Below are 57,671 nucleotides of genomic sequence, written 5' to 3'. Positions count from 1 at the left end.
TGACAAATATATTAAAAGAAGCGAGCCGCAATAAAGGGATTCACATGGCAGGTGTGATCGATAGCCATGCACCGGCTGTACAGCAGGAAATAAAAGATTTGATCGACGCTGGCCATGCGTATGAACAGGAGGATGGGGGCATCCGGTTTGAATCAGTGACATTATTGCTTGGCTCTGAAATAGAAGTGTACGATGCGGATTGTCAAGGACCGATTCATGTTTTGTGCTTTCTCCCGACTCTAGCAAGCATGGAGGCCTTTTCTGAATGGCTTGCGGCCAGAATGAAAAATATTACACTGAGCTCCCAGCGCTATTATGGTTCAGGAAAAGAACTGCAATATAAAGTCAAGGAGCTCTCCGGTATTTTTATTCCTGCGCACGTCTTCACACCGTTTAAAAGCACGTACGGAAAAGGCGTTCGCCGGTCACTGACGGAAGTGTTCGACCCGGATTTGATTGATGGCATTGAGCTGGGTCTAAGCTCAGATACGGCAATGGCAGACCAGATAAGCGAACTGCATCGCTTTACCTTCGTGTCAAATTCTGATGCTCATTCGCTTCCAAAAATAGCAAGAGAATATCAGGAGCTGACCATGGCCGAAGCTTCTTTTAAGGAGTTTTACTGGGCATTGCACCATGTGGGTGACCGGCGGATTAAACGCAATTTCGGCATGAATCCCTATCTCGGAAAGTACTACACAACTGTCTGCAGCCAATGTCTGGAGCCCCTTGATACAGATGCCGCTAAATGTCCTGCCTGTGGTTCGGGAAAAATTGTAAAGGGTGTGTTTGACCGTATCCAGGAGCTGAAGGATTCCAGTGCTGACATACCGGACCGCCCACCTTACTTATACCAGGTTCCACTGGAGTATTTGCCATCATTAGGTCCAAAAACGTTCGCAAAGCTGCTGGAGCATTTTCAGACAGAAATGAATGTGATCCATCATGTCCCGTATCATGAACTGGTGAAGGTAATACCAGAAAAACTAGCATCGGCCATTACCGATATGAGAGAGGGGAAATTGGCGATTAAAGCCGGCGGTGGCGGTAAGTACGGCAGTGTTTCGACTTCCTGATATAATTGAAAAAATCATTTGGTATGTTTTCGTTGGATTCTTCATAGTTTCTACTAGAGGGCGTTCTAAAAGGACACCGGAACAAAACAGGGTAATGGAGGATTCCAATGTACAATAAGCGCACACTGCTGATAGACCATGTAAGAGAACACGCAACCATTTACATTTTCATGACGATACTGTTTCTGACTGGGATTATCTTCGGTGCAGTCATTGTCAACAGTATGAATTTCATCCAAAAGCAGGACCTGTTTTTTTACTTAGAACGGTTTTTTGGTGAACTGTCTGCCGGTGAGCAGGCAGACAACAATACGGTGCTGAAAAACAGCTTTTTCTATCATGCAAAATATTTACTAATGCTCTTTGTTTTGGGGCTATCTGTTATAGGACTGCCGGCCGTATGGATTTTATTGTTCCTTAAGGGGATGGTTGTCGGCTTTTCTGTTGGTTTCATTGTAAATCAGCTGGAAATGAAGGGACTGTTTTTGGCAGCCTTGTCCATTGCACCGCAAAATCTTCTTGTCATTCCGATTTACATTGTTGCCGGCAGCTTGTCAATGATATTCTCCCTGACCCTATTGGGCAAGCTATTTTCCCGGAAAATTTCACAGCCGCCAGTTTTACAGCCGCTCGGTAAGTATGTAATGGCATTTGTCTCCCTGATTGCAATTTCATTGGCAGCAGCAGTGCTGGAAGCTTATGTCGCCAATGAAGCAATGGAAATGATGGTAAAATCTTTTTACAAACAGTAATAATTATTATATAATAATTATTATAGACAACAATTTATAATTATTATACTTCTATACTTTGACACGTTTTGAGTGTGTGCCTATAATAAAGGTGGGGATATTAGGGAGGAGACTTGCCATGGAACATCGGATTGAGCGGATAAAAAAACAGCTCCATGCTCAAAGCTACAAACTTACTCCACAGCGTGAAGCAACGGTCAGGGTGCTGCTGGAACGTGAAGAAGATCACCTCAGCGCTGAGGATGTATACTTGCTGGTGAAAGAAAAGGCTCCTGAAATAGGGCTGGCTACTGTTTATCGGACCTTGGAACTGTTGTCAGAATTGAAAATAGTTGACAAAATTAACTTCGGGGACAGTGTATCCCGCTATGATTTGCGAAAAGAAGGGGCGGAACACTTTCATCATCATCTTGTTTGCATTGAATGCGGATCTGTGGAAGAAATCGAAGAGGATCTTCTGGAAGATGTCGAACGGATTGTCGAAAAGGACTGGCGTTTTCAAGTGAAGGATCACCGCCTGACGTTTCATGGAGTTTGCAAGCAATGCCAGGAAGCAGTTGTTGAGACAACAAAATAATGGGGAACGAACGTGCGATGCCTTTTTTCTGACAGGAAGAAAGGCTATTTGTTTTTTAATTTACTTTTCGGGAAAAATGGTTTATTTTTGGGATAGAATGACATATTCATTTTCTCCAGCATGTATATTGTTATCCTTTTTTGGCATAGATTTAATGATAGATAGCCAAAAGAGGTGAGGAATATGAAACAGCTGCTTTGGGATACGCTGAAAGTATTTGTCATTTTCATCGTCTGCACGTGCCTGTTTTATGCAGGTCTTAGGTACATGCATGCTGAATATAAGCAATATCACCGTTATGACCCGCCTGAAGGCCCGGCGGTGAAAGTATTCAATACGGAAACTGATGAAAGTTTCATAGACCGTTTGAACTTATTTTTCCGGTTGGGGGAGTAATTTTTATGCTCAAGCCCGCTTTAGACGAATTTATGCATTACCTGCAAGTAGAGAAGGGTGTCTCAGAGAACACCTTGCAGTCCTATAAAAGAGATTTAAACCATTATTTGCAGTATATGGAAAAGGTAATCAGAAAATCAGGATGGGATGACATCGGGCGGACTGATATCACTGGTTTTTTGTATAAGCTGAAAGATGACGGAAAATCATCCTCGACGATTGCACGGGCAATCTCATCCATTCGTTCGTTTCACCGATTTCTTGTTAGGGAACAGCTAACAAATCATGATGCCAGTATACATATTGAAACACCAAGGAAGGAAAGGAAACTTCCAGCTGTTCTGTCCAGTAAGGATGTGGATGCGCTGCTTGCCATCGGTGGGAGCACCCCCTTGGAGCTCCGTAACAAGGCAATGCTTGAACTGCTGTATGCGACAGGGCTCAGGGTGACGGAACTGGTATCTTTAAAAGTAAGTGATCTGCATTTGACTATGGGTTTTGTGCGCTGCCTTGGGAAGGGATCGAAAGAAAGGATTGTCCCCCTTGGTGACATCGCCAAAAAGGCGGTTGAAGCGTATTTGCGATTCTCAAGGGGAAGTCTTGTGAAAAAAAAGCAGGATAAAAATGCACTGTTTGTTAACCATCATGGAAGGCCGCTGTCACGACAGGGGTTCTGGAAAGTTCTCAAAAAACTGGCGTACGATGCCGGCATCAAAAAAGAAATTACCCCACATACGTTACGGCATTCATTCGCAACACATCTGCTGGAAAATGGTGCGGATTTACGTTCTGTCCAGGAGATGCTGGGACATGCTGACATATCAACAACGCAAATCTACACCCATGTTACAAAAGCCCGTTTAAAAGATATGTATCAGGAATATCATCCACGGGCGTAAAATGTGGCTGCGGTTGTCAGACATCTTACAACAGTGGTCAATCATATTGTGAAGCAAACAGGGAAAAACAAAGTTAAGGAGGCATACAGCATGAGAAATTTTAAGCGTGTATTTCTGATTGTAATGGATTCTGTAGGGATTGGTGAGGCCCCCGATGCAAAGCAATTTAACGATGAAGGGGCCGATACACTCGGTCACATTGCAGAACGGATGGACGGTCTATCCATGCCGAATATGGCAAAATTGGGACTGAGCAACATCAGAGAGATTAAAGGTATTGAAAAAGCCGCATCGCCGAAAGCCCATTATACGAAAATGCAAGAGGCTTCAAATGGGAAAGATACGATGACTGGTCACTGGGAAATTATGGGCTTGAATATTCAGCAGCCATTCCGGACGTTCCCGAATGGATTTCCAGATGAACTGATTACAGAGCTGGAAACCAAAACAGGCAGAAAGGTGATCGGCAACAAGCCGGCATCAGGCACGGCCATCATTGAAGAATTAGGCAAGGAGCATATGGATACCGGGGCACTGATTGTGTACACATCTGCTGATTCGGTTCTGCAGATTGCTGCCCATGAAGAGGTGATTCCAGTGGAAGAACAGTACAACATCTGTGAAATTGCCCGTGAACTGACACTAGACGAAAAGTATATGGTCGGCCGGGTGATTGCACGCCCGTTTGTCGGTGAACCGGGCAGCTTTGAACGTACACCGAACCGGCATGATTATGCACTGAAGCCGTTTGGCCGTACAGTCATGAATGAAATGAAAGATTCCGATTTTGATGTTGTTGCGCTTGGTAAAATTTCAGACATTTATGATGGAGAAGGCATAACGGAAGCTATCCGCACGGCAGATAATGATGACGGCATGACAAAATTTATCGATTCGATGTCAAAAGAATTCACTGGTTTAAACTTTCTGAATCTCGTCGACTTTGATGCCAAATATGGTCACCGCCGCGACCCTGAAGGATATGGGAAAGCCCTGGAAGCTTTCGATGCCAGACTTCCGGAAGTACTGGAAAAATTAAACGAAGATGATCTTCTGATTATTACAGCTGACCATGGCAATGATCCCATCCATCACGGAACAGACCATACAAGGGAATATGTACCATTGTTGGTGCACCATCCCGCTATGGAAGTGGGGACAGAACTGCCGCTTAGAAAAACATTTGCCGATATCGGCGCAACTGTTGCAGACAACTTCAGCATTAAGATGCCGGATCACGGAACAAGCTTTCTAAACGATATTAAATAGAGAGGGGGAGATGGTTTTGGACCAGAATGCGGTCAAAGAAGCAGCAGCATATGTGAGAGAAAAATTGGCTGACACACCAGCAGTCGGGCTTATATTAGGATCCGGTCTGGGTGTGTTGGCCGAGGAAATAAATAACCCGGTTACGATTCCGTATCAGGATATACCGCATTTCCCTGAGTCCACTGTCGCTGGACACAAAGGCCAGCTTGCAGCGGGGGATTTGAAAGGGAAGCAGGTAATTGCGATGCAGGGCCGTTTCCATTATTACGAAGGATATTCCATGAAGCAGGTAACTTTTCCTGTTCGCGTCATGAAAGAGCTTGGCATTGAATCGATTGTTATTACCAATGCGGCTGGCGGCATCAATGAACAGTTTAATCCGGGTGACTTAATGCTTATAACGGATCATATTAACAACATGGGTGACAATCCGCTTCTCGGCCCGAACGATGAGGCACTGGGAGAACGTTTTCCGGACATGTCGCAGGTATATGATGCAACCTATTTACAGCATGCAAGGGACTGTGCAACCAAACTGGACATAACCGTTCAGGAAGGGGTTTATACCGGGAATACCGGTCCAGCATATGAAACACCTGCAGAAGTGAGAATGCTCCGGACGCTGGGCGGTGATGCGGTTGGCATGTCAACTGTTCCTGAGGTGATTACTGCCGGCCATGCTGGTATGCGGGTTCTCGGCATTTCCTGCATAGCTAATATGGCTGCCGGGATGCTTGATCAGCCACTTACCCATACGGAAGTAATCGAAACAACGGAAAAAGTACGCGGCGAATTTCTGCGGCTTGTCAGCGAAATCATTCGTACGCTGCCAAATTAACGGATATAGGTGATGACTATGCGAATGTATGATCTTATTGAAAAAAAACGTGATGGCAGGGAACTGTCACAGGATGAAATCCATTTCTTTATCGATGGCTACACAAATGGAGATATTCCAGACTATCAGGTCAGTGCACTACTGATGGCCATCTATTTTCAGGGCATGACGGAAGCTGAACGGGCAGAACTGACCGCGGCCATGGCTGCCTCCGGTGATCAGATTGACCTTTCAGCTATCTCCGGTATGAAAGTGGATAAACATTCGACAGGTGGAGTCGGGGATACGACAACACTGATTCTGGCCCCGCTTGTTGCTTCTGTCGGTGCTCCGGTGGCCAAAATGAGTGGCAGGGGACTTGGCCATACTGGCGGAACAATCGATAAACTGGAAGCAATTCCGGGCTTCCATGTGGAACTGACCAATGATGAATTTACCGGCCTGGTCAATAAAAACAAGGTGTCCGTCGTTGGGCAGACAGGTAATCTCACCCCGGCTGACAAAAAGCTATACAGTCTGCGGGATGTTACGGCCACTGTCAACTCTATTCCGCTGATTGCCAGTTCCATCATGAGCAAGAAAATAGCTTCCGGTGCGGATGCGATTGTACTGGATGTCAAAACAGGTGCTGGTGCTTTTATGAAAGACTATCAGGACTCCAGAGAGCTTGCGGAGGCAATGGTATCGATCGGCAATCATGTCGGTAGAAAAACAATGGCTGTAATTTCCGATATGAGCCAGCCACTTGGCAGAGCAGTTGGAAATGCATTGGAAGTAAAAGAAGCGATTGACACACTGAAAGGTAACGGCCCTAGTGATTTGACAGAGTTATGCCTGGAATTGGGCAGCCATATGACTGTTTTGGCTGGTATGGCAAGTTCTGCAGATGAGGCCAAAAACCAGTTGGCTGAAAACCTGAACAACGGAAAAGCGCTCGACCTGTTCAAAACGTTCTTGGAGTCACAGGGCGGAGATTCTACGGTTGTTGACTATCCAGAATCATTGCCACAAGCAGCACATCAAATAGAGCTTCCTGCCACAAAGTCTGGCACTGTTTCTGAAATTGCTGCCGACGATATTGGTACAGCAGCAATGATGCTTGGCGCGGGAAGAGCCACGAAAGAATCCGAAATAGATCTTTCTGTCGGCATTGTCCTGCATAAGAAAATCGGTGAGACTGTAAATAAAGGGGAACCGCTTTTGACCATTCACGCCAATGATTCTTCCGTTGATGCTGTAAAAGAAAAACTGTATGCAAGTATCACATTATCGGATAATCCGGGTGAAGCACCCCTGCTTATTTATAACACCATCACATAAAAACGACAAAAAAGCACACATTACCCGTGTGCTTTTTTTGTTTTAAAAATCGTATAAAACCACCCGTACATGGTAATCCTAGAAGTATATTACATATTGGAGGGTGGAAAATGAAAAGGTTTGTCTTACTAGCTGGCGTTTTGCTTTTAAATCTATTAATGCCGGCTGCTTTCGTGTTTGCCGAGGAAGATGATAATGGCGGAGAAGCCAAACAGGAACTAAACCTGACCCCGGATGCCAAGTCGGCCATCCTGATGGAACGGGATACCGGCAAGGTACTCTATGAGAAAAACACTGAAGAAAAACTTGCCCCCGCCAGCATGACAAAAATCATGACACTATTATTAATTATGGAAGCTCTTGACAAAGGGGAACTCAAAAAAGATGAAATGATACGTGTCAGTGAACGGGCTGCATCCATGGGAGGCTCTCAGATTTTTCTCGAGAAAGGCGAGGAAATGAGTGTTGATGACCTTCTTAAAGGAGTTGCTGTTGCATCCGCAAATGATGCCAGTGTTGCTTTAGCAGAACGCATTGCGGGAAGTGAGAAGGCATTTGTAAAAAAGATGAACCAAAAAGCAAAAGATTTGGGACTGGAAAACACTCAATTCCAGAATTCCACCGGACTGCCTGCCGAAGATCACTACAGTACAGCACATGATATGGCTGTTATGGCAAAGAAACTATTGGCATATGAATCCGTGACGGACTACACATCCATTTATGAGGATTATCTGCGAAAAGGCGAAGAAAATGAATTCTGGTTAGTCAACACAAACAAACTTGTGAAATTCTACCCTGGTGTCGACGGTTTAAAAACAGGTTTTACAAATGAGGCAAAGTATTGTCTGACCGCAACCGCTGAAAAAAATAATATGCGCATGATTTCCGTTGTTATGGGTGCGGACACGACGAAAGAACGCAATGCTGCTGTCAGCAAGATGCTGGATTATGCGTTCAATCACTACGAGACTGAAAATTTATATGAAAAAGGGGAAACAATAACAACGATTGATTTTTTGAAAGCGGAACAGCAAACAGTAGATGTTACAGCATCTGAATCAATCAGTACCATCCATAAAAAAGGGGAAAAAGACAAAAAAGTAACTGCTTCGACAGAATCGAACGAAAGTCTGACCCTGCCACTCCAAAAAGGGGATCAGGTTGGAAAACTAGTTGTAAAAAGCAAAGGGAAGACATTGTCCACAACACCACTGGTGGTTAATGAGGATGTCAATAAAGCATCATATTTCACACTCCTGAAACGCACCGTGCGAAATATGGTGAAATAGCAGACATTCAGACGAATTTCTTCTTCTTTTGTCAAGGAGCAGGAATTTTCCCTGACCGCCTTGAATAAATACTATTAGAAAACTTGGCTTATCGCCAGGCCTTAGGCGTGCGCCTGAGTTTCATTAATGCAGTTAAGAAGTATTTATACTTTCTTAACTGCCAACGAAATATAAGGAGGAACTGGAATGAGTCTGACTGCTTCGTTTGATGTGAAACAAGATGTATTAATTGTACGATTGTCCGGCGAACTGGATCACCACGAATCCGAAGCACTTCGGAACGAGTGGAAAGAGATGATGTATGATAATGGCATCAGACATGTGATCCTGAATCTTGAGGATGTATCGTTCATGGACAGCTCGGGGCTCGGGGTTGTTCTTGGCAGATATAAGGAAGTGCTGCAGCTTGGAGGGGAAATGGTCGTGTGCTCCATTTCAGCACCCGTTCACAGGCTGTTTGAAATGAGCGGCATGTATAAAATTGTGAGCTTGGAGGAGAACGAAGAACACGCGTTATCTGCGTTGGGGGTGGCTTCATGAAAAATGAAATGCATGTAGAGTTTTCGAGTGTCAGTGAGAATGAGGCGTTTGCCCGGGTGACAGTCGGGTCGTTTGTGGCCCAGCTGGACCCGACCATGGATGAACTTACCGAAATTAAAACTGTTGTCTCCGAGGCGGTGACGAACGCTATCATCCACGGCTATAACAATGAACCGGGGCATTATGTGTCCATTACCTGTACATTGGATGAAGATGCGGTGGAATTGACGATAAAAGACGAAGGAATCGGCATCAACAATGTGGATGAGGCCAGACAGCCATTGTACACATCGAAGCCTGAATTGGAACGATCCGGAATGGGATTCACGATTATTGAAAATTTCATGGACAATCTGGAAATCATATCTCTGCCTGAAAGCGGCACAACTGTCCATATGAAAAAACAACTATCAAAAAAAACGGTTTCTAAATAGGGATGCCTATGGATGTAAACGTTAAACAGGAAAACAATCAGGAGTCGTTGACGGATGAACAGGTGAAAACGTATATCCATAAAAGTCAGCAAGGTGACATGGAAGCACGCGACGTTCTTGTTGAAAAGAATGTCAGGCTTGTTTGGTCAGTTGTGCAACGATTCATTAACCGTGGGTATGATCCGGATGATTTGTTTCAAATTGGGAGTATTGGATTAATTAAATCGATTGATAAATTTGATTTGTCCTATGATGTTCGCTTTTCCACGTATGCTGTGCCGATGATTATCGGAGAGATTCAACGGTTCATTCGCGATGACGGGAGTGTCAAGGTGAGCCGCTCCCTTAAAGAGGCCGGGAATCGAATACGCAAAAAACGGGATGAGTTAACAAAAACATTGGGGCGTTCGCCAACAGTGCTTGAGATCGCTGAAGCACTTGACATTACAACAGAAGAAGTCGTTCATGCCGAAGAAGCAGCAAAATCACCGCATTCCATCCATGAGACGGTGTTTGAAAATGACGGTGATCCAATAACATTGCTTGACCAAATTGCCGATGATGATACTACATGGTTTGATAAACTCACATTACAAGAGGCAATCAGAGGGCTAAACGAGCGAGAACGATTAATTCTGTATCTGCGGTATTATAAAGATAAAACACAGGCGGAAGTGGCGGAACGTCTTGGGATTTCACAGGTGCAGGTATCAAGGCTAGAGAAGAAAATTCTGCAAGAGATGAAAGTGCATATGAACTGAGGTTAAGAGGCTGTTCTGCCGTTTCTGCGGCAAGAACAGCCTTTTTGTCGATTGATACCCTCATACTACTAGTCAGTATTACTTCCGCCGCCTGGAAAATAGATATATATCTTATCACGCAAAGTGGGGGAAAAACAGCCCGGCCGATAAAACGTGACGTCCTTGAAAAAGGAAAGCACTTTTTCTCACGAAGATGCATCGCTGCCGAAGTTTTCCTTGTCCTGTGCGTCTTAAATTCCTGATTCGTTCAACTAACATTCAGTGGGAGAGGAAAAGAACCCCCCACTGAATGAAGTTTCACTTTATTCTGGGCTGCTGACTTTTTCAGCATTTTGATCGTGTTGACGAATGATTTCAGCCAGGGCCTCCGAGGTGTTTTTCAGCTCGGTGCGGTTATTGTCAACACCGCCGAATTCAATAAGGATGGAACGGTTAGACAAATCCTGGTTGTAAACACCATTTCCTTCAGATTTGTCTTTTTTATAAATACCTTTGCTTAGGCCGGGATATTTGTCTTCCATCATCTGGTGCAGTTTTTTTACAAATGCCAGGTTCTGTTTGTAATCTTTATGACTGGTTCCTACAATGAAATAGAGTTTGGCGTATTTTTCCCCATTGATGGTGGCTGTTGTTGCATCTTTACGCTGTGCATCGCGGTGCACATCAATAAAGTAATCAATGGAATTGTTGGAAGCTGTCACCTCTTGTACGGTTTCTCTGGAAAACTTGTAGGAATCATTGTAATCCCACCCTCGCTCATGGAGGCTCGCTGTCACATTCGTTTTATCATGGACTGCGGTGATTCCCCTTTTCTCTAGCTGCTTGGTAAGCATCGAACCCACCTGCAAGATATTTTCATCATTGTTTATACTGGAAGCTTCACTTGGTTTGTTATCTTTTCCATCCATTAATGGCAGGAAGGCTTCCCAGGCGTGACTGTGATAAATAAATACACTGGCATCTGACTTAGACTGTATATTTTGATCATTTGACTCAGACTGATCTTGCGCCGTTTCTTCCTCCTCCAGCAATTTCTCAAAATCAGGCGGAGGAGACTCGATTGGCATGGAAGCTGTACTGGATCCTTTTCCCGTCAATTGTATACCGTTTGAAAAAGTGTTCATTCCTGGCAATCCTACTCCGAGCAGGCTCGTGAAATTATTTGGTGTAATGCCTGAAGTAAATTCAAAAAATAAGGTTGATAACTCAGGCATGGTAATATCATTTTCCTTCAGATTATTCTCCAGCTGCGGAACTTCGGAACTCATCATCAGCAGCAGTGATTCTGAAATAAGAACTGATTCCGTCAGCTCATTAACAATTGGCAAGTGGAATATGCGATGCTGACTTTTAGACAGGGAAATAAATGATATAAGTAAGAATATGATCATCATGCCGGCCAGGTAAACAAGAATATGATATTTCCATTTCAGCTTCATTTAATACCAACCTTTCGAGCAGCTTATTGATTGTATCTTGCTAGGACGTATTCATACGAATTCCACTATGGTACGAAGGGTTTACAGGTGCAGGGTTACTCGCTTGACTGAACCTTGAAAATTAATCCTGTCTATTAACAATCTTAGTAAGAAGTTATGAAAAAGATATTTTAGATAGAACGGCAAAATAAACTTTCTCATTTTTTAGAAAACGCGGCAGATGAAGGTCAGAAGCTGAAAACGACTGTTTTCCTTGTGATAATTTTTTTGTTTCCGGCAAATACTACATAAACGAATGCATTGCGAAGAGGATGATTGCCAAATGGCGCCAATCGTTTATGTACGGATGAAAAAAAATGTAGAACTGGGTTGTATGCAGAAAGTTAGGCTGAAAGATATAGCACATATTTCAGCAGACCCCAAGTTAAAAAGGGAACTGGAAGAAACGTCACTTTTTAAAATCTCCAAATCAGACCGCGATGTTGTGGTTGTAGACAGCTTTTTAGTAGTAGATCACTTAAATGGACAGTACAACAGTATAGAATTTCAAATAATTGGACCTGCACAGACCATCATCCGGGTCAAAGATTATAAAAAGTCGCCAAACCTCTTGCTTGTGTCGGCGGTATGGCTGCTATTATTCATTGGCACCGCGATGACCATTATGAATTTTCATTACGATGTCAGCATGCAGGAAGTGCAACAAAAACTGCATTACTTGCTGACGGGTGACGAAAATGAATTTCCGTTATGGATTCAGATCCCTTACTCGTTGGGGCTGGGGATAGGAATGCTTCTGTTCTTTAATCACTGGTTCACCAAGCGGTTCAATGAAGAACCAAGCCCTCTGGAAGTGGAAATATTTAATTACCAGCAAGATTTGGATCATTATCTCATCCATCATGAGAATAAGCTGAATGATCGTGAACATCTGGATTAGCCTTCTTGAGGCATTAATCGGATTCGCTGCTGGTATTGCTGTAGGGGGCGGACTGGTTGCATTTTTGACATTGCTTGGTGTTATCCCGCGATTAATTCAGTTGAGTAAATCAGACGCATTCATCAAATCGTATATCGCCAGTGTCATAATAGGGTCACTGTTTGGCATCTACATGTCGTTTGCGGATATAACCTGGAATCAGCCGGTGGTTTTATTGATCATGTGGGGGTTATTCCATGGTGTTTTTAACGGTATGCTTGCAGCCGCATTAACAGAGGTACTGAACGTATTTCCAATTTTATCAAAACGGATACGAATGGAAGATAAACTGCTTTGGTTTTTTATGGCAATTGTATTCGGGAAAGTGGCGGGATCGCTTTTTCAATGGCTTATATTTGTAAAATAAACCGCTTATTCAATTGCCGTCTGTCCCTCGAATGAGATGCGGCAACATTATCATACAATAAGTACTTAGCCAGTTTTCATGAGTGGAGTGTTATACATGCAGCAAGATAAAAATAAAAGTCCTGTTTATGCAAAAATAGAAAAAAATGACGCATACATGAAAGATGAAATTGGCGTTGGTGAATCTTTTGACCTTGGGTTTCGTGAGCTGACAATCCTGAAAAGGAAAGTGCACTTGTATTATCTGACTGGTCTGTGTGACAGTTCAGTCGTACTGCAAATCATCCGGAAACTTGTTGATATCAATGATAAAGAAAGCAATATGAAGAAAGTTCCGGAGATAATTGAAAACCGGATTGTTTACATGCAGGTCAATAAAACGGAATCACTTGATGAAGCAGTCGATCAAATGCTGTCCGGACTGATTGTTATATTTGTCGATGGCGTAAAATACGCCTTTGTTGTCGATACCCGAAATTATCCCGGACGGTCACCAGAAGAACCTGATACAGAACATGTTGTCAGGGGATCGCGGGACGGTTACACGGAAAATATCATCGAAAATACAGCTCTGACACGCAGGAGGATCCGTGATGCAAGACTTCGCCATGAAATGTTAAAGGTTGGCGAAAGATCCAAAACGGACGTTTGTCTTTGTTATATTAAAGATATAGCCAATGAAGGTCTTGTTAACGAAGTAAAAGAAAAGATCAACAATATTGAAGTGGATGGCGTTCCGATGGCGGACAAAACGATAGAGGAATTCATCATCGACCGGAAATGGAAGCCATATCCACTCGTCCGATACACGGAAAGACCGGATGTTGCATCCACTCATCTGATGGAAGGGCATATCCTTTTGATAGTCGATACATCACCAAGTGTAATGATTCTGCCAACAACCTTTTTTGATCATTTACAACATGCCGAGGAATACCGCGAAACCCCCGCACTTGGGACATTTATACGGTGGACAAGGTACCTTGCGATTATGGCTTCGATTTTTCTGCTGCCAGTTTGGCTGCTGTTTGCATTGGATCCGACATTACTTCCGGGGGAACTCTCTTTTGTAGGACCCAAAGATGAAGGGACGGTGCCCATAGCGTTACAAATCATCCTTGCCGATCTTGGTGTCGAGTTTTTACGGATGGCCGCGATTCACACACCAACCCCACTGTCTACTGCGATGGGGCTAATAGCGGCAGTACTGATCGGTCAAATCGCCATCGATGTCGGCATGTTCGGTCCGGAAGTTATTTTGTATGTGTCTGTAAGTGCCATTGGCATCTATGTTACACCTAGTTATGAATTAGGTGTTGCCAATAAAATGGCCAGGTTCGGACTGGTCATTATAACCGGCCTGTTCGGATTGGTCGGATTTTTGATTGCGACAACCATTTATATCCTATTGCTTGTCCGTCTGAAATCAATCAGGACGCCGTATATGTGGCCGCTGCTGCCATTTAACCCGATGGCTATGATCGAAATTCTGTTTCGTGTTCCAATGCCTTATTCGAACCGGCGCCCAAGCTTCGTTCATCCGAAAAACGATTACCGGCAACCGTCAGCCACTAAACAGTGAAAGAACTTATGCTGCTGGCACTGGGAGGAAGAATATTCCGTTAAGGTTTATTCTTTCTCCCTTTCATTTTAGCCTTTCATGTGATAAAGTATTTTTACACTTTACGGTGCAAAACGTGTCAGATTATGACGCGCGTTTATGGTCTATGATGACATTTGCTGCTGATTAGCTGGTGCTGACATGGTGGGTCGGTGCTGAATGGAAAGGGGGAAAAGCATATGATACCGGATTATCATCCATTTAACGTAAATAAAGCAGGACATTTGGAAGCAGGCGGTGTTGATGTGGTAGAGCTCGCCGAAACTTATGGCACGCCATTGTATGTTTACGATGTTTCCATTATACGAAATAATTGCCGTGATTTTGTCCGCACATTTCGGGAGTTAGGTGTTCGCGCACAGGTTGCTTATGCAAGTAAGGCTTTTTCCACCGTTGCCATGCTGCAGGTCGTCAACCAGGAAGGAATGAGCCTGGACGTCGTCTCACAGGGTGAGTTATATACGGCCTTGCAGGCGGGATTCCCCGTCAGTAAAATCCATCTGCATGGTAATAATAAGAGTCTGGAAGAATTAACCATGGCCATTGAACATGGTATCGGGTGTATCGTTGTTGATAATTTTTATGAAATAGAACTGATTGAACGTATTCTCCAGGAAAAAAATAAAACGGTTAATGTATTAATGCGTGTCACCCCCGGGATTGAATCAAATACACATCACTATATTATGACGGGAAATGAAGATTCCAAATTTGGCTTTAATCTGAGTAACGGTCAGGCGGATCAGGCCTTTTTGCGCTTGCGGAACAATAGCAGTATCCAATTTAAAGGGCTCCACTCCCATATTGGGTCACAGCTGTTTGAAACGGAAGGACTGCTCCTTGCGGCGGAATTGTTGTTTCAGAAACTGGATCACTGGCACATCGAATATGGGTTTGTCCCGGATGTACTGAATTTGGGAGGCGGCTTTGGTATCCGCTACACAGCAGAAGACGAACCATTGTCTTATCCAAGCCTGGTGAGAGAGCTGACGTCTGCAGTAAAAGAGCAAGCTGCCTCTATCGGAATACCGACGCCGGAAATATGGATTGAACCCGGACGTGCAATTGCTGGCAATGCCGGTCTGACATTATATACAGTTGGCTCGATGAAGGAAATTCCCGGCGTACGCAGCTATATATCAGTTGATGGCGGCATGACGGATAATCTGCGCCCGGCACTCTATCAGGCAGTATATGAAGGGGTACTGGCAAATAAAGTATCCCAGCCGGATGCTGGCAGTGTCGCAGTTGCCGGGAAATGCTGCGAGTCAGGAGACATGCTCATTTGGGATTTGCCTCTGCCTGAAGTGAAACCGAATGATATTTTGGCTGTTTTTTCTACGGGAGCGTATGGTTATTCAATGGCAAATAATTACAATCGTTTCCCGAAACCGGCAGTTGTGTTTGCGGAAAACGGCACGGCGCAGCAAGTAGTGAAAAGGGAGACGTATCACGATTTGGTGAAAAATGACATTTCATACGAGTAACGGTGTTGTTTTCTATGGACAGGTCGGATAAAATAAAATGAGAATACTGCTTGTACACCTGCTGCACCTGCAGCGGACAGTAACAAGCGAAGGGGATGGAATGGATGAACAAGACAGGTTACATAATGATGGAAAATGGCAATCAAATAGAGTTTGAACTTTTTCCAAATGAGGCACCCAATACCGCAGCCAACTTTGAAAAGCTGGCCAACAGCAACTTTTATGATGGACTAACCTTTCACCGTGTCATTGACGGGTTTGTAAGTCAGGGCGGCTGTCCGAAAGGGAATGGTACCGGATCCGCCGGCTATACAATAAAATGTGAAACAGAAGGGAATCCGCATCATCATGTAGAAGGTTCCTTATCAATGGCACATGCAGGCAAAGATACCGGAAGCTGCCAGTTTTTTATAGTTCATGAACCGCAGCCACATCTGGACGGTGTTCATACTGTGTTTGGGCAAGTTACTTCCGGCATTGAACATGCGAAAGCCATGAAAAACGGTGATGTGATGAAAGAAGTAAAAGTCTTCTCGGAATAATCGATATTGATGACGATGGCAATAGTCCTTTATCTTGTCTTCGTCGCTGGCCCTGTCGGTACCATTGTGCATGAGCTTGGCCATGCAATTGGTGCAAAGTGGGCTGGTGCTGATAAGATTGTTCTGTCAATTGGTTCCGGTAAAGTTATTCACTATAGTAGATGGAAAACCATGTCCTTTTGCATTCGGATGCTTTTCTTTTTTGGAGGAATGGCTTATAGTGAAAGAGCAGTTCCATACCGCCGGGAAGAGGCAATTGTCATTGCGGCTGCTGGTCCGCTTATCAGCGCTTCGGCAGCAGTGGTGTGTTTTGTGAGTTACAATCTGTATCCAGCTGATTATATCCTGGTTTTGATGCTGTTTCACCTATGGATTGCTATTATCAATATCATTCCATTCCATTTGAAGGGGAAACAGTCAGACGGATACGTTATTTATAAGGCAATTGCACAAAAATAGCATATGGCTGTGCAGTATTGTATGGTCTATGAAAAAATTGGCAATATTAATAAGGGATGAATCGAACGTTGAATAAACGCAAAAAAAACTGGCTTTTGTTTGCAATCCTTTTAATGCTTGGGATCGTGTGGGGCTTTATTTATTGGTTTGTGCTTGTCCTTTAGGAAACAAACTGCTCCATGAAAGTATCTGTATACGTACGCGTTCTGAATACAGTGAATGGTTTGCTCTTAGTGGCTGGCAAGTCATTTTATAATGAGGGATATGTATGTTAATTCGTTACAAAAAGAATCACGAAAAGATTGCAATGGGATTGCTGTCATTTATGCCTGAAGAAAAAGATGTAAAAAAACTGCAGCAAACAATCAGGGAATACGAGACCAATGATAACTGGCATCTTTTCCTTTGGAAGGAAGATGATGTAATAGGTGCAATTGGCATCAGGATTGAGGATGAGATTAACGCTGTCATCCAGCATATTTCGGTCAATCCATCCCATCGAAATTCTGGCATCGGCAAAAAGATGGTGAAGGAAGTCCATCAGATGTATGGAGATAAATATGCTGTCTGTGCCGATGATCTCACACAGCAATTTTACAATAAATGCAGTGATACCGATGAGGAAAATGGGAAAGAAGATTAGACGAAAGCCAGCTCTGTTAAAGCTGGCTTTCGTCTGTGATAATTACTGGTGATTACGATCCCAGCGTACTACATCCAAGTGGCACCGACGATAATCAGGAGAATGAACAGGACGACGATAAGCGAGAAACCTCCGCCATAATTGTAACCCATAGTGATATTCCTCCTTTTTTTGCTTAACGGATAAATGTTTTTTTGATACATTTATCTTGCACTAATAACCTATGAATCCAGCCGTCAAATTGTATAGGCGTTTACGCTAGTTTCTATATTTTTTTAACTGGCCCGTGAAAGGAGGCGGGGTGTGAATCCATCATATCACGTTAAATTGGATGCATTTGAAGGACCTCTCGATCTTTTGCTGCACTTGGTCAATCAGTATGAGATTGATATTTATGATATTCCCGTAGCACAAATCACGGAACAGTATATGCAGTACATCCATACCATGCAGCAGCTTGAGCTAAATATTGCTAGTGAATACCTTGTGATGGCTGCGACATTGCTGGAGCTTAAGAGCAAGATGCTTATACCGAAACAGGAAGTGGAAGAGCCTGATGAGGACTATATGGAAGACCCCCGTGAAGAGCTGGTGCAGCGTCTGATTGAATACCGTAAATATAAAGAGGCTGCACACGAGCTAAAAGAAAAAGAATCAGAAGCCAATCAGACATTCACAAGACCACCCATCAAGCTTTCTCATACAGAAATAAGCAGGCCGGTGCAGAAAGGGGATTTGTCCATTTATGACATGATCGACGCCCTGAAGCGGATGACAGATCGTCATAAATGGAATAAACCTTTGGATACGAGAGTCAAAAGTGGGGAGATACCACTTAAGGAGCGCATGACAGAAGTACTGTATGCGGTAAAACAAAGCAGGGAAGGGATTGCATTCGACCAACTATTTGTCTATCCGTCGCGATCCCATATTGTGGTTACATTCATGGCAATTCTGGAGCTCATGAAAAATAATGAAGTGACCTGCCGGCAGGAACAGCATTTTGGTGAATTATATGTTTTCAATAATCTGGGGGATTAATCGTGGAAATGAACGCATTAAAAGCTATAACAGAGGGGCTGCTGTTCGCAAGTGGCGATGAAGGGGTAACGGTCCGACAGCTTGCAGGAGTACTCGATATAACGGACGAGGCAGTAAAACATGTCCTGGAAGAATTAGAGTACGATTATGAAAACACGGACCGTGGGATATTGCTCATGCGGTCCCATAATGCTTTCTATTTAACTACAAAGCCGGAGTACAGCAATTATTTCAAAAAACTTCTAGAGACCCCACAGTCCACAAAAATGTCGCAGGCTGCCTTGGAAACATTAGCCATTATTGCTTATCAGCAACCAATAACAAGGACGGAAATTGAGGAAATACGCGGCGTCAAAAGTGATCGGCCGGTACAGACATTAATGACTAGAGCACTGATCGAGGAAGCTGGCAGAAAAGAGGGGGCGGGCCGTCCGATCCTGTTCGCTACAACAAAAGACTTTCTGACTTATTTTGGGTTAACGTCGCTGGACGAACTCCCACCGCTTCCGGAAGATATCAATGAACAGGAGATTGAACAAGAAGCAGATTTGTTTTTTGAGAACTTTTATGAGCAAGCTGACGAATAACTGGATATACTATCCTCCCATCCTTACTTTGTGTAAGGATTTTTTTGTTTTGTATCAGAGCTGTCCAATTTCAGTCATATGTTTTTGTTCCAGGCGCATAAACTGTAAGGATAACACATCTGCAGGGGGAAGAGTTATGCGTGGTTATGCCGTATTGATGATTGTCTGTTTTCTCGTCAGCATTCTGGTGTATCCGTCTGTTGGACAAGCAAAGCCCGGAGTGTCGGCGAATAATGCTGTTTTAATGGAACAATCTTCAGGAAGGGTGCTATACAATAAGCAAGCACATGAACAGCGGCCTATTGCAAGCATTACGAAGATTATGACTGCCATCGTTGCTATTGAGTCAGGGAAAATGAATGAAACGGTGACGGTAAGTGACCGGGCTATTCATGCGATCGGGTCATCTATTTACCTGGAAAAAGGTGAAAAAATCAAACTAAAAGATCTTGTGTACGGTTTAATGCTGCGTTCCGGTAATGACGCAGCTGTCGCGATAAGTGAACACGTAGGTGGGAGTGTAGAGGGTTTTGTTCATCTAATGAATAAAAAAGCAAAGTGGCTTGGGATGACGAATACTTCCTTTGCTAATCCGCATGGGCTTGATGCTGACAATCATTATTCCACCGCTTATGATATGGCGCTTCTGATGTGTTATGCCATGGATAATGAAGTGTTCAGACAAGTAACAGAAACGAAGATTTATAAGGCGGAAGATGGCGACTATGTCTGGCGCAACAAACATAAGTTACTTACCTCGCTTTACCAGCACACCATTGGCGGGAAAACCGGCTACACAAGCACTGCCGGCAGAACATTGGTCACTGTTGCGGAAAAGGATGGCATGGAACTGATTGCCGTCACGCTGAATGCACCTGATGACTGGCGTGACCATACCGGGCTGTTTGAGTGGGGATTTAAAAACTATGACATGACTACCATCGCTGAGGAAGGTCAGAACCGTTACCGGCTGGAGGGCAGCAGTGATCAGGTTATTGGCTATTTGCATAACGATATAAAGATCCCGCTGCGTGAAAATCAGCAGCCGCAACTAGACAAAAAGACTTTTATTCGCGAGGATTCCCAGCGTTCGGATGTCATAGGGAAGACCGTTTTTTTCGCAGATAATGTTCCAGTTGCGGAGACACCTATATATGCTGAACGCGGACCGACCGCATCGTTTTTCGCTGATATCGTTTCCGTTTACCAGCAGATTGTCGGGATGAATGCCGATGGTTAATATTATATGGGCAATGATGGCCATTATTGGTATCGTCTATGCTATGTTTAATGGAACCATGGACGAGGTCAATGAAGCGCTGTTTGAGAGTGCAGAAGAGGCGGTGACATTATCAATCGGTCTGATCAGCATATTGGTTTTTTGGCTTGGAATCATGAAAGTTGCTGAACATGCTGGTATTTTGGAATTTCTTTCGAAGCTGTTCAGACCGCTTATTTTTAGAATATTTCCCGATATACCGAAGGATCATCCAGCTATTGGCTATATTCTGTCAAACATTACAGCGAACATATTTGGTCTTGGAAATGCGGCAACTCCCATGGGCATTAAAGCGATGGAGCAGATGAAAGAACTGAGCGGTTCGGATGAAGCTTCCAGGTCGATGATTACATTTTTGGCGTTGAATACATCGAGCCTGACCATCATACCAACGACTGTCATCTCCATCCGGATGCAGTATGATTCGGTGTCCCCTACGGAAATCGTTGGTACAACCATCATTGCGACGCTCATTTCTTCTATCAGTGCACTGCTGATTGACCGTCTATTTTATTACAGAAGCCTCAGGAGGAAATGATGATGGGTATTATCACAACAATCAGCACTTGGCTGATTCCATGTTTCATTGCGATTGTTCTTATTGTGTCAACGTGGAAACGCGTGCCTGCTTACGAGATGTTTGTAGAAGGGGGAAAAGACGGTGTCAGGATGGCATTTTCACTTCTCCCTTTTTTGGTTGGGATGATCGTGGCTATTTCCATATTACGAAGTTCCGGTGCACTGGAAGCATTTATACAGCTAATCTCTCCCTTTTTGACTGCGATTGGAATACCACCGGACATCATCCCTTTGGCACTGGTGCGGCCTATTTCGGGAACAGCTGCATTAGGGATGACCACAGAGATGATAGGCACGCACGGACCAGATTCATTTATTGGCAGGCTTGCTTCAACGATGCAGGGAAGCACCGATACAACACTGTATATTTTAACTGTTTATTTCGGGGCAGTTGGAATCCGAAAAATGAACTACGCATTAAAAGTTGGACTGCTCGCCGACTTGGTTGGTATAATTGCTTCAATCATAATTGTAACCCTATTATTTGGATAATCCCTGCAACTGGCGTTAACATATGGTTAACGCTATTATTATGGTTGAAACAATTAGAGAGAACGGTGATATAATGACAAGCACGAAAGAACGGCTGCAGAAAGTAATTGCACAAAGCGGTGTGACATCGCGGAGAAAAGCGGAGAAACTGATTGTTGACGGAAAAGTGAAAGTCAACAAAAAAGTGGTAATGGAACTAGGTACCAAAGTGTCCCCGCGGGATGAGATTGAAGTCGATGGTGTTCGCCTCGAAAAGGAAGAGCCTGTATACTATCTTCTTTATAAACCAAGAGGCGTTATTTCCAGTTTGAAAGACGATAAAGGCAGAAAAGTAGTAACCGATTATCTTGGGGAGGTCAAGGAACGTATTTATCCGATTGGCAGACTTGATTATGATACATCAGGCATCCTTCTCTTGACGAACGATGGGGAATTTGCCAACCAGTTAATGCATCCGAAATATGAGATTGATAAAACATACGTGGCAAAGCTGAAAGGAATTCCATCCAAGAAAGAACTTTTGCAAATGAAAAAGGGAGTCCGTTCCGAAAATGACTTATTAAAAGCAGTCAACTATAAAATACTTGAAGTGGACAAGAAAAAAAATACTACCATTCTCGAAATAACACTTCATGAAGGAAAAAACAGACATATCCGCCGAATGATGGACGAAATCGGGTACCCGGTTACAAAACTGAAACGGGAAAAATATGGGGCTCTTCATTTGCAAGGAATGAAATCCGGTGACTGCCGACCGCTCACACCACATGAGGTCAAGCAAATGCGTCATTTAGCGACCGATAAAATTGTTAAACAATAGACAAATTTGTCGCTGTATTTCCATGATACAATAACATCGGGAGTGAATGACTATGGACGTTGAAAAGGCAAAAGCATCTAAAAAAAATAAAAAAAGAAATCGCTTGATATTCAGGTCGATTATTTTGGCTGTTCTGCTGGTTGCTGTGATATATGCGTTGATATCCAATTTCAATAAAGATAAAACAGATGTCAGCGTCGGCACACAAGCACCCGATTTCAAACTCCAGCAAATTAATGAAAATAATGAGCTTGATACCGTCAGGCTGAGTGACTTCGAGGGAAAGGGCGTCATGCTCAATTTCTGGGGCACGTGGTGTAAACCCTGTGAAAAAGAGATGCCATACATGCAGTCCCTTTACCCCGAGTATAAGGAAAAGGGTATTGAAATTATTGCTGTCAACCTTGACACGACAAAGTTTGTTGTAGAGAAATTCATCAATAAGTATGATTTAACATTCCCTGTTCCATATGACTCCAACAAAGAAGTAAGGGAGAGTTATCACGTCGGACCGCTTCCGACCACGTTTTTCATTGATCCTGATGGGGAAATTGTTGAAATGGTAGAAGGCGGGCTGACACTTGATAAAATAGAGGGGTATTTACAGCAGATACAGCCTGAACAGTAAATGAATGCATCAATTGTGAGGGATTTGAATGGAAAAAATAAAATGTGAGTGTGGCCATGTCAATCCGGAGGGGACAGTCCTTTGCGAAGCATGCGGCAAACCGGTGGAAGGCAACCAGCATATTGACGGAAACGATCAGCGCAAACTTCTTAATATGCGCTATGATGGAAGTGCCCGTCGATCGCAGACATACAACAAATCAATTGTTGATAAAATATGGAACTTTTTCTCATCCGTCAAGGTAGGGGTCTGGCTTATTGTACTGGCCTTGGTGGCTTCGGCCATAGGTACCATCTTCCCGCAGGAGCAATACATACCGGCCGATGCCGTTTCCAGGGATCCGTCTGTTTTTTACGAAGCACAGTATGGAATGCTCGGGCAAATTTACTATCAGCTTGGCTTCCATAACTTGTACGGTTCATGGTGGTACATGCTGTTGATTGCACTTATCGGTATTTCATTGGTCATCTGCAGCATCGATCGTTTCGTCCCGCTCTACAAGGCCCTGAAAATGCAAAAACCGAAACGGCATACTACTTTCCTCAAACGGCAGCGTCTCTTTAGTGAAACGGAACATGTAACCGCAAGTGAAAAAGACAAAATGATTTCCGGGCTGCGGAAACAGCGCTATAAAGTGCGCGAAGAAAATGGGCATGTACTAGCGGAAAAAGGGCGTTTTTCCCGCTGGGGACCATACGTGAACCATATTGGTCTTATTATCGTCCTGATTGCAGCACTGCTGCGTTTTACGCCCTTTATGTATCTCGACGAGTATGTCTGGGTCAGGGAAGGTGAACAGACTGTCATCCCTGGAACAGAAGGGGAATATCACATCAAAAATAAACAATTCATTTTGGAAACGTATGATAAGGACGATGAAAAATTCCAAGAAGCAATTGAGCAAGAGGGACAAGTAGCTAAAAATTATCAGACAAACGCTGTTATTTATAAGGAAACTGGGGAAAGTGTGGCAGGTGCCGATCCAAAGCTTGAGAAAGTAAAAGAAGACGAAATACGGATGAATCATCCGCTGAAATTTGACGGTTACACGCTTTACCAGGCAGGCTATCAGCAAAATGAATTCAATAGTATGAGTTTTAAGGTTCATGAAACAGACGACCCTGATGAACAGGCTCTCGGCTCTTTTACGATTGACTTGACAGATCCTAAAGAGGAATACAAGTTAGACAATGGATTCCAGGTTGTTGTCAGTCAATACTATCCGGATTATGAACTGGACAATGGCGAGCCGGCGTCCAAGACAAATTTCCCAAGAAACCCGGCATTTGTTTTTACAGTTCATCCTCCCGGCAATGAAGAACCTGAAATGAGCTTTGTCGGTATCGGCAAAAATGTTGATGCGACTGGTGAGAATGACTACAAATTGGGTATCCAGGACTTTGAAACCCGGTATGCCAGCGGACTAACTGTCAGACGTGATCATACTTTGCCACTGTTCATCATTGGTGCAGCTATTTTTATGATAGGTGTTATACAAGGAATGTACTGGCAGCATCGCAGAATCTGGCTGCATCCAAACGGAGAAGGTCTGATGATTGCAGGTCATACCAACAAAAACTGGTTCGGCCTGAAAAAAGATATTGAACACATCATAGCCGATACGAATGTAAACATGGTTGACGATCAGCAAGAGCTGGAATAATCATTCAGGCGGATGTGGAGGAGGATATTTGTATGGATTCGTTAATAAACACAAGCAGCACGATGCTTTACACGGCGTTTATCCTTTATTTGGTTGCCACCCTTTTCTTTGGTGCAACCATTAAAGGAAAAAAAGAGGATTCGAAGGCGGGTATCAGCGGGAAAATCGGGATTACCATTACCATCATTGGATTTCTCGCGCAGATTGTCTACTTTATTACGAGATGGATAGCAAGCGGGCATGCTCCCGTCAGTAACTTGTTTGAATTTATGACATTTTTCGGGATGGGACTTGTTTTTGCATTTATCATCATCTATTTCATCTATAGATTGAATATTTTGGGCTTGTTTGCACTTCCAATAGCAATTATTGTTATCGCCTTTGCAAGCATGTTCCCAACTGAAATTGCACCACTTGTTCCATCGCTCCAGAGTCACTGGCTTTACATCCACGTAACGACCGTTTCACTGGGCGAGGCCATTTTATCCATCAGTTTCGTGGCAGGACTAATTTACTTAATCAGACAAGTGGATCAGTCCGTCAGCAGCAAGCGGACGACATGGCTTGAGGTTATACTGCTTTCTCTATTTATCTTTGCTGGGTTCAGCATTATTTCTGTTGCGTTTAATGCAGCTGGATATTCTGCCGAATTCGAGTATTCCTTTAACGGAGAAACTGTAACAACTGATTATCATTTGCCGCCAATCGCCGGACCAAATAAAGGCGAACTGCTGACAGGTGATCGGATGGGTGCCTTGTTCGAGGCTCCAGGATGGATGAAAGGTGTCGATGCGGCAAGGAAGTTTAACACGCTTATCTGGTCCGTACTGACTGGATTAATTTTATATGGTCTGGCCAGATTAATCCTGCGCAAACGTGTAGGAGCTGCTATTCAGCCATTTCTCAAAAAAGCAAAACCGGACATGCTTGATGAGATATCGTACAGAGCCGTTGCTATTGGATTTCCAGTATTCACACTTGGTGGTCTGATCTTTGCCGCCATTTGGGCACAGATTGCCTGGGACAGGTTCTGGGGATGGGACCCTAAAGAAGTATGGGCCCTGGTTACTTGGTTCTTTTATGCTGCATTCTTACATTTGCGCCTTTCACGCGGATGGCATGGAGAGAAATCTGCATGGCTTGCCGCAGGAGGATTTGCGATCATCATGTTTAACCTGATTGCAGTCAACCTGCTATTGGCAGGACTTCATTCCTACGCATAACACTTGGTGGCAAATAGTTAGCAATCGGCTTGGTTTAAGGCTGATGTCATATTTTCAATAGTGGGGGGATTTGCATGGAGACGAATGCAAAAATATTGGTTGTCGATGATGAAGACAGGATTCGCCGCCTTGTAAGAATGTATCTGGAAAAAGAAGATTTTATCGTGGAAGAAGCGGCTGATGGGACGGAAGCATTAGAATTTGCAAAAACGAATGATTATGAAGTTATCTTGCTTGATATCATGATGCCTGGAATGGATGGCATTGAAGTGGCAAAGGAATTGCGCAAAGAGAAAACAACACCGATCATCATGCTTACAGCAAAAGGGGAAGAATCTGATCGTGTACAGGGATTCGAGGTAGGAAGTGATGATTATATTGTGAAACCTTTCAGTCCAAGAGAAGTGGTACTTCGTGTGAAAGCCATTCTGAGACGGGTTTCATCCCATGATTATAATGAGGCGGAAACACCTACCAAAAATCTCATTGTATTTCCACACCTGACTATTGATTATGATGCACACCGAGTGACAGCTGACGGGAATGAAGTGAGTCTGACGCCTAAAGAATATGAGCTTTTGTGTTTTCTTGCCGAAGAACCAGACAAAGTATTCAGCCGGGAAGTATTGCTCAAAGAAGTTTGGGAATATGAATTCTTTGGAGATTTGCGTACAGTTGATACACACGTAAAGCGCCTGCGCGAAAAACTGACAAAGGTCTCAAAAGAAGCTGCCAATATGATTGTGACGGTTTGGGGCGTCGGTTACAAGTTTGAGGTGGATGATGCATAATGTTCTGGCGCAGTGTTGTAGGTAAACTAGCAATAACTATCTTATTGCTAGTTTCTTTTGTACTATTTATCTTAACCGTGTTATTACTGGAGTTTTTTGAGAACTTTCATGTCAGCCAGGCGGAAAAAGATATGATGCAAACCGCACAAAAAGTATCAAGAATGGCTGAACAATACGATGACCGTGAACTGGCACTGGACAACGCTGAATTGGTGAAAGACCCCTTAAGCCGGGTTTCTGTCATTTTTGGAGACGGGACATTCTGGACATCAGATAGCTCGGACAGTGATTTGAACAAACTTGACTCTGAATGGCTGCGGAATGACAAAGAACTGAAGAGTGTATTCGTAGACGAGGAGAATGTGAGAAAACAAACCATACTCCCTGATACAAATATCAAAGCAATGATAGTTGGCACGCCAATTGTTGGTCAGGATGGTGCCGTATTTATTTATCAGTCATTGGATATTGTGAACGAGACGAAAAATGAAACAACCAAAATTATTCTGCTAGCCGCCGGGATTGCCATTGTTCTCACGACCATCTTTGCTTTTTTTCTTTCTACGAGAATTACATCTCCATTGATTAAAATGCGAGAGGCGGCAATTGATCTCACAAGGGGGGAGTTCAACACGAAAGTCCCGATACTCACCCATGATGAAATTGGTGAATTGGCAATGGCATTCAACCGGATGGGCAGACAGCTCAAATTTCATATTAATGCGCTAAGACAGGAAAAAGAACAGTTTTCCAGCATTGTCAGTTCGATGGCTGATGGGGTCATTACGCTTAACCGCAATGGAGATATGTTAATAACGAACCCACCTGCTGACATGTTTATTGAAAACTTATATTATGAGAACGGTCTGGAGAAGAAACAAGATAGTCCAAGGGCCCCGGAACCGTTGAATAAGCTGCTGCAAAGTGTTATTCATGATGAAAATGAAGCACTTCAGGAAATCACGACACAGGGGCGCACATGGGTAATGATTATGACTCCCCTATATGATCAGTCCTATGTCCGGGGGGCTGTCGCAGTACTCCGGGACATGACGGAGGAAAGACGGTCCGATAAATTGCGGGAAGATTTCATTGCCAATGTGTCCCATGAACTAAGGACACCTATATCCATGCTCCAGGGATACAGCGAGGCAATCGTTGATGGCGTTGCAGAATCGAAAGAAGAAAAAAATGAACTGGCACAGATTATCCTTGAGGAATCGAAGCGAATGGGCCGGCTTGTCAATGAATTGCTTGACCTAGCCCGGATGGAAGCCGGTCACAATCAGCTGAACAAGGAATCTGTTGATGTCAATGCCTATGCAGATCGTATTTTAAAGAAATTTAAAGGCCTGGCAGAAGAAAATAATGTGACACTAAGTCTGGAGAAACAACTGGAAAGAGAAACGGTTGAAATGGACCCGGACCGAATGGAGCAAGTGTTTACCAATTTAATTGATAATGCAATCCGCCATACCGGGGAAAATGGCTTTGTCACTGTCACTGTGGAGAATACGGAATCCAGTTTCCATGTGTCTATTGAGGACAATGGTGCCGGTATCCCGGAAGATGACATACCATTTGTGTTTGAACGGTTTTACAAGGATGATAAGTCCCGGACACGGAATGGAAAGAAAAAAGGGACCGGACTCGGGCTGGCGATTGCCAAAAATATTGTCGAAGCCCATGACGGCACCATTACTGTCAGAAGCAGAATGAATGAAGGCACAACTTTTGCACTTAACGTGCCGCAGCAGCCCGGGCAATAGTGCAATTACTGGAAAAGATACTGGTTCGACAGCGAATTTTGTGATATGATGATGTCGGAATTGAATAGCTGTTTTAAATAGTGGTGTTTTAAAGTGCGTGTTCAAAAAAAGGATAAAAGGGGTCCGAGTATTTCGAGGCCTTTTTACCGGACTTTTGAACAACCTCTTAAAAGGGAATCCAGTGAAAGTCTGGAACTGTCCTCGCAACTGTAAGTGACATACAAAACAGGCAATAGCCACTGTATGATTGATTCATGCGGGAAGGGCCTGAAGTAGGTTTGAATCACAAGTCAGTAGACCTGCCACCATTGAATGTTTCCATGCTCCGAGGACTTGAGTGATTGGGACAACCGGGAACATATGGTGATGTATGTTTCGATTGTCTGCCGAAGCTATCCTCAGAAGGGGGTAGCTTTTTTTTGTAAAAAATATATCGGTACCAAGTCTTCCAAACAGGCCTTAATCCAGCAGCGAAGCATAAACACGGTTTTCTTTTCTGCATGTGCTCTACCAAACAAAACAGGAGGAATGGAAAATGAACAAATGGTTATTGCGTTTTGCGTCCATGCTTTTAATTGCGGGCTTTATTGCCGGCTGTGGAGCTGATGAAGAACAGCAGTCCCAGACTGGCAATCAGACCCAGCAGGCAGAAGAAAATGAAAATACAGAGGAGCAAAGCGAAGACACCGTCACCATTACGATAACCAAAGATAACGGGGGAGAATACATCCACGAAAAAGAAATCGAAGTTGAAGAAGGCGCCATATTGATGGACGTCCTGAAAGAAAACTTCTATGTGGAAACAGAGCAGGATGGCAAATTCATTACCTCAATTGAACGTGTGGCCCCGAAAGAAGGGGAAGAGAAAGCATGGATGTTTACAGTGAATGGCGAAATGGCCAATGTCGGCGCATCGTCCTATGAGTTGTCACCGGGCGATGAAGTGAACTTCGATTTGCATTCTTATGAATAATAAACAAATGAGCACCTATAAGCTGACATTACTGGCCCTTTTGGCTGCACTTGCTGTTGTTGGGAGAAGTGCTTTTGCGTTTCTGCCGAATGTGCAGCCGGTCACTTCATTGGTTATCATTTGCGGTTTGCTTCTCGGTCCGGTGGCAGCCATCCTGTTGGCGCTATTAACAACATTTCTTTCCAATATGTTGCTGGGGATGGGCATCTGGACCATCTGGCAGGTTGTTTCCTGGGCTTTAATTGGGCTTATCAGCGGCCTGATCGGTAAGTACCCGAGAAGAGTGCCCATTTACGTTATTGTATTGTTTGCTGTATTCAGTGGCTATTTATATGGATTCATTATTTCACTTACAGCCTATTCGATTTCCGGGAGCTTTCTGCCGTATTACTTAAGCGGACTTATATTTGACACAAACCATGCAATTGGGAACGGTATCTTTATTATTCTGCTTTATCCAATGATATCTTATTTTTTTACAAAGTATGCCAAAAATCGTTTTTCATTACAAAATACCAACTGAAACAGGTTGGTATTTTTGTACTATAGTTAAAATAAGTGTAACGTACCAGTGGCTGCGGACGACTATTGAGATGAACGGGGGATTGGGATGGATTCCATTTTCGAGCATTTCTACGAGAATTACCACGATGATTTATACCAGTTTATTTTTTATATGGTGAAGGATAAACAGACATGTGAAGACCTCGTTCAGGACGTATATATTAAAGTAATGCAGTCCTATGGTTCGTTTAAAGGAGATAGCAGCGAGAAAACTTGGCTCTTTTCTATAGCCCGGCATATTACGATTGATTATTTTCGTAAACAAAAAAGGAAGCGAAAACGGATTCTGGAGTTTTTTGACTGGCATGAGAAGGGTCAATTCATTCCAGATCAACATGCACTTCCTGATGAAATTGCCGTTCAGAATGACATGATCCAAACAGTGTACTATTACTTGGATAAATGTACACCCGATCAGAAAAGCGTTCTCCTGCTGCGTTACTTGCAGGCGTTCAGCATCCAGGAAACAGCGGAGATATTGAATTTCAGTGTCAGTAAAGTAAAAACGACACAGCACCGCGGACTGAAGCAGCTGCGTAACTATATGAATGCAGAACAGCAGGAAGGAGGAGATGCATAATGAAAAAATGGAACAATAGTGAAGAACAGCTGAAAGAAACATTGAAACAGATGCCAAGAATCCACGACAATCTGGATAAAGATGCTTTGTTTCAGCGTATCTCCTCTAAACGTCGTCACGTTCATGGCCGGAACAAAGAGAAACGGTTTGCTTTGATGCCTGTTCTGGCAAGTGTAATGGCACTTGGGCTTGTCCTTATACTGGTTCCACTGATGCTGAATGATGGAGTGATACAGAATGCGGGGGAAGACGCCAATCATGCACTGGATCGGGCCATTACCGGTAAAGAAGATGACAATGCGAACGTCATGAAGGATACCGCTGAAAATGAAGAAACTCCTCACACGTATTCCCAGCAGGATAAGGCGCCGGAATCCCTTGTCATGCACTCAGCAGATAACGAGCCATCTGTCATTCATGGTGCTGTTGCCGATCTTCAGGGACAATATGTCATCCCTCTATCTCTTGTTGTTCCTGATACAGCAGATAAAAATGACTATCTGAATGAATTAGGACGGCATTTGCAGGAAGACAGATGGGGAACCAGCAGCTATGTATTCGGTGACACAACATTCCAGCTGGATGAAGCCAATCAGCAGGTGAAAGCAGACTTTCCGGAAAAATTTCCTATTGCTGAAGAGGGATCCAGTGGGCCTAATATGCTGCAAAAACTGCTCGCAAGCATGTTCCGGCCTTATCAAGTAGAAAAAGTCGTATTTAACAAAGAAATAAGTCTGGGTAAAATTGGAACTGTCCAGCAGCTACCATTAAAAACCCGGAAAAATGTTTATAAAACCTATCAGTCGGAAGAAGGAAGCAGAAAATTCCTGATTGAAATACCAATTGATGAGCAGGCTGATTTCCAAACAGCTATAGCGGAAATGAAAAAGGATGAGGAAGCGTTCCATGTTTCCAGGACAGTACCGGAATCGGCCGAACTCTCCGTCAGTGATGAAGGCCGGGAGCTCCGTATTTCCTTTGACCCCGGCAATACAGTGCCGCACGGTCAAGATTTGGTCACTATGATTGACGCTATTCTAATGACGGCTAAAAATTTCGGGTATGATCAAGTCATGTTTCTGAATACGGGGCAGAAGCAGGTCGGTCCATATGATTTGACCAGTCCATTGAGTGTCCCTCCAGGAGCAAACCCAATCACCCCTGCTGCTTGATAAACAAAAAGCGTTCTTATCGGTCGAATCCACTAAGAACGCTTTTGTTGATTTATTCAATAAATGTGTTAAAGATAAAATATCGGCTTTCTCTTCAGTCATCCTCAAATTTAAGTGGATTCCCATCGAAAGGACTGTCTGCAACTTTAATGGAATCAGTTGGACAGCCTTCAAATGCATCCAGCATATCATCCTGAAAATCTTCGGGGACTGCAGTTGTCCCATGATTATCATCAGCAACTGTGTAAGCAAGCGCCTCATCATTGTAATCATAAAGCTCAGGCGCGCTAACCCCACACGCCCCACAAGCGATGCAAGTTTCCTGATCGACTATCGTAAATTTAGGCATCTATCTCATCCCTTTACTGCCCTAGACTATCATCTAACTATAAATCGTGTTCAAAAGGAGGATAAAAAGGGCACTTTTTGAACAACCTCTATAATTTATTGTAAAACGGGCTCTTAAACATTTCAACCAGTGTATAACATGTTAAAATAAAATAGAGAGCATTTCACGGAAAAAATGCTGAAAAGAGGGGACTGGCCATGTTCTTTGATACGATCATACTGACATGCTGCGCACGATTTCAGGCCGGGCGAAGCATATCCGCCGTTTTTCACCTGCTTAAGGGGAAACGTTCCATCCAAACGGTACAGGATGCGCATCTTTATCAATTGGAACAATTTTACGGTATATATCCAACACTTCGAAAGCGGAGTTTTGACGAGCGTATACAGAAACTTGAAAAAAATGGCTATCTTCCATTAAGGAGTGAATCGGCCGCAGTCCCAACCCAGGAAGCTTCCAGCTGGATGGATAAACAGAAGGAAAAACTGCCGCTTCGATATTTCAATGGACTTCATTATTGCCGTTTAGCTCCTGTTTTTCTGGAACGATTGCTGCTGCTTATTCAGACACTAACAAACAGTAGGATGGGCAACCTGAATTTTATCCCAGTTGTTGATAAACCCGTTGTAACAGACTGGGTGAAACAAGCGTTTTACCGATATCGAAAGGAACAGGATACATATCTGAATGGGCTATACAAAGAACTGTATCAAATTCTGGGCCACTTTACCGATTTAGAGGCATCTATTTTTACCGATAGTCTGACAGGCTATCAGCAATATGGATTAAGCAGTTTTCAGGTAGGCGAACGGTATGATATCGAACGACTTGATGTCCCTTTATACAAAACAGCTCTTATACATCGCATGTTGACAATCATCGAAAAAGAGTATCCATTATATCCGCTCCTGGGACGTATCAAAAGTGAGCTTCCGACAGAGTCCGGGTTATCGAAATCAGCTGAAAAAACAAAAACCCTGCTGGACAAACAATACGAGGCAGAAGAAATCGCAGTGGTACGGCGTCTGAAATTGAACACCATTTACGATCACCTGGTTGAAATTGCCTTGTATGACGACGAGTTCCCACTCAGTAAGTATGTGAATTCCACTGAACAGACGGAAATAGAGAAGGCTGCGCAGAAAACTTTGTCCTATAAATTAAAAGATATTAAACAGGAAGTCGGTGAATCCATCAGTTATTTTCAGATCCGGCTCGTACTTGCCACAGAACGATTTCCAAGTTAACGAGCACTTCATGCTGAGCGCAGCAACTGGATGGATTTTAAATGAGACAAAAAGTGGGGATCCGAATTGAATATACGTATGCTGAAACAGCAGCTATGGGAAAAATTTAACATAGATTCGTTCAGGTCTGGACAGGCAGAGATCATCAGTGATGCCATGGACGGAAACGATGTATTGGGTATATTGCCGACGGGTTCTGGCAAGTCATTATGCTATCAATTGCCTGCAACATTAACAGGTGGCGTAACGATTGTGGTCTCACCGCTTATTTCGTTAATGGAAGACCAGGTTAAACAGCTAAAGGCTGCAGGAATAAAATCTGCAGTAGCATTAAACAGTTTTATGAACCCATTGGAAAAGAAACGTGTTTTCCGGGAATTAAACCATTACCAATTAATTTATGTATCCCCGGAACTTCTGCAACAGAATGAAATCATCCATCGATTGCAGCAGATGCATGTCAAGCTGTTTGTTGTAGATGAAGCCCATTGCATCTCGCAATGGGGACATGAATTCCGCCCTGATTACTTGCGACTTGAAGAGGTTTTAAAAGCATTGAATCATCCCGTTGTCATGGCCTTGAGTGCTACAGCAACACCGGAAGTGCAGCGTGATATTGCAAGATCCTTGGGCAGGCCTGACATGAAGAAACATATATACCCAATGGATCGGGACAATATAACGTTCGCGGTGAAAGAAGTAACCGGTGACAAAGAGAAATTGGAAATCATCGTTCGTCTGTTAAAACGATACCGGGTACCAGCATTGATTTATTTTTCGAGCAAACGGAAAACGGAGGAGACAGCAGCATATCTTTCCGAACAAGTGCCTTCACACCGTATTGCATTTTATCACGGTGACATGGATCAAATGGACAGAATTACCATTCAACAGCAGTTCATGAATGACCAAATCGATGTTATTTGCTGCACAAGTGCATTTGGAATGGGCATTAATAAACACAACATCCGGCTGATTCTCCATTATCACTTTCCACTTCAAATTGAATCTTTTATTCAGGAAATAGGCAGAGCGGGCCGAGATGGAAAATCCAGTGTCAGTTTGCTTCTGTATAGTCCGGCGGATAAAGCAATTCCCAATTCTATCATCGAGAATGAATTGCCGGAAGAAGGAGAGTTGCAAACGATTGCCGGAAAACTGCAGCAGCTGTCTGAACTGCCACCAACTGAGGAACTCTTGCCAATGCTTGAGCTAAACGAAATTCAATGGCGGTTTTTGCATTATCAGATGGAATCCCATGGTATGATAGAGGATAATAGAATTGTTCATAGACATGGCCGCTGGGAACAAGCACTTCAGGAAATTAGCAGCCTTATCAGCAGACGCTCCGCCTTGAAGAACCGTAAATTGTATGAAATAGTCAGCTGGATACAGGAGGATAATTGCTTACGTGAGTCACTTTACAAAGGGTTTCAAAAGACGTTTAATCCACCATTATACGAATGCTGCAGCAATTGCGGATTTTCTTTCAAAAACTGGGAACCGGAGCAGACAGGCGGGGAATTTCCGGCTTTGTCATGGGATGCAAAGTTAAAAAATATATTTTTCGCCGGGGGTCAGCATGCCGAAACAGAGTGAACTGATTAAACAGTTATCCGATAAAGAATTGCTGAAACAGCTGATATACACGCAATTGTTCCTTGTAGGCACTGGTATCGTGCTGAGCATTCTATTTTTTGATAGAATGGGCATATGGCTTGAATTATTTGAAGCGGATATGCATGATATTCTTTATTATGGTCTCTTGACAGGCATCATCATTGTTATTGCCGACTTGCTTCTGATGTACATTTTCCCGAAAAAATATTATGATGATGGCGGTGTGAATGATAGAATATTTAAAAATCGTTCGGTTCCAGGGATATTTTGTATTGCTTTGGCGGTGGCTATCAGCGAGGAATTGCTGTTCCGCGGCGTTATTCAGACTTCATTCGGCTACATTGCCGCAAGCTGTTTATTTGCACTGATACATGTTCGCTATTTAAGAAAGCCCGTATTGTTTATTTCTGTTCTGCTTGTTAGTTTTTACATTGGTTATATATTTGTCATTACGGAAAATCTGGCCGCAGTTATAATGGCGCATTTTACTGTTGATTTAGTGCTAGGCCTGATTATTCGCTTGCAAAAATGAGGTGGGGTGTGTTGCATTTGGAAACAAGAGAGCAAGATGACCAGGCTAAGGATTTGCGAGAGTTGCTTAATGAAGTGGAAGGTACAAATGAAGAAGGTGACAGCCGGCGAACGGAGGAAAGCGGGGAAATAGGCGAATCAGCACGGGAGAAGGTTGATATACTAGATCTGCCGCCGCGCCGGGAAGTGCGCACCGGGAATCATAAAGGGATTAGGCTGAAAATGAGCAGGGCATCCTTGCGTCTCTTGACCGTCATCATTGTATTGCTTGTGCTGCTTGGTGGTGCATTTTATCTGTGGGGAGAAGAGCTCTTGGAACTTATTCAGCACATGTAATATAACAAAGGCTCTTTTCGTGTAGGTAGTTGTTATTTAGCCCGCAGCCCGAATACACTTCGCTTTCCGCGGGCGAGCAACAATCTTATAGAAAACAGCCAAGCTACACGTCCTGTGGGATTACCGGTACTACCCACAGCATCTCAATACTATAAATTCCTAACCCTTGAAAAAGGTGCCATTTTCTGGCGCCTTTATTGCTTATGTAAAAACTTTCAACTTCTGGCCATTTATTTCTATTTTTCCCTCCCAGGATCAGCACCATGCCATCCTGAACCATCCCGTTTAGGCTGTATCAGATATCTTTTCATTCATAGCAATCATTTGTATAATGGGATTCTGAGACTGACAAGGGTATAAATGGAGTCTCAGCAGAATACATAGCAACAAATTATCATGTTCAACAATGGCTTCGTCCGCATATAGTATAGTAAGACAGTGCTGCTATGACAGAATGAATCTGTCATGCGGGTGAAAGCAGCATTCACATGCAATGAAAAAGGGGGATGCTTTATGCGTATAGAGCGGGTGTCCGACAACCAATTCACCATATTCCTGACGTTCGATGATCTGGTTGACCGTGGTTTTACGAAAGAGGATCTGTGGTATGATGCAGCAAATGTACGGAATTTGTTCAGCGATATGATGTATGAAGCAAGTACTGAATTAGGCTTTGAACTGGAAGGGGTACTGCTCGTTCAAGTGCATTTGATGCAGGCACAGGGAATGCATGTTGTGGTAACACAAAAAACAGGGAAGACGGAATGGGATGACGACTTTGTTGAAATGAAAGTAACATTGGATGAAAGTAAGGAATTAATTTTTTCTTTCCATGACTTTGAAGATATCATTCAAGTTTCAGCCTATCTTGCGGCATTGCCGGTGACAGGCGGACAAATATATCATATGAATGACCGCTATTATATGTTATTGCATGAAGAGGAACTTCTGCAAAAGGACAGGGAAGATGTGATAGCAATCATGTCCGAGTTTGCTTTCCCAAGCATCATTACTTCGCACAGGCTGAAGGAATATGGGAAAGTTATCATGGATTCGTCCGCTGTCAGTAAAGTAATGGCTGTATTTCATGGCTAGGAAATGGCGGTTGTAGCGGGTATTGCGCAACCGTCTTCACGCCTGACTTTTTTCCGCGCGAAAATCGATTTATTTTATTGCATATTTATTATGAAGGTGTATACTAATCTCTGAGAACAGCTATAATAAAAATATTTTTCGATTATCTAGGAGGTAAATACATGGTAGCCGATAACGCAGCAGATTCTGCTAAGGAGAATAATGAAAGTATGGACGTGTTGCATTCCACACGGACTGTTGTCAAAAATGCATTGGATAAATTGGGTTACCCTGATGAAGTATTTGAATTAATGAAAGATCCAATCCGCATGATGACAGTGCGAATTCCGGTTCGGATGGACGATGGCTCTATCAAGATTTTCACCGGTTATCGGGGACAGCACAATGATGCTGTTGGACCAACAAAAGGCGGGGTACGATTTCATCCGAACGTCACGGAGAAAGAAGTGAAAGCCTTATCAATATGGATGAGCCTGAAAGCCGGTATTGTTGACTTGCCATATGGCGGCGGAAAAGGAGGAATCATTTGCGATCCTCGTGAAATGTCATTCCGTGAATTGGAAGGGCTCAGCCGTGGCTACGTTCGTGCGATCAGTCAGATTGTCGGCCCGAATAAGGATATCCCTGCTCCGGATGTGTTTACAAACTCACAAATTATGGCCTGGATGATGGATGAATACAGCCGTATTGACGAGTTTAATAATCCGGGATTCATTACGGGTAAACCAATTGTTCTCGGCGGATCACATGGCAGAGAATCCGCAACTGCAAAAGGTGTTACAATCTGTATCAACGAAGCTGCCAAGAAAAAGGGTATTGATGTGAAAGGTGCGAGAATTGTTGTACAAGGATTCGGAAATGCCGGCAGTTTCCTAGCTAAATTCCTGCACGATGCGGGCGCCAAAGTGGTAGGAATATCGGATGCCTATGGTGCACTGCATGATCCTGACGGACTTGATATTGATTACTTGCTGGACCGGCGCGACAGTTTTGGGACGGTCACAAATTTATTCAATGAAACCATTTCGAACGAGGAACTGCTGGAATTGGACTGTGACATTTTAGTTCCCGCAGCGGTTGAGAATCAGATCACTGAACAAAATGCGGATAACATAAAAGCAACCATTGTTGTTGAAGCTGCAAACGGACCTACCACACTTGGAGCAACCAAAATGCTGTCGGATCGCGGAGTTCTGCTCGTACCGGATGTGCTTGCATCCTCAGGCGGTGTAACTGTCTCCTATTTTGAGTGGGTACAGAACAATCAGGGCTACTATTGGACTGCAGAAGAAATTGATGAAAAACTACATGAAAATCTGATAAAAGCATTCAATAATATTTATGATACTGCTGAAACAAGACGAGTTGATATGAGGCTTGCGGCATATATGGTTGGTGTCCGGAAGATGGCTGAAGCCGCCCGGTTCCGCGGCTGGGTATAATTCAAGCTGCATATAAGGCCGATATACCGATTGGAACAAAACAAAAAAAGTGACGAAAAAACTCTTATCATGTATAGTGGGATAGGAGTTTTTTCACTTTTTTAGAAGGCTGATTGACGAACTGTAAGCCATCGTCATGGTGGTTTTTCTGTTTGAATAATCTCTAAAAGATTTTTAATAAGGAAGTGCGTACGATGCAAAAGGAACATACGATTATCGTGGGCGGAGGCCCTTGTGGCATGGCCTGTGCCCTCGAACTTCAGGAACATGGCATTACCCCTTTGATCATTGAGAAAGAAAATGTAGTGAACACCCTTTATAATTTCCCGACCCATCAGACGTTTTTTAGCTCAAGTGAAAAGCTTGAAATCGGGGGAATTCCTTTCATAACGGAAAGACAAAAACCAGTCCGCAATCAGGCGCTGGCATATTACCGTTCTGTTGCCAGAAGGGAAAATTTGCGGATAAATGCCTATGAAAAGGTGCAGCATATAACCTCGGATGGAAGCGAATTTAGCATTAGAACGGTTAAAAATAATGGCGAAGAACAGGAATACGCTGCTGCAAATGTCATTATTGCAACCGGTTATTATGATCAGCCTAATACAATGGACATTCCCGGTGAAACACTTCCAAAAGTGATGCATTACTTTAAGGAAGCACACCCCTACTTCAATAAAAATGTTGCTGTTATCGGCGGCAAAAACTCAGCTGTAGATACGACACTGGAGCTGCATAAAGCCGGTGCTAATATTACCGTGTTATACCGCGGTGATGACTATTCCAAAAGTATTAAGCCATGGATACTGCCGGAATTTGAATCATTAGTCCGGAAAGGGACCGTCCACATGGAATTTAATGCGCACGTGCAGCAAGTTACAGCTGATAAAGTGATTTATACCGCGGACGGAGAAACAAAAGAAGTAGAGAATGACTTTGTGTTTGCCATGACCGGGTATAAACCTGATCATCATTTTCTGAAGGAAATGGGTATTGCCATTGATGCGGAAACCGGACGGCCATTTTTTGATTATGAAACGATGGAAACAAATGTTGAAGGTATTTATGTGGCGGGCGTTGTTGCCGCAGGATATAACAATAATGAAATTTTCATTGAAAATGGACGCCATCACGGTGGCCTGATAGCTGAGGCAATTGCTGAAAAAAATAATAACTAGCTGTTGGTTTTTGACTGACAGGAAATAGGAGAGGTCAGGCCGTTCCGCTGGTTCTCTCCTGTTTATGTTTGTTAAGGGTGTTTTTTCAGGGCTGTTTTCGTATACTAGCTGTTATTGATCCCTCTGCCCGAACACACTTCGCTTTCACCACTCCGGGTACAACTGCACGTGTATTCGGGCAGCTCAGGGTATTAACCATTTTTTTATTTAATTTAAATGCAAAATCCTCTTAAATTATATGTGGAGTGGCTTTCCGCAGACGGGCTGCATTTATATCAATAAACGTTTTCGAATATGTTTTTCAGCATGTCAGGGTTATTCGTTTTTTCTAATGCAATCAGGAGTTTAATTCTGGCTTTGGGGCCTGTTAAGCCATTGGCAAAAATAACTCCCAGCTCCTTCAACTGTCTTCCCCCACCAACATATCCATATGTAGGCTGAACAATCCCCTGATAACACCTGGATACCAATATTACTGGTACGCCGTCAGCGATAAATTGTTCCAGTGGTGTAAGGGTGTCTTTTGGCAGATTGCCTTCTCCTAGTCCTTCGATCACTAGACCATCCGGCTCAGCTTGTTTCAAAGCATCAAGGATTCCCATGTCCATACCTGAATACGCTTTTAGCAACAGCACATTTTTCGAAATGTGGTGGACTGGATGTGTATGCCGTTCAAGAATCGTATGGTGAAAGATAATGGACTCTTTTGTAATCATACCGATCGGCCCGTTTTGTGGGCTTTGGAAAGTAGCGACATTGCTGGTGGATGTCTTTGTCACATTTCTGGCTGTATGTATTTCGTCGTTCATGACAACCAATACGCCTTTGTCCCATGCTTCAGGACTAGTGGCTGTACGGAGTGAACTGATCAGATTGTATAGCGCATCAGACCCTATTTCATTGGTGGATCGCATAGCGCCGGTAATAATGACTGGTTTCCGTATATTTGTTGTCAAATCCAGAAAATAGGCCGTTTCCTCCAGTGTATCCGTTCCATGTGTAATAACAAACCCATCGTATTTGTCGGAAAGGGCATTTATCTTATCTGCCAGCTGCAGCATATGATTTGGTGTAATCTGCGGCGAGGGCAGTGAAAATGGGATATATTCATCTACATTCGCAATGGATTTGTACTGGTCAGTCAGATTAGTCATCGGATGTTTATTTGTTGTGGTCACTTCTCCTGTTTGTTTATTTTCAACCATGGAAATGGTCCCGCCGGTATGGATAAGTGCGATCGTTTTCAAGTTCATCACCTCTAATAACTGTTTTCATTCACCTTGCTCCATGATACGATAACTATAACATAATGGGGAAGAGGGCTTAAGAAGATGCTTGCTGTTTTGACTGCCGCCATAGCTCCTGCACTTGCGTTATTGGCTTTTTTTTACTTGAAAGATAAGTTTACTGAACCACTGTCATTAATTGTGAAAACATTTATACTGGGTGCTCTTTTGGTGTTTCCAATCATGTTCATCCAATACGGGTTTTCTGCAGAGAATATTGGTGAGAGCAATGTGATCCATTCATTTTTTATATCGGGTCTGACAGAGGAATTTTTTAAATGGTTTATCTTTATTTACGTTATTTTTCATCATACGGAATTCGATGCACACTATGATGGGATTGTTTATGGGGTGTCCATCAGCTTGGGATTTGCGACTGTCGAAAATATTTTGTACTTGTTTACAAATGGAATGGAGTACGCTTTTGCAAGGGCATTATTTCCTGTTTCTTCACACGCCTTGTTTGGTGTCATGGCGGGGTATCATTTCGGGAAAGCGAAAATGGCCGTCCGGAATAGAAAGTGGAATATAGCATTAGCCCTGCTTCTTCCTTTTTTCCTGCATGGAACGTACAATTATATCCTCGCTTCCATTAGTAGTTACTGGCTCCTGTTATTGATCCCTTTTATGATTGGTCTTTGGTTTGCAGCTTTACGACGGGTGAAGCATGCAAACGAGCGTATCTCCATCAACCGGGATGCGAAAAAGATTATGCCATAGATAATGAATCTGTTCAAAACCTTTGTATCACTGATGCAAAGGTTTTTTTTTGCTTGGTGGTTCCGATGAATAAAAAGGCTGTTTCGTAAAAAAATAGGCTCAACATGATATTGGATATCAGGAGGAAACTAAGATGACCCACAAAAGATTATTCCTGTTCATGATGATATGTTTACTGGCTATTGGACTGTATTCATCCTATTCCCCTAAACCGGTGAATGCATTCACATCACAGGTTATTCAGCATGGTGCAACGGGGGAGGATGTGATTGAGCTTCAGGCACGTTTGCAATATGTAGGTTTTTATAAAGGAAAAATAGACGGTGTGTTCGGATGGGGAACGTATTGGGCGCTCCGTAATTTTCAAGAGGAATTCGGACTGGATGTTGATGGACTTGCCGGATCTGAAACAAAACAGAAATTGGCGGACGCCTCCGAATATGATGAAGGCTTTGTAAAAGAACAGTTAAGAAAAGGTAATGAATTTACACACTATGGCGGCGTCGATAAATCCAAACAATCCAAACCGAAACAAAATACCGATACCAATACAGAAACAAATGAGAACAAAGGCAATGAAACGGCAGATGAAAACACGAATGTTGAGCCAACTGCCGCAAACGTTCCTCAGGGATATTCCCAAAATGACATTCAGCTGATGGCAAACGCCGTCCATGGGGAAGCAAGAGGAGAACCATATGTTGGGCAGGTGGCTGTCGCTGCTGTTATTTTAAACCGTGTCGAAAGCCCGACATTCCCGAACACGGTATCAGGAGTGATCTTTGAGCCGCGGGCATTTACTGCCGTTGCTGATGGCCAAATATGGTTGGAGCCAAACGAAACAGCAAGGAAAGCAGTTCTTGATGCCATTAACGGCTGGGACCCATCAGGTAATGCTTTATACTACTTTAACCCGAACACAGCAACATCGGACTGGATCTGGTCCAGGCCGCAAATTAAAAAGATCGGGAAACATATCTATGCGAAATAGGAAGGAGCAATGAGCATGGTACGATGGATAATGATAGGCGTTCTGGCGCTTGGCGTTGCCGGCACCGCGTTCTGGGGCTATCAGGAACACCAGGAGAAAAATGCTGTGTTGATTCAGGCTGAAAATAATTATCAGCGGGCATTTCATGAACTGTCTTACCATATGGATATTCTGCATGACAAAATAGGTACGGCGCTGGCGATGAATTCTAAAGAAAGTCTTTCCCCTCAGATGATTGAAATATGGAGGCTTACTTCAGAAGCCGTGTCAAATGTTGGGCAGTTGCCTCTGACATTGATGCCGTTCAACAAAACGGAAGAGTTTTTATCAAATATAGGGGAGTTCACATACAAGACTGCTGTCAGAGACTTAAACAAAAAGCCTTTGAACGACAAGGAAATGGCAACACTGGAGAATTTATATAAACAATCCGGGGATTTAAAAGATGAACTGAGAAAGGTACAGCACACAGTTCTGGATGAAGATCTGCGCTGGATGGATGTTCAATTGGCACTGGCCACCCAGGATGAACAATCTGATAACACGATTGTTGATGGGTTTAAAACGGTTGAAAAGAAAGTGGAAGGATTTGCTGAGAGTAACGTTGATTCCGCTCTTACCGGAACATCCTCGAAAGAACATAAATATAAAAACTTAAGCGGTGAGAAGATTAGCAAAAAGGAAGCGGCAAAAAAGGGCGCGAAATTGTTAAATGTTAAAAATGAAAGCAATCTGAAAGTCACTGAAAGCGGTAAGGGAGCAGATTTGCCGATTTACAGTGTCTCGTACCAGAACGGCAATAAAAATGGCTACATGGATATGTCCGCAAAAGGCGGGCATCCACTGACATTATTAGTTAACCGTAAAGTCAGTGAAAAAAATATTAGTCTCAATGAAGGGTTGGAAAAAGCCAAAAAATATCTTGATCAATATAATTTTGATGATATGGCTTTATTCCAAAGCAATCAGTTTGACAATATTGGTGTTTACTCGTTTCTTTACAACCAGGATGGTGTCCGGGTGTACTCCGATGCTATCGAGGTGAAAGTTGCCCTTGATAATGGGGACTTGCTCGGATTGACGGCCAGGAACTATTTTATGAACCATAAAGAGCGGGATATACCTGAGCCTGAACTATCTTCTGAAGAAGCGAAAGAGAAAGTCAACCCTGATGTGGAAATCCATGAGGAGCATATGGCAGTCATTGATAATGATGAAGGCGAAGAAGTGCTCGTATATGAGTTTCTAGGGGTTCTTGGAAACGAGACATATCGCATCTTCATTAATGCGATGGACGGAACGGAAGAAAAGGTGGAAAAACTGGACGGCACAGAAATTAATTTCGCATCCATTTCCGAGGGAAGAGTAATATCTTCCCTTTTTTATGCCTAAAGCTAATGATGACTCTCCGTTTTGCTGCAAGAGAAAAGAATTATGGCAGTACCGCGATTTACGAGTAGAACTTTAATTCGCATGTATGTTATCCTTTTAATTAAGGGGATACATAGAAACTGCCAAATGACATTTAGAAAATTGTCTTATACAGGATTGAGATGAGAGGAATGAATGACAGCTAATGACGGAAATGAACACGAAAGAACTAGCAGTTGCAATTGACGGACCGGCAGCAGCCGGCAAAAGCACCGTTGCTAAACTCGTTGCCAGTGAATTAGCGTATATCTATATTGATACTGGTGCCATGTACAGGGCTCTGACATTGAAAGTACTCCGGGAACAGATTCCTCCCGATGACGATCAAGCCATTTCAGATCTCCTGGCAAAAACGGATATGCAGCTCGAACAGGGGGACAGTGGTCAGCATGTTCTGATGGATGGGGAAGATGTAACAGAAGCTATCCGATCTGAGTATGTGACAAATAATGTATCCCATGTCGCAAAACACGCGAGCGTGCGCAAGGAAATGGTACAGCGGCAGCGGGAACTCGCGAATAAGCGCAGTGTCGTCATGGACGGGCGGGACATTGGAACCCATGTCATTCCGGATGCGGAAGTCAAGATTTTTTTGAAAGCATCCGTTGAAGAGCGGGCAAAACGGCGTTATGATGAAAATGTAAAAAAAGGATTTACAGCCGATTTTGAAAAGCTGAAAGAAGAAATAGAACAAAGGGACCAAATTGACTCAAAGAGGGAGGTTGCCCCGCTAGTCAAAGCCAATGATGCAATTGAATTGGATACAACCGATTTAACCATTAATCAAGTGGCAGCATCTGTTCTTGAAGAAGTCAGTAAGGTGCTTGAAACCAGGAGAGATGGATGATGAGTCTTTACAAAACCGCTAAAGCCATTGTGTCAGGCATTTTTTATCCTTTGTACCGCATTCAGGTTATTGGAAAAGAAAATGTACCGAAACAAGGTCCGGTCATTATTTGCTCGAACCACATTTCCAATTTGGATCCCCCTGTTGTTGGGATAACATCGCCAAGGGATATTTATTTCATGGCAAAAGGAGAACTGTTTGAACGTGCGTTTCTGCGTAAATTGCTATACGGCATTCACGCATTCCCGGTAAAAAGGGGGATGAAAGATCGTAATGCACTGCGCAAAGGGCTGGGAATACTGGAAGAAGGGAAAACGCTTGGCCTTTTTCCGGAAGGGACCCGGAGCAAAACAGGGAAAGTTGGAAAGCCTATGGCGGGAGCTGGCTTCTTCGCACTTCGATCAAATGCCGCCATTGTCCCATGCGCCATCATCGGACCTTATAAGCCCGGGAAGAAATTGACCGTTATATACGGGGAACCGATGGATATGGAATCGCACCGTGTTGCGAGAACATCAGCAAAAGATGCAGCTGAGGCAATTATGGCGGAAATCAGGAAACTGATTGAAAATTATAATTCCCAGCATACATCTCTTGACAAATAATTATAATTATTAGAAGTTATAAATACGATATTTTTTGATTTTTGTTGTTTGTATTTTAAGGAGGGCGAGTATATGAGTGAATCCAGTAACGAAATGCAGCAGTTGAATATAGGCGATGTTGTTACAGGGACTGTTGTGAAGGTGGAAGAGAAACAAGTTCTTGTTGATGTTGGCTACAAAACGGAGGGGATTGTTCCTATCAGTGAATTATCCAGCCTTCATATCGAACAGGCAAGTGACATCGTACAGGAAAATGACACAATGGATCTTTATGTCAAAAGAATGGAAGACGATGAAGTCATCTTGTCTAAAAAAGCAGTGGATGCCGAGAAAGCCTGGGAGTCACTGGAAGAAACATTTAATAATGGCGACGTGTTCGAAACAGAGGTCAAAGAAATTGTAAAAGGCGGCCTCGTCGCTGACGTTGGTGTGCGCGGCTTCATTCCAGCTTCATTAGTGGAAACGTATTATGTCGATGATTTTTCTGATTATATCAATAAGCCGCTCCGTGTAAAAATTGTTGACCTGGACAAGGAGCAAAACCGTGTTATTTTGTCACATAAAGATGTCGTACAGGATGAACTGAATGAAAAGAAACATGAAGTGCTTCAGTCACTGGAAGAAGGACAAGTCCTGGAAGGTGTAGTAGAACGGCTTACAAACTTTGGTGTGTTTGTGAACCTCGGCGGAATTGACGGACTTGTACATATATCCCAGCTGGCACACGAACATGTTGAAAAAGCTTCCGATGTTGTCACTGAGGGGGATACAATTAAAGTTGAAGTACTGTCTGTTGACAGGGACAATGAACGTATTTCCCTATCCCACAAGAAAACATTGCCAGGTCCGTGGGCAAACATTGAAGAGCGCGTGAAGCAGGGGGATATCCTTGAAGGCACTGTTAAACGCCTTGTCAATTTCGGTGCTTTTGTTGAAGTCTTTCCTGGTGTGGAAGGATTGGTGCATATATCACAGATTGCCAATCGGCATATCGGCACGCCACAGGAAGTACTTGAAGTCGACCAGCAGGTAAAAGTGAAAGTACTTGACGTTAGTGAGAAAGACGAACGGATATCACTCAGTATCAAAGAATTAGAGCAGGAACAGGAAGCGTCTGAAGTTAAACAATATGAAAAAGATGAAGATCAATCGGGATTCCAGCTCGGGGATTTCATCGGAGACAAATTAAACAAATATAAATAACAGATGTTAAGCTAGCACCTAGAGAACCAATTGAAGGGGCCCTTTTCAGTATGGAAAGGGTCTTTTTTATGACATCAGAAATCGCTGCAAGGCGAATACTGAAGTGCTTCTATGTTTAATGCTGCTAAAAGTCTGCCATACTGGTAGTGGCAGGTGTTGTTTATGAGTGACGGACTTATTTTTTATTGGTTTGCATGGATCGGATGTATTATTGTCACATTCTTTATGCCGGAAGGAAAGCGCCGATCCTTTCTGACTTCGTATATATTAATATTGATCCTTCTTGCCAATTTTCAGCTGACCATTGGCGGGTTCACATTTTCGCTCAGTTTTGCCGCTTTGCTGATGATGTCCTTCTGTCTCTCTGCCAGACTGCCTAAAACTGCCTTTCATTTAATCGTTTCTTTTATTGTCATGTTAGGATATACAGCGATTCATATTTGGTACTTTTCTTCCCCGCTGCAATTTTTTCTTCCCCAGCTCGCTACGCAGTCGCTCATACCTTTTTTGCTGGCAATCTTGCTTGCAAAAGGTTTTTGGAACAGACTGGTCAGCTGTCTGTCAGGTATGGTGGGAGGGGAGTGGCTTTACAGTTTTATCCTGGCTAGTTATTCATTTCCGGATGTGATTGGTGATATGCGCTTTCTTGATAGCACAGTTATATTTGTTGCTGTTTTAATTTGTCAGAGTTTGTTATCAGCAGGGAAGCGAAAACTAAAGGAATTAGTAAACCGTGCTGTATTGAAACCAAGATCGTTTGTCAAAAAGAAGGCACAATAAGAAGTTTTGTACTATAATTGTGGTTGAAGTGTTCTTTTGCTAGAATATGTACTTAGTATCGATTCAGAGAAGTGGAAAGGATGTCCTTTCATGAGGAAATCTGTTGTAGCGATTGTAGGAAGACCAAATGTAGGTAAATCAACTATATTTAACCGGCTCGTGGGGGAGCGTATCTCCATTGTAGAGGATACACCAGGTGTAACCCGTGACCGGATTTATGCCGAGGCCGAGTGGCTGACAACAACATTTGATTTGATTGACACCGGTGGAATAGAGATGAGTGACGAACCACTGCTTGTCCAAATGCGGAATCAGGCTGAAATTGCCATTGACGAAGCAGATGTGATTATTTTCATGCTTAACGGTAAAGAAGGAATGACGGCAGCGGACGAAGAAGTTGCTAAAATTCTGTATAAGTCAAATAAGCCTGTCGTTGTGGGGGTTAATAAAATAGATAACCCTGAGATGCGGGAAACAATATATGACTATTATGCATTGGGTTTTGGTGAACCACATCCAATTTCAGGAGCACATGGACTGGGACTTGGTGACTTACTGGATACAGTTGTCGGGTACTTTCCTGAACAACATGATGACAGCCATGACGAAGACACAATATATTTCAGCGTAATTGGGAGACCAAACGTGGGGAAATCCTCACTTGTCAACGCCTTGCTGGATGAAGACCGTGTCATTGTCAGTGATATAGAAGGAACGACAAGGGAAGCCACTGACACCCGTCTACATAAAGATGATCAGGATTTCGTCATTATTGATACAGCCGGCATGCGAAAACGCGGAAAGGTTTATGAGGCAGCCGAAAAGTATAGTGTTCTTCGTGCATTGAAAGCAATTGAACGCTCGGATGTGGTTTTGGCACTGATTGATGCGGATACAGGTATTAGAGAACAGGACAAAAAGATTGCCGGTTATGCACATGAAGCTGGAAAGGCCATCATTCTCGTCGTTAATAAATGGGACACGGTAGAGAAAGACGAAAAATCCATGAGGGAATTTGAAAAAAAAGTTCGTTCTCAATTTCAGTATCTGGATTATGCACCGATTGTGTTTCTGTCGGCAAAAACAAAAAAACGGCTGCATACATTGATTCCTGCAATCAAAACGGCCAGTGAGAATCATGCAAAACGCATTCCGACAAATGTTTTGAATGATGTCATTATGGATTCATTGGCATTAAATCCAGTGCCGACGCTGAAAGGCAGACGTCTGAAAGTGCTTTACGCAACGCAGGTAGCAGTTAAACCGCCATCTTTTGTCATATTTGTCAATGATCCAGCATTAATGCACTTTTCATATAAAAGGTTCCTGGAAAACAGAATCAGAGAAGCTTTTGGATTTGTAGGAACACCGATTAACATATTTGCCCGAAAACGCGCTTAGGGGGACTAGCATTGCAAAAAGTAGCTGTATTAGGTGCCGGCAGCTGGGGTACTGCACTTAGCATAGTGCTGGCAGACAATGGATATGATGTTCGGCTGTGGACCCATCGCAGGCAGCAGGCTGAAGAGATTAATTCAAACAGCACGAATGAAAAGTATTTACAGGTAAAGCTGCCGAAACAGATTCAGGCATATTATGAACTTGAAAAAGCTGTTGCTGATGTATCGGCCATTTTGATTGTTGTGCCGACCAAAGCAATTCGTGAAGTTTGCAGCGAATTGAGCAATAAGCTTCACCATCATCCGACAATCATTCACGCAACTAAAGGAATTGAGCCGGAATCACTTAAACGTGTGTCACAGCTGATTAGTGAAGAAATGGATGCGTATAATTATGATGATATTGTTGTGCTTTCCGGTCCAAGCCATGCAGAAGAAGTTGGGGAACGCCAGCCAACTACTGTAACCGTATCCTCCGTGAATGAGCAGAATGCCGCTTTTGCCCAGGACTTGTTCATTAATGAATCGTTCCGTGTTTATACAAGCACGGATATGGTAGGTATTGAACTGGGCGGAGCATTAAAAAACATTATTGCACTTGGGGCTGGTATTTCCGACGGATTAGGTTATGGTGATAACGCAAAGGCGGCGCTAATAACCAGAGGACTGGCAGAAATAACCCGGCTGGGGGCTTCTTTAGGTGCCAGTCCGCTGAGCTTTTTAGGGCTTCCGGGGGTTGGTGATCTAATTGTTACCTGTACAAGCACGCACAGCCGCAACTGGCGTGCAGGCAACCTTCTCGGGAAAGGGTACAAGCTTGGAGATGTGCTCGAACAGATGGGAATGGCTGTGGAAGGTGTTCGTACAACGAAAGCAGCCAGTCAGTTTGCACACCAGCAGCAAATCGAGATGCCGATTACGAATGGCCTGCATAAGGTTCTGTTTGAGGATATGAATCCAAGGGATGTGGTTGATCAGCTAATGAACCGAAATAAGCGCGAAGAGATGGATGACTTGTCAGCATTCATCCGTACGGACTGCTCTGACTAACACGTAACCGCCTGCTGTGCATATAATATGTTGAAACGACTTTTGCAAGGAGGCGAGCGTGTGAGTAACTTTCAGGATGATCTTTTTGATAAGGTACAGAAGCAGTCAGACGTAAATCCGAATGACATTCATAAAGTCGCTGATTCTGTCAAAAATGCCGATTTTTCAGATGAAAAGACGGTCAGAGAGCTCGTTCAGCGCTTAGCGAAAATGGCCGATAAACCAATACCCAAGTCGAAGGAAGACAGGATTGTAGAGACAATAACGAAGAACAATATGCCAATGGATATGCAGACGATAAATAATATGTTTAAAAAATAAGTATATCTGGGCAAGTGAGGATACATTATTCTGTATGCTTGCATAAGCTAAATCGCACAAGCATTCATGGATAGAGTTGCTTTGGGTATTTATTTAGTCATTCCGGGATGAAGACAGCCCCCTTCTCCCGGGAATTTTTTGTGCCTGTTTTTGGGTAATTATGTTATAATACACGTGGTTTACAGTTATGAATAGGGGTGAGTGAGATGTCTGAAGGAATGCTGAATATGTGGATTTCGTTCATTGGCATGGGGCTTTTGCTTTTGGCCATGGGACTTATTGTCTTCAGCAGGTACAAGCTGAAGGGATGGGTGGCAGGTATTGTATCCATCTTTGCCTATCTGTCATTAGTGTTCGGCGCTGTCATCATTATATATATTGTTTTTAGCGGACCAACGCGGTAGGAGGTTTCACATGTTCAATCATACATATAGGCGACTTGCCTGTCTCATGCTTATAGTCACTTTCTTGAGCGGGTGTCTTTATCCGGAAAGTGAATTGTCCAAAAACAGCGAACCGAATGAATCACAGCTCGAAAAGGTGCAAGAGGCGGTAGATCAGTACCAGGAAGAGACACAGGGGCTTTTGCCTATTAAAACAAAAGCTAGCGATACACCAATTTTCCGGAAATACTTAATTGACTTTCAGTCGCTGAAAGAGCAGAATTTGCTGTCGGAGATACCGGCGACTGCTTATGAAAACGGCGGCGCTTATCAATACACAATCATTACACCTGAGGACAATCCGCGGGTGAAATTGATTGACTTACGCATTGCTGATGCCATAAGACAAGTAACCTTGAAACTGCAAACGTATCGCAATGAGCACATATATCCGCCATTTGGAAACGAAATTTCGGAAGGGGTTTACCAGGTTGACTATGAAAAGCTGGGCCTTGATAAACGTCCACATGTGAAAAGTCCTTTTTCCAAAGAAAACTTGCCAATCGTGATGGATACAAAGGGCAACCTGTATGTGGACTACCGCATTGATTTAAATCACGCATTGGAAGAATACAAACATGATTATCAGAAAGGAGACGATATCCGGTATTTGCTCGCGGAAAACACGCCTTTTGTCCCTGCATATTCCCTCCCCTATACCATTCAGGATGGGGAGCCGGTATTCCAAGTCTCTGTTAAATCTAAAAAATAATCATATTCAATCCCTTGTGACATATATTGTGTTGCAAGGGATTTTTGATATAGTTTTAAGATTGCGTGTTTAAAAAGGAGGATAAAAAGGACCGGTCGGCTAAGGTCTCGGGCGTCCTCGAAAAAACGGAAAAGCAAGCCAATGATGGAATTCGAAGTGTCGTTTTTACCGGACTTTTTAAACATCCTTTAAGAGTGATTATATCTTTTTTGAATCTTTTAGTCCTTAGTAGGTCATATTTCGAATGGACAACATCATAGACTTGTAATGTCAATATTTCGCAGGCTCTTTATGATTATGGAAAAGGAAAAGGAGATCGGGAGGGGATCACTTGGAGAAAGTTGATATTTTCAAAGATATTTCGAAACGGACGAATGGAGATATTTACCTTGGGATCGTAGGTGCTGTCCGGACCGGAAAGTCAACTTTTATTAAACGTTTCATGGAACTGGGCATCTTACCAAACATTTCTGATGAGGGTGAACGCGACAGGGCACATGACGAATTACCGCAAAGTGCTGCCGGAAGAACCATTATGACAACCGAGCCAAAGTTCATTCCAAATCAGGCAGTGTCTGTCCAGGTTGACGAAGGTCTCGATGTAAATGTCCGACTGGTGGATTGTGTCGGCTATGCAGTGGAAGGGGCAAAAGGGTTTGAGGATGAGAACGGACCAAGAATGATTAACACACCTTGGTATGAAGAACCCATCCCGTTTCATGATGCAGCTGAAATCGGTACGAGAAAAGTCATTCAGGAACATTCCACAATCGGTGTTGTCATTACAACGGATGGTTCATTTGGTGACATCGAACGTGCAGACTACGAAGATCCGGAAGAAAAAATTGTTGAGGAAATGAAGGAAGTCGGCAAGCCATTCATCATGGTTGTCAACTCGGCGCGGCCAACCAGCCATGAAACGGAAGTATTGCGTCAGGAACTTTCGGAAAAACATGAAATACCGGTCCTGGCAATGAGCGTTGAATCAATGTCTGAACATGATGTTTATAATGTGATGCGTGAAGCATTGTATGAATTCCCGGTACTGGAGGTTAATGTCAATCTTCCAAGCTGGGTCATGGTGCTGCATGACGATCATTGGCTGCGCCAGGATTACCAGGAAGCCATTCAGACAACGGTGAAAAATATTCGAAGGCTTCGGGATGTTGACAGTATTGTCGGCGATTTCAGCGAATACGATTATATAGAGAGCGCAAATATTGCCGGCATGGAAATGGGAGAAGGGATAGCAGAGATTGATCTGCATGCTCCGGACTATCTATATGACGAGGTACTGAAAGAAATTGTTGGTGAGGAAATACGCGGCAAAGAGCATTTGCTTGAGTTAATGCAGGATTTCGCTCATGCTAAGCGCGAATATGATCAAGTTGCAGGTGCACTGAAGATGGTGAAGCAAACTGGCTACGGCATCGCAGCCCCACAATTGGAAGACATGGAATTGGATGAACCGGAAATTATCCGCCAAGGATCCAGGTTTGGTGTTCGGCTGAAAGCAATTGCACCATCCATTCATATGGTAAAGGTAGATGTGGAATCGGAATTTGCGCCTATTATTGGCACGGAGAAACAAAGTGAGGAATTAGTCAGGTACCTCATGCAGGACTTTGAAGAAGATCCATTGTCGATTTGGGAATCTGACATATTCGGAAGATCATTAAGCTCTATTGTGAGAGAAGGCATACAAGGAAAGATTTCTATGATGCCCGAAAATGCCAGATATAAATTAAAAGACACACTCGAACGGATTATCAATGAAGGTTCAGGTGGGTTAATAGCAATTATTTTATAGCAGCTATACATAGTTGCTATTTTTTTTGCTTAAAAAACTCCATGATTTTTAAATTTTTTTCAGATGAAGGCAGGATTCCGCAAGTTTATGTCGTATATCTTTAAATAGAGACGGTGTAGCAGAAATGAGCCCTTGCTGCTTCTGTTATTCCCATCATATTCCAGAAGGGCTTTAATGAATGGAAAAAGACGCCTGAATATGAAATAAATATGGATAAATTCAGCGGTTATTGTTGAATTTTGTTTCAATCTCGTTTAATATAAGCCTTGTCATCATTGAATTGATGGCATTAGGTATAAAAATGGACAAGTTGGGAACAAATGATTGTATGATTACAAGATGTTCCTATACCGTTTGGAAACTTCTTGGGAGGAGGTGAATGTCATGAATAAAACAGACTTGATAGATGCTGTTGCAGAAAAAAGCGAACTTTCCAAAAAGGATGCTACAAAAGCTGTTGATGCAGTTTTTGAATCTGTCATGGATTCACTTAAAAAAGGTGAAAAAGTACAATTAATCGGCTTCGGTAACTTCGAAGTACGTGAACGTTCGGAACGGAAAGGCCGTAATCCGCAGACAGGGGAAGAAATTAAAATTCCTGCAAGTAAAGTTCCTGCATTCAAACCAGGAAAAGCCCTTAAAGAAAGTGTTCAGTAATATTTCTTACATAGGGCAGAAGGGCACGTGTAGACGTGCTCTTTTTTCACTTTTTGCCCCTTTTGATAAAATTCTCCACCATGGTATTGGTCAAAATAAACGGGGAGTGTTGAAAATGGGAAATAATGATTTTTTTGTAATTAAGGCGCTAGAAGATGGCGTGAACGTAATTGGTTTGACAAGAGGCAGCGACACACGTTTTCATCATTCCGAAAAACTGGATGCGAATGAAGTGATGATTGCACAATTCACAGAACATACTTCTGCTGTAAAAGTCAGGGGAAAAGCCGTCATCCAGACAAGTCATGGAGAGATGAATAACGAGTAGCCATAAACTGCTGCATTCTTCCGTGTATCGGCTCAAATTTTTTGTTATGGAACATCCTCATATTATGCTATAATGACTGTATGATTTGGAGTCAATGGAAGGGTGCGGGTGGTTGTGTTGCAGACATCCAGTATAGAAATCAATAGTGTGAAAGCACTGATTCATGAGAAAATACATAATTCACTGATTGAAAAACATGTACAAATTCCTTATTTGAATGATGATAAATTATATATTTTGATATCCATTCTCAATAATACACCGCTGCCGGACGCGAAAAAGAAAAACTATATCATAGCCACCATGCTTGTCCAGATGGCATTGGATATTCATGACGGAGTCCCTGAAACGAATGAGTGCCAGCAACATGATGATGAAGAGAAATCGAAACAATTATCTGTGCTCGCGGGTGATTACTACAGTAGCTTATATTATCTGCTGCTTTCGGAAGTAGAAGAAATTGAGCTTATTGGTGTACTGGCAGCAGCCATTAAAGAGATTAATGAGACAAAGATGCAATTATATTATAAAATGAATAATGAAATGTTTCCTCTAACTATGCAGCACATTAAAAAGTTGGAATCACTGCTGATTATACGAGTTGCCGACTTTACCGGCGAAACTCTAATCCGTGACATTGCTGCTGAGTGGCTTGCAGTCAGAAAACTGGCTGCTGCAAGATGCAGGAGAGATCGTGATAACAACGTGATGTCTTCTGACATTTGGGATGACCATATCGCAAATAAGGATCATCAAGCTATTGCATCATTTCTTAAAAGGGAAATAAAAGCAATTAATAACCACCTGATACAGTTTCCTGCACATCTGGCCGGACTGGGCGCGGAATTAAAGGATACACTGAATGAATCACTATCCGATAATGAATCGATTGCGGAAGAAGGGAAATAGGCATGCAGCATCCATCAAAAGAAGAACGGGTCCATCATGTTTTTGAAAAGATATCTGACCACTACGACACCATGAACTCGGTCATTTCCTTTCAGCGCCATAAATCATGGCGGAAAGATGTTATGAAGCGGATGAATGTCCCAAATGGGGCAACAGCACTGGATGTATGCTGTGGAACCGGTGACTGGTCCATTTCTCTAGCTGAAGCGGTGGGATCTTCGGGTAAAGTGATTGGTCTGGATTTCAGCGATAACATGCTGTCCGTTGCCAATACAAAAAATGATAAACTGCAATACAAACAATTATCTTTTATCCAGGGAAATGCAATGCAGCTCCCATTTGAAAGTAGTTCGTTTGACTATGTTACCATTGGATTTGGGCTGCGCAATGTACCCGACTACATGACAGTGCTAAGGGAAATGTACCGGGTTGTGAAGCCAGGCGGAAGAGTGGTGTGCCTTGAGACTTCACAGCCGACCATGATTGGCTTTCGGCAAGGTTATTATCTTTATTTCCGTTTTATCATGCCTTTATTGGGAAAGTTATTCGCAAAAAGTTACAAGGAGTATGCATGGCTGCATGAATCCGCAAAAAGCTTTCCTGATAAACAGACACTAACAGAAATGTTTTATGAAGCAGGCTTTGATCATGTTAAAGTGAAACAGTACACGGGTGGAGTAGCCGCCATGCATATGGGAGTTAAAAAAGGGACAATCCCTCTGTAAGTATATGCACTTCCTTCTATCGGGACGTGCTGAGCAAGCTTATGTTCATACCGATTTTGACGGGTTCCATTTTCTTTTTAATGTTCTTTCCGAACGAAAGAAATGGTTATCCGTCAAGACAGGATAAAAAGGTGACATGCATGAAGTTGACGAAAACATATGGGCATTTAAAAAAAGAATTAGATATGATTGAACATGCTCTGGCCGACGCTATCCAGGCCGAACATGATATTTTACGCGAAACTTCCACACAGTTACTGCAGGCAGGGGGAAAACGTATCCGCCCTGTTTTTGTCTTGTTGTGCGGGCAGCTTGGGGAATACAATGCAGAACGTGTCAAAACGGCTGCTGTTTCACTGGAGCTGATTCATATGGCATCACTAGTACACGATGATGTGATAGATGATGCATCATTACGCCGGGGCAAGCCTACCATCAAAGCGTTATATGGCAACCGCACGGCAATGTATACAGGTGATTTCATTCTGGCCAGAGCATTGGAGAACATCACTAAACTGGAAAATCCGGCTGCTCATCGCGTCCTTTCCAAAACGATGGTACAAGTCGCGAAAGGTGAGATTGAACAAATCAGGGACAAATATAACTGGGATCAAAATTTGCGGAATTACCTGCGTAGAATCAAACGAAAAACTGCACTTCTCATTGCGGCAAGTTGCAAGCTGGGCGCAATTGCGTCTGGTGTGCCTGAGGAGAGGGCTGTTAAATTATTCCGGTATGGCTATTACATCGGAATGTCCTATCAAATTATTGATGACATTCTTGACTTTACCGCATCGGAAAACCAGCTGGGTAAGCCTGCAGGGAATGATTTATTACAGGGAAATGTCACATTGCCGGTGCTTATTGCAATGAAGGACCCGTCATTTGACAGAAAGCTGCGTGATACGTTTGCAAATCCGGAACTCGTGACACCAGCGTCCATGGTCCCTCTGATTGAATCATTGAAGCAAACGGGCGCCATTGCATCGTCCTACCGGATAAGTGATCTCTATTTGCAAAAAGCATTGAAGCAGCTTGATGATATTCCGCACCATATAGCAAAGCACACCTTGCAGACCATTGCGAAGTATATTGGCAAAAGACGTTCATAAGCATATTGTTATTCAACCGGAAGTCTGGTAAAATTTTTATCGGTTGTTCGAAACAAAATACATAATAGAAGAGGTGCACAAAATGGAACAGACATTCTTAATGGTAAAACCGGACGGCGTTCAGCGCAATTTAGTTGGTGACATTGTCAGCCGGTTTGAGCGCAAAGGATTTAAACTGGCCGGAGCAAAGCTTATGCAAATTTCTGATGAGCTGGCGAAGACACACTATGGCGAACATCAGGACAAGCCTTTCTTCGGTGAATTAGTTGAATTCATCACATCCGGACCTGTTTTTGCAATGGTATGGGAAGGTGAGAACGTCATCTCGACAGCGCGTGATATGATGGGCAAAACCAACCCGCTTGAAGCAGCTCCGGGTACTATTCGTGGCGACTATGGAATGACAGTCGGCAAGAACATCATCCATGGATCAGATTCCTCTGAGAGTGCTAAAAAAGAAATTGGCCTTTTCTTCCAGGAAGATGAAATTAAAAGCTACTCCAAACAAGATAGTGAATGGATTTACTAAGAATGTAGCCTCCGTTATTCAAACGGAGGTTTTGCTTAGGTAAAAAAATACCCTCAAAAAAGGTAACGATACGTTTGTTGGTGAACAAGCGTATTTTTGTGCGACGGGCAGTCGCACCTAGTGTAGATTACTACACTGAACTAACTTTTAAAGGATTGGAGTA

Annotated in this window: 64 protein-coding genes and 1 riboswitch (1 of these 65 running past the window's edge); of the genes, 60 read left to right on the top strand and 4 right to left on the bottom strand. The window is 43.2% G+C overall.

The features are described from left to right. The 12 genes from ACFSUO_RS15275 to sigF form a co-directional block, all read left to right on the top strand. Window positions 1–1,076 carry the 3' portion of an endonuclease Q family protein gene (locus ACFSUO_RS15275; RefSeq protein ID WP_382395649.1) on the top strand. Its footprint begins 94 nt before the window's first position, so only the last 1,076 of its 1,170 coding nucleotides appear in the window; its start codon lies off the left edge, out of view; its stop codon occupies window positions 1,074–1,076. Between the two features lie 107 nt (window positions 1,077–1,183). Then, window positions 1,184–1,828: a stage II sporulation protein M gene (gene spoIIM, locus ACFSUO_RS15270; RefSeq protein ID WP_382395647.1), complete on the top strand. Its 645-nt coding sequence runs from the start codon at window positions 1,184–1,186 to the stop codon at window positions 1,826–1,828. Window positions 1,829–1,946: 118 nt separating this feature from the next. After that, a complete protein-coding gene (gene fur / locus ACFSUO_RS15265; RefSeq protein ID WP_382395645.1) occupies window positions 1,947–2,405 on the top strand; it encodes a ferric iron uptake transcriptional regulator in 459 nt (152 codons plus the stop codon). A gap of 183 nt (window positions 2,406–2,588) precedes the next feature. Beyond that, window positions 2,589–2,801, top strand: coding sequence for a YqzK family protein (locus ACFSUO_RS15260; RefSeq protein ID WP_382395643.1), 213 nt, complete (start codon window positions 2,589–2,591; stop codon window positions 2,799–2,801). Between the two features lie 5 nt (window positions 2,802–2,806). Then, window positions 2,807–3,700, top strand: a complete 894-nt coding sequence (gene xerD, locus ACFSUO_RS15255) for a site-specific tyrosine recombinase XerD (protein ID WP_382395641.1) — start codon at window positions 2,807–2,809, stop codon at window positions 3,698–3,700. A 90-nt stretch (window positions 3,701–3,790) separates the two neighbouring features. Continuing rightward, the gene (deoB, locus tag ACFSUO_RS15250) at window positions 3,791–4,969 is read left to right on the top strand and encodes a phosphopentomutase (protein ID WP_382395639.1); all 1,179 of its coding nucleotides are present in this window, start codon (window positions 3,791–3,793) and stop codon (window positions 4,967–4,969) included. A 16-nt stretch (window positions 4,970–4,985) separates the two neighbouring features. Continuing rightward, window positions 4,986–5,807, top strand: coding sequence for a purine-nucleoside phosphorylase (locus ACFSUO_RS15245; protein ID WP_382395637.1), 822 nt, complete (start codon window positions 4,986–4,988; stop codon window positions 5,805–5,807). A gap of 18 nt (window positions 5,808–5,825) precedes the next feature. Then, a complete protein-coding gene (locus ACFSUO_RS15240) occupies window positions 5,826–7,127 on the top strand; it encodes a pyrimidine-nucleoside phosphorylase (RefSeq protein WP_382395635.1) in 1,302 nt (433 codons plus the stop codon). Window positions 7,128–7,237: 110 nt separating this feature from the next. Beyond that, on the top strand, window positions 7,238–8,419 hold the full coding sequence (locus ACFSUO_RS15235) for a D-alanyl-D-alanine carboxypeptidase family protein (RefSeq protein ID WP_382395633.1): 1,182 nt from the start codon (window positions 7,238–7,240) through the stop codon (window positions 8,417–8,419). A gap of 186 nt (window positions 8,420–8,605) precedes the next feature. Next, window positions 8,606–8,959, top strand: a complete 354-nt coding sequence (gene spoIIAA, locus ACFSUO_RS15230) for an anti-sigma F factor antagonist (protein WP_382395631.1) — start codon at window positions 8,606–8,608, stop codon at window positions 8,957–8,959. Further along, on the top strand, window positions 8,956–9,393 hold the full coding sequence (gene spoIIAB / locus ACFSUO_RS15225) for an anti-sigma F factor (protein ID WP_382395629.1): 438 nt from the start codon (window positions 8,956–8,958) through the stop codon (window positions 9,391–9,393). Before spoIIAA ends, spoIIAB begins: the two co-directional genes overlap by 4 nt. 8 nt (window positions 9,394–9,401) lie before the next feature. After that, on the top strand, window positions 9,402–10,154 hold the full coding sequence (sigF, locus tag ACFSUO_RS15220) for an RNA polymerase sporulation sigma factor SigF (RefSeq protein WP_382395627.1): 753 nt from the start codon (window positions 9,402–9,404) through the stop codon (window positions 10,152–10,154). A gap of 302 nt (window positions 10,155–10,456) precedes the next feature. Here sigF and spoIIP read toward each other — a convergent pair whose 3' ends face one another. Beyond that, window positions 10,457–11,593, bottom strand: coding sequence for a stage II sporulation protein P (gene spoIIP, locus ACFSUO_RS15215; protein WP_382395625.1), 1,137 nt, complete (start codon window positions 11,591–11,593; stop codon window positions 10,457–10,459). A 322-nt stretch (window positions 11,594–11,915) separates the two neighbouring features. Here spoIIP and ACFSUO_RS15210 point away from each other — a divergent pair, with 322 nt between their 5' ends. The 7 genes from ACFSUO_RS15210 (at window position 11,916) to ACFSUO_RS15180 (ending at window position 17,690) form a co-directional block, all read left to right on the top strand. Continuing rightward, complete coding sequence (locus ACFSUO_RS15210) at window positions 11,916–12,533, top strand: stage V sporulation protein AA (RefSeq protein ID WP_382395623.1); 618 nt, start codon at window positions 11,916–11,918, stop codon at window positions 12,531–12,533. Next, window positions 12,511–12,939, top strand: coding sequence for a stage V sporulation protein AB (locus ACFSUO_RS15205; protein WP_382395621.1), 429 nt, complete (start codon window positions 12,511–12,513; stop codon window positions 12,937–12,939). The genes ACFSUO_RS15210 and ACFSUO_RS15205 overlap by 23 nt, the downstream gene beginning before the upstream one ends. Window positions 12,940–13,035: 96 nt before the next feature. Further along, a complete protein-coding gene (locus ACFSUO_RS15200) occupies window positions 13,036–14,520 on the top strand; it encodes a spore germination protein (RefSeq protein WP_382395619.1) in 1,485 nt (494 codons plus the stop codon). Window positions 14,521–14,738: 218 nt separating this feature from the next. Beyond that, window positions 14,739–16,046: a diaminopimelate decarboxylase gene (gene lysA, locus ACFSUO_RS15195; protein ID WP_382395617.1), complete on the top strand. Its 1,308-nt coding sequence runs from the start codon at window positions 14,739–14,741 to the stop codon at window positions 16,044–16,046. A gap of 104 nt (window positions 16,047–16,150) precedes the next feature. Beyond that, on the top strand, window positions 16,151–16,588 hold the full coding sequence (locus ACFSUO_RS15190) for a peptidylprolyl isomerase (RefSeq protein WP_382395615.1): 438 nt from the start codon (window positions 16,151–16,153) through the stop codon (window positions 16,586–16,588). 9 nt (window positions 16,589–16,597) lie between these two features. Further along, window positions 16,598–17,047, top strand: a complete 450-nt coding sequence (locus ACFSUO_RS15185; protein WP_382395614.1) for a site-2 protease family protein — start codon at window positions 16,598–16,600, stop codon at window positions 17,045–17,047. 268 nt (window positions 17,048–17,315) lie between these two features. Beyond that, window positions 17,316–17,690 (top strand): GNAT family N-acetyltransferase, encoded by a 375-nt coding sequence (locus ACFSUO_RS15180; RefSeq protein WP_382395612.1) that lies wholly within the window; start codon window positions 17,316–17,318, stop codon window positions 17,688–17,690. A 68-nt stretch (window positions 17,691–17,758) separates the two neighbouring features. On the opposite strand, the gene ACFSUO_RS15175 is transcribed toward ACFSUO_RS15180, so the two are convergent. Further along, window positions 17,759–17,842, bottom strand: coding sequence for a YjcZ family sporulation protein (locus ACFSUO_RS15175; RefSeq protein WP_382395725.1), 84 nt, complete (start codon window positions 17,840–17,842; stop codon window positions 17,759–17,761). A 151-nt stretch (window positions 17,843–17,993) separates the two neighbouring features. Here ACFSUO_RS15175 and ACFSUO_RS15170 point away from each other — a divergent pair, with 151 nt between their 5' ends. From ACFSUO_RS15170 to ACFSUO_RS15100, 15 genes are all read left to right on the top strand, one after another. After that, the gene (locus tag ACFSUO_RS15170; protein WP_382395610.1) at window positions 17,994–18,731 is read left to right on the top strand and encodes a segregation/condensation protein A; all 738 of its coding nucleotides are present in this window, start codon (window positions 17,994–17,996) and stop codon (window positions 18,729–18,731) included. 2 nt (window positions 18,732–18,733) lie between these two features. After that, window positions 18,734–19,318 (top strand): SMC-Scp complex subunit ScpB, encoded by a 585-nt coding sequence (gene scpB / locus ACFSUO_RS15165; protein WP_382395608.1) that lies wholly within the window; start codon window positions 18,734–18,736, stop codon window positions 19,316–19,318. 136 nt (window positions 19,319–19,454) lie between these two features. Further along, window positions 19,455–20,558, top strand: a complete 1,104-nt coding sequence (locus ACFSUO_RS15160) for a D-alanyl-D-alanine carboxypeptidase family protein (protein ID WP_382395606.1) — start codon at window positions 19,455–19,457, stop codon at window positions 20,556–20,558. Continuing rightward, window positions 20,551–21,135: a nucleoside recognition domain-containing protein gene (locus ACFSUO_RS15155; RefSeq protein WP_382395604.1), complete on the top strand. Its 585-nt coding sequence runs from the start codon at window positions 20,551–20,553 to the stop codon at window positions 21,133–21,135. The genes ACFSUO_RS15160 and ACFSUO_RS15155 overlap by 8 nt, the downstream gene beginning before the upstream one ends. A gap of 2 nt (window positions 21,136–21,137) precedes the next feature. After that, complete coding sequence (locus tag ACFSUO_RS15150; RefSeq protein WP_382395602.1) at window positions 21,138–21,668, top strand: spore maturation protein; 531 nt, start codon at window positions 21,138–21,140, stop codon at window positions 21,666–21,668. 73 nt (window positions 21,669–21,741) lie between these two features. After that, window positions 21,742–22,488, top strand: coding sequence for a pseudouridine synthase (locus tag ACFSUO_RS15145; RefSeq protein ID WP_382395723.1), 747 nt, complete (start codon window positions 21,742–21,744; stop codon window positions 22,486–22,488). Between the two features lie 52 nt (window positions 22,489–22,540). Next, window positions 22,541–23,116 carry a thiol-disulfide oxidoreductase ResA gene (gene resA / locus ACFSUO_RS15140; protein ID WP_382395600.1) on the top strand — a complete coding sequence of 192 codons (576 nt, stop codon included), beginning with the start codon at window positions 22,541–22,543 and terminating at the stop codon, window positions 23,114–23,116. Between the two features lie 28 nt (window positions 23,117–23,144). Continuing rightward, complete coding sequence (gene resB, locus ACFSUO_RS15135; protein ID WP_382395598.1) at window positions 23,145–24,779, top strand: cytochrome c biogenesis protein ResB; 1,635 nt, start codon at window positions 23,145–23,147, stop codon at window positions 24,777–24,779. A 32-nt stretch (window positions 24,780–24,811) separates the two neighbouring features. Continuing rightward, window positions 24,812–26,002: a c-type cytochrome biogenesis protein CcsB gene (gene ccsB / locus ACFSUO_RS15130; protein ID WP_382395596.1), complete on the top strand. Its 1,191-nt coding sequence runs from the start codon at window positions 24,812–24,814 to the stop codon at window positions 26,000–26,002. 74 nt (window positions 26,003–26,076) lie between these two features. Further along, on the top strand, window positions 26,077–26,793 hold the full coding sequence (locus ACFSUO_RS15125; RefSeq protein WP_382395594.1) for a response regulator transcription factor: 717 nt from the start codon (window positions 26,077–26,079) through the stop codon (window positions 26,791–26,793). Then, entirely contained in the window at window positions 26,793–28,562 is a 1,770-nt protein-coding gene (locus ACFSUO_RS15120) for an ATP-binding protein (protein ID WP_382395592.1), read from the top strand. The genes ACFSUO_RS15125 and ACFSUO_RS15120 overlap by 1 nt, the downstream gene beginning before the upstream one ends. Window positions 28,563–28,680: 118 nt before the next feature. Then, window positions 28,681–28,883, top strand: a riboswitch (cobalamin riboswitch). A 214-nt stretch (window positions 28,884–29,097) separates the two neighbouring features. After that, on the top strand, window positions 29,098–29,535 hold the full coding sequence (locus tag ACFSUO_RS15115) for a DUF4430 domain-containing protein (RefSeq protein ID WP_382395590.1): 438 nt from the start codon (window positions 29,098–29,100) through the stop codon (window positions 29,533–29,535). Further along, entirely contained in the window at window positions 29,528–30,058 is a 531-nt protein-coding gene (locus ACFSUO_RS15110; protein WP_382395588.1) for an ECF transporter S component, read from the top strand. The genes ACFSUO_RS15115 and ACFSUO_RS15110 overlap by 8 nt, the downstream gene beginning before the upstream one ends. An 87-nt stretch (window positions 30,059–30,145) precedes the next feature. Then, the gene (gene sigX, locus ACFSUO_RS15105) at window positions 30,146–30,679 is read left to right on the top strand and encodes an RNA polymerase sigma factor SigX (protein ID WP_382395586.1); all 534 of its coding nucleotides are present in this window, start codon (window positions 30,146–30,148) and stop codon (window positions 30,677–30,679) included. Next, window positions 30,679–31,851 carry a hypothetical protein gene (locus ACFSUO_RS15100; RefSeq protein ID WP_382395584.1) on the top strand — a complete coding sequence of 391 codons (1,173 nt, stop codon included), beginning with the start codon at window positions 30,679–30,681 and terminating at the stop codon, window positions 31,849–31,851. The genes sigX and ACFSUO_RS15100 overlap by 1 nt, the downstream gene beginning before the upstream one ends. A 94-nt stretch (window positions 31,852–31,945) precedes the next feature. On the opposite strand, the gene ACFSUO_RS15095 is transcribed toward ACFSUO_RS15100, so the two are convergent. Then, a complete protein-coding gene (locus ACFSUO_RS15095; RefSeq protein WP_382395582.1) occupies window positions 31,946–32,200 on the bottom strand; it encodes a ferredoxin in 255 nt (84 codons plus the stop codon). Window positions 32,201–32,397: 197 nt separating this feature from the next. On the opposite strand from ACFSUO_RS15095, the gene ACFSUO_RS15090 reads away from it, so the two are divergent. From ACFSUO_RS15090 to ACFSUO_RS15060, 7 genes are all read left to right on the top strand, one after another. Further along, the gene (locus ACFSUO_RS15090) at window positions 32,398–33,447 is read left to right on the top strand and encodes a helix-turn-helix domain-containing protein (RefSeq protein WP_382395580.1); all 1,050 of its coding nucleotides are present in this window, start codon (window positions 32,398–32,400) and stop codon (window positions 33,445–33,447) included. A gap of 66 nt (window positions 33,448–33,513) precedes the next feature. After that, on the top strand, window positions 33,514–35,046 hold the full coding sequence (locus ACFSUO_RS15085) for a RecQ family ATP-dependent DNA helicase (protein ID WP_382395578.1): 1,533 nt from the start codon (window positions 33,514–33,516) through the stop codon (window positions 35,044–35,046). Then, on the top strand, window positions 35,030–35,599 hold the full coding sequence (locus tag ACFSUO_RS15080; RefSeq protein WP_382395576.1) for a CPBP family intramembrane glutamic endopeptidase: 570 nt from the start codon (window positions 35,030–35,032) through the stop codon (window positions 35,597–35,599). The genes ACFSUO_RS15085 and ACFSUO_RS15080 overlap by 17 nt, the downstream gene beginning before the upstream one ends. Beyond that, complete coding sequence (locus ACFSUO_RS15075) at window positions 35,596–35,934, top strand: hypothetical protein (RefSeq protein WP_382395574.1); 339 nt, start codon at window positions 35,596–35,598, stop codon at window positions 35,932–35,934. Before ACFSUO_RS15080 ends, ACFSUO_RS15075 begins: the two co-directional genes overlap by 4 nt. A gap of 513 nt (window positions 35,935–36,447) precedes the next feature. Beyond that, a complete protein-coding gene (locus ACFSUO_RS15070; protein WP_382395572.1) occupies window positions 36,448–37,029 on the top strand; it encodes a genetic competence negative regulator in 582 nt (193 codons plus the stop codon). A 209-nt stretch (window positions 37,030–37,238) separates the two neighbouring features. Continuing rightward, window positions 37,239–38,471, top strand: coding sequence for a Glu/Leu/Phe/Val family dehydrogenase (locus ACFSUO_RS15065; RefSeq protein ID WP_382395721.1), 1,233 nt, complete (start codon window positions 37,239–37,241; stop codon window positions 38,469–38,471). Between the two features lie 194 nt (window positions 38,472–38,665). Beyond that, window positions 38,666–39,649, top strand: a complete 984-nt coding sequence (locus ACFSUO_RS15060) for a YpdA family putative bacillithiol disulfide reductase (RefSeq protein ID WP_382395570.1) — start codon at window positions 38,666–38,668, stop codon at window positions 39,647–39,649. 275 nt (window positions 39,650–39,924) lie between these two features. Here the strand turns inward: ACFSUO_RS15060 and ACFSUO_RS15055 are convergent, their stop codons facing one another. Beyond that, on the bottom strand, window positions 39,925–40,896 hold the full coding sequence (locus ACFSUO_RS15055; protein WP_382395568.1) for an asparaginase: 972 nt from the start codon (window positions 40,894–40,896) through the stop codon (window positions 39,925–39,927). An 84-nt stretch (window positions 40,897–40,980) separates the two neighbouring features. Here ACFSUO_RS15055 and prsW point away from each other — a divergent pair, with 84 nt between their 5' ends. From prsW to ndk, 19 genes are all read left to right on the top strand, one after another. Next, window positions 40,981–41,655: a glutamic-type intramembrane protease PrsW gene (gene prsW / locus ACFSUO_RS15050; protein WP_382395566.1), complete on the top strand. Its 675-nt coding sequence runs from the start codon at window positions 40,981–40,983 to the stop codon at window positions 41,653–41,655. Between the two features lie 133 nt (window positions 41,656–41,788). Then, complete coding sequence (gene sleB, locus ACFSUO_RS15045; protein ID WP_382395564.1) at window positions 41,789–42,646, top strand: spore cortex-lytic enzyme; 858 nt, start codon at window positions 41,789–41,791, stop codon at window positions 42,644–42,646. Window positions 42,647–42,661: 15 nt separating this feature from the next. Then, window positions 42,662–44,038, top strand: a complete 1,377-nt coding sequence (gene ypeB / locus ACFSUO_RS15040; RefSeq protein WP_382395562.1) for a germination protein YpeB — start codon at window positions 42,662–42,664, stop codon at window positions 44,036–44,038. Window positions 44,039–44,231: 193 nt separating this feature from the next. Beyond that, complete coding sequence (cmk, locus tag ACFSUO_RS15035) at window positions 44,232–44,924, top strand: (d)CMP kinase (protein WP_382395719.1); 693 nt, start codon at window positions 44,232–44,234, stop codon at window positions 44,922–44,924. Further along, complete coding sequence (locus ACFSUO_RS15030; RefSeq protein WP_382395560.1) at window positions 44,924–45,529, top strand: lysophospholipid acyltransferase family protein; 606 nt, start codon at window positions 44,924–44,926, stop codon at window positions 45,527–45,529. The genes cmk and ACFSUO_RS15030 overlap by 1 nt, the downstream gene beginning before the upstream one ends. A gap of 72 nt (window positions 45,530–45,601) precedes the next feature. Further along, window positions 45,602–46,732 (top strand): 30S ribosomal protein S1, encoded by a 1,131-nt coding sequence (gene rpsA / locus ACFSUO_RS15025; protein ID WP_382395558.1) that lies wholly within the window; start codon window positions 45,602–45,604, stop codon window positions 46,730–46,732. A 162-nt stretch (window positions 46,733–46,894) separates the two neighbouring features. Further along, window positions 46,895–47,512, top strand: coding sequence for a YphA family membrane protein (locus ACFSUO_RS15020; protein ID WP_382395555.1), 618 nt, complete (start codon window positions 46,895–46,897; stop codon window positions 47,510–47,512). A gap of 90 nt (window positions 47,513–47,602) precedes the next feature. Then, window positions 47,603–48,913: a ribosome biogenesis GTPase Der gene (gene der, locus ACFSUO_RS15015; RefSeq protein ID WP_382395553.1), complete on the top strand. Its 1,311-nt coding sequence runs from the start codon at window positions 47,603–47,605 to the stop codon at window positions 48,911–48,913. A gap of 11 nt (window positions 48,914–48,924) precedes the next feature. Next, complete coding sequence (locus tag ACFSUO_RS15010) at window positions 48,925–49,962, top strand: NAD(P)H-dependent glycerol-3-phosphate dehydrogenase (protein ID WP_382395551.1); 1,038 nt, start codon at window positions 48,925–48,927, stop codon at window positions 49,960–49,962. A 60-nt stretch (window positions 49,963–50,022) separates the two neighbouring features. Continuing rightward, window positions 50,023–50,283, top strand: coding sequence for a stage VI sporulation protein F (locus ACFSUO_RS15005; protein WP_382395549.1), 261 nt, complete (start codon window positions 50,023–50,025; stop codon window positions 50,281–50,283). Window positions 50,284–50,489: 206 nt separating this feature from the next. Beyond that, complete coding sequence (locus tag ACFSUO_RS15000; RefSeq protein WP_382395547.1) at window positions 50,490–50,687, top strand: DUF2768 domain-containing protein; 198 nt, start codon at window positions 50,490–50,492, stop codon at window positions 50,685–50,687. Window positions 50,688–50,697: 10 nt separating this feature from the next. Further along, window positions 50,698–51,438, top strand: a complete 741-nt coding sequence (locus ACFSUO_RS14995) for a hypothetical protein (RefSeq protein ID WP_382395545.1) — start codon at window positions 50,698–50,700, stop codon at window positions 51,436–51,438. A 331-nt stretch (window positions 51,439–51,769) separates the two neighbouring features. Continuing rightward, window positions 51,770–53,248: a stage IV sporulation protein A gene (spoIVA, locus tag ACFSUO_RS14990; protein WP_382395543.1), complete on the top strand. Its 1,479-nt coding sequence runs from the start codon at window positions 51,770–51,772 to the stop codon at window positions 53,246–53,248. A gap of 384 nt (window positions 53,249–53,632) precedes the next feature. Next, window positions 53,633–53,905, top strand: a complete 273-nt coding sequence (locus ACFSUO_RS14985) for an HU family DNA-binding protein (RefSeq protein ID WP_382395541.1) — start codon at window positions 53,633–53,635, stop codon at window positions 53,903–53,905. A 115-nt stretch (window positions 53,906–54,020) separates the two neighbouring features. Continuing rightward, window positions 54,021–54,233, top strand: coding sequence for a trp RNA-binding attenuation protein MtrB (mtrB, locus tag ACFSUO_RS14980; RefSeq protein WP_382395539.1), 213 nt, complete (start codon window positions 54,021–54,023; stop codon window positions 54,231–54,233). A 114-nt stretch (window positions 54,234–54,347) separates the two neighbouring features. Then, window positions 54,348–55,142, top strand: a complete 795-nt coding sequence (locus ACFSUO_RS14975) for a heptaprenyl diphosphate synthase component 1 (protein WP_382395537.1) — start codon at window positions 54,348–54,350, stop codon at window positions 55,140–55,142. A 2-nt stretch (window positions 55,143–55,144) separates the two neighbouring features. Next, window positions 55,145–55,867: a demethylmenaquinone methyltransferase gene (locus ACFSUO_RS14970; protein ID WP_382395535.1), complete on the top strand. Its 723-nt coding sequence runs from the start codon at window positions 55,145–55,147 to the stop codon at window positions 55,865–55,867. Window positions 55,868–56,007: 140 nt separating this feature from the next. Then, complete coding sequence (gene hepT, locus ACFSUO_RS14965) at window positions 56,008–56,979, top strand: heptaprenyl diphosphate synthase component II (protein WP_382395717.1); 972 nt, start codon at window positions 56,008–56,010, stop codon at window positions 56,977–56,979. Window positions 56,980–57,061: 82 nt separating this feature from the next. Next, window positions 57,062–57,508: a nucleoside-diphosphate kinase gene (gene ndk, locus ACFSUO_RS14960; protein ID WP_382395533.1), complete on the top strand. Its 447-nt coding sequence runs from the start codon at window positions 57,062–57,064 to the stop codon at window positions 57,506–57,508. The last annotated feature ends 163 nt before the right edge of the window (window positions 57,509–57,671 follow it).

The organism is Lentibacillus juripiscarius (genome assembly GCF_042685205.1).
GTDB lineage: Bacteria > Bacillota > Bacilli > Bacillales > Amphibacillaceae > Lentibacillus > Lentibacillus juripiscarius.
Note: the sequence above shows the minus strand (reverse complement) of the source record. Positions and strands in the feature narration are given on the sequence as shown.

Coding starts and splice junctions, on each gene's coding strand:
- spoIIM (WP_382395647.1), top strand. CDS start 1,184: ATGTACAATAAGCGCACACTGCTGATAGACCATGTAAGAGAACACGCA.
- fur (WP_382395645.1), top strand. CDS start 1,947: ATGGAACATCGGATTGAGCGGATAAAAAAACAGCTCCATGCTCAAAGC.
- ACFSUO_RS15260 (WP_382395643.1), top strand. CDS start 2,589: ATGAAACAGCTGCTTTGGGATACGCTGAAAGTATTTGTCATTTTCATC.
- xerD (WP_382395641.1), top strand. CDS start 2,807: ATGCTCAAGCCCGCTTTAGACGAATTTATGCATTACCTGCAAGTAGAG.
- deoB (WP_382395639.1), top strand. CDS start 3,791: ATGAGAAATTTTAAGCGTGTATTTCTGATTGTAATGGATTCTGTAGGG.
- ACFSUO_RS15240 (WP_382395635.1), top strand. CDS start 5,826: ATGCGAATGTATGATCTTATTGAAAAAAAACGTGATGGCAGGGAACTG.
- ACFSUO_RS15235 (WP_382395633.1), top strand. CDS start 7,238: ATGAAAAGGTTTGTCTTACTAGCTGGCGTTTTGCTTTTAAATCTATTA.
- spoIIAA (WP_382395631.1), top strand. CDS start 8,606: ATGAGTCTGACTGCTTCGTTTGATGTGAAACAAGATGTATTAATTGTA.
- spoIIAB (WP_382395629.1), top strand. CDS start 8,956: ATGAAAAATGAAATGCATGTAGAGTTTTCGAGTGTCAGTGAGAATGAG.
- sigF (WP_382395627.1), top strand. CDS start 9,402: ATGGATGTAAACGTTAAACAGGAAAACAATCAGGAGTCGTTGACGGAT.
- spoIIP (WP_382395625.1), bottom strand. CDS start 11,593: ATGAAGCTGAAATGGAAATATCATATTCTTGTTTACCTGGCCGGCATG.
- ACFSUO_RS15210 (WP_382395623.1), top strand. CDS start 11,916: ATGGCGCCAATCGTTTATGTACGGATGAAAAAAAATGTAGAACTGGGT.
- ACFSUO_RS15205 (WP_382395621.1), top strand. CDS start 12,511: ATGATCGTGAACATCTGGATTAGCCTTCTTGAGGCATTAATCGGATTC.
- ACFSUO_RS15200 (WP_382395619.1), top strand. CDS start 13,036: ATGCAGCAAGATAAAAATAAAAGTCCTGTTTATGCAAAAATAGAAAAA.
- lysA (WP_382395617.1), top strand. CDS start 14,739: ATGATACCGGATTATCATCCATTTAACGTAAATAAAGCAGGACATTTG.
- ACFSUO_RS15190 (WP_382395615.1), top strand. CDS start 16,151: ATGAACAAGACAGGTTACATAATGATGGAAAATGGCAATCAAATAGAG.
- ACFSUO_RS15185 (WP_382395614.1), top strand. CDS start 16,598: ATGACGATGGCAATAGTCCTTTATCTTGTCTTCGTCGCTGGCCCTGTC.
- ACFSUO_RS15180 (WP_382395612.1), top strand. CDS start 17,316: ATGTTAATTCGTTACAAAAAGAATCACGAAAAGATTGCAATGGGATTG.
- ACFSUO_RS15175 (WP_382395725.1), bottom strand. CDS start 17,842: ATGGGTTACAATTATGGCGGAGGTTTCTCGCTTATCGTCGTCCTGTTC.
- ACFSUO_RS15160 (WP_382395606.1), top strand. CDS start 19,455: ATGCGTGGTTATGCCGTATTGATGATTGTCTGTTTTCTCGTCAGCATT.
- ACFSUO_RS15155 (WP_382395604.1), top strand. CDS start 20,551: ATGGTTAATATTATATGGGCAATGATGGCCATTATTGGTATCGTCTAT.
- ACFSUO_RS15150 (WP_382395602.1), top strand. CDS start 21,138: ATGGGTATTATCACAACAATCAGCACTTGGCTGATTCCATGTTTCATT.
- ACFSUO_RS15145 (WP_382395723.1), top strand. CDS start 21,742: ATGACAAGCACGAAAGAACGGCTGCAGAAAGTAATTGCACAAAGCGGT.
- resA (WP_382395600.1), top strand. CDS start 22,541: ATGGACGTTGAAAAGGCAAAAGCATCTAAAAAAAATAAAAAAAGAAAT.
- resB (WP_382395598.1), top strand. CDS start 23,145: ATGGAAAAAATAAAATGTGAGTGTGGCCATGTCAATCCGGAGGGGACA.
- ccsB (WP_382395596.1), top strand. CDS start 24,812: ATGGATTCGTTAATAAACACAAGCAGCACGATGCTTTACACGGCGTTT.
- ACFSUO_RS15125 (WP_382395594.1), top strand. CDS start 26,077: ATGGAGACGAATGCAAAAATATTGGTTGTCGATGATGAAGACAGGATT.
- ACFSUO_RS15120 (WP_382395592.1), top strand. CDS start 26,793: ATGTTCTGGCGCAGTGTTGTAGGTAAACTAGCAATAACTATCTTATTG.
- ACFSUO_RS15115 (WP_382395590.1), top strand. CDS start 29,098: ATGAACAAATGGTTATTGCGTTTTGCGTCCATGCTTTTAATTGCGGGC.
- ACFSUO_RS15110 (WP_382395588.1), top strand. CDS start 29,528: ATGAATAATAAACAAATGAGCACCTATAAGCTGACATTACTGGCCCTT.
- sigX (WP_382395586.1), top strand. CDS start 30,146: ATGGATTCCATTTTCGAGCATTTCTACGAGAATTACCACGATGATTTA.
- ACFSUO_RS15100 (WP_382395584.1), top strand. CDS start 30,679: ATGAAAAAATGGAACAATAGTGAAGAACAGCTGAAAGAAACATTGAAA.
- ACFSUO_RS15095 (WP_382395582.1), bottom strand. CDS start 32,200: ATGCCTAAATTTACGATAGTCGATCAGGAAACTTGCATCGCTTGTGGG.
- ACFSUO_RS15090 (WP_382395580.1), top strand. CDS start 32,398: ATGTTCTTTGATACGATCATACTGACATGCTGCGCACGATTTCAGGCC.
- ACFSUO_RS15080 (WP_382395576.1), top strand. CDS start 35,030: ATGCCGAAACAGAGTGAACTGATTAAACAGTTATCCGATAAAGAATTG.
- ACFSUO_RS15075 (WP_382395574.1), top strand. CDS start 35,596: ATGAGGTGGGGTGTGTTGCATTTGGAAACAAGAGAGCAAGATGACCAG.
- ACFSUO_RS15070 (WP_382395572.1), top strand. CDS start 36,448: ATGCGTATAGAGCGGGTGTCCGACAACCAATTCACCATATTCCTGACG.
- ACFSUO_RS15065 (WP_382395721.1), top strand. CDS start 37,239: ATGGACGTGTTGCATTCCACACGGACTGTTGTCAAAAATGCATTGGAT.
- ACFSUO_RS15060 (WP_382395570.1), top strand. CDS start 38,666: ATGCAAAAGGAACATACGATTATCGTGGGCGGAGGCCCTTGTGGCATG.
- prsW (WP_382395566.1), top strand. CDS start 40,981: ATGCTTGCTGTTTTGACTGCCGCCATAGCTCCTGCACTTGCGTTATTG.
- sleB (WP_382395564.1), top strand. CDS start 41,789: ATGACCCACAAAAGATTATTCCTGTTCATGATGATATGTTTACTGGCT.
- ypeB (WP_382395562.1), top strand. CDS start 42,662: ATGGTACGATGGATAATGATAGGCGTTCTGGCGCTTGGCGTTGCCGGC.
- cmk (WP_382395719.1), top strand. CDS start 44,232: ATGAACACGAAAGAACTAGCAGTTGCAATTGACGGACCGGCAGCAGCC.
- ACFSUO_RS15030 (WP_382395560.1), top strand. CDS start 44,924: ATGAGTCTTTACAAAACCGCTAAAGCCATTGTGTCAGGCATTTTTTAT.
- rpsA (WP_382395558.1), top strand. CDS start 45,602: ATGAGTGAATCCAGTAACGAAATGCAGCAGTTGAATATAGGCGATGTT.
- ACFSUO_RS15020 (WP_382395555.1), top strand. CDS start 46,895: ATGAGTGACGGACTTATTTTTTATTGGTTTGCATGGATCGGATGTATT.
- der (WP_382395553.1), top strand. CDS start 47,603: ATGAGGAAATCTGTTGTAGCGATTGTAGGAAGACCAAATGTAGGTAAA.
- ACFSUO_RS15000 (WP_382395547.1), top strand. CDS start 50,490: ATGTCTGAAGGAATGCTGAATATGTGGATTTCGTTCATTGGCATGGGG.
- ACFSUO_RS14995 (WP_382395545.1), top strand. CDS start 50,698: ATGTTCAATCATACATATAGGCGACTTGCCTGTCTCATGCTTATAGTC.
- ACFSUO_RS14985 (WP_382395541.1), top strand. CDS start 53,633: ATGAATAAAACAGACTTGATAGATGCTGTTGCAGAAAAAAGCGAACTT.
- mtrB (WP_382395539.1), top strand. CDS start 54,021: ATGGGAAATAATGATTTTTTTGTAATTAAGGCGCTAGAAGATGGCGTG.
- ACFSUO_RS14970 (WP_382395535.1), top strand. CDS start 55,145: ATGCAGCATCCATCAAAAGAAGAACGGGTCCATCATGTTTTTGAAAAG.
- hepT (WP_382395717.1), top strand. CDS start 56,008: ATGAAGTTGACGAAAACATATGGGCATTTAAAAAAAGAATTAGATATG.
- ndk (WP_382395533.1), top strand. CDS start 57,062: ATGGAACAGACATTCTTAATGGTAAAACCGGACGGCGTTCAGCGCAAT.